The 56,012-nt window shown below is 62.6% G+C and carries 55 protein-coding genes and 2 pseudogenes (1 of these 57 only partly in view); 28 read left to right on the forward strand and 29 right to left on the reverse strand.

Annotated features, from left to right (window positions below; genetic code table 11):
- Positions 1–113: 113 nt before the first annotated feature.
- On the forward strand, positions 114–773 hold the full coding sequence (locus tag HCN58_RS21300; protein WP_235983778.1) for a FecR family protein: 660 nt from the start codon (positions 114–116) through the stop codon (positions 771–773).
- Between the two features lie 2 nt (positions 774–775).
- Positions 776–1,864, forward strand: coding sequence for a hypothetical protein (locus HCN58_RS21305; RefSeq protein WP_171581360.1), 1,089 nt, complete (start codon positions 776–778; stop codon positions 1,862–1,864).
- A 271-nt stretch (positions 1,865–2,135) separates the two neighbouring features.
- Here the strand turns inward: HCN58_RS21305 and HCN58_RS21310 are convergent, their stop codons facing one another.
- The 7 genes from HCN58_RS21310 to ggt all read right to left on the reverse strand — a co-directional run bounded on the left by HCN58_RS21310 (position 2,136) and on the right by ggt (position 8,497).
- Positions 2,136–2,567, reverse strand: coding sequence for a VOC family protein (locus HCN58_RS21310; protein WP_171581361.1), 432 nt, complete (start codon positions 2,565–2,567; stop codon positions 2,136–2,138).
- A 256-nt stretch (positions 2,568–2,823) separates the two neighbouring features.
- Entirely contained in the window at positions 2,824–3,843 is a 1,020-nt protein-coding gene (locus tag HCN58_RS21315) for an alpha/beta hydrolase (RefSeq protein WP_171581362.1), read from the reverse strand.
- Between the two features lie 132 nt (positions 3,844–3,975).
- A complete protein-coding gene (locus HCN58_RS21320) occupies positions 3,976–4,713 on the reverse strand; it encodes an enoyl-CoA hydratase/isomerase family protein (RefSeq protein WP_171581363.1) in 738 nt (245 codons plus the stop codon).
- 44 nt (positions 4,714–4,757) lie between these two features.
- Entirely contained in the window at positions 4,758–5,273 is a 516-nt protein-coding gene (locus HCN58_RS21325; RefSeq protein ID WP_171581364.1) for a cupin domain-containing protein, read from the reverse strand.
- Between the two features lie 131 nt (positions 5,274–5,404).
- Positions 5,405–6,385 carry a D-2-hydroxyacid dehydrogenase family protein gene (locus tag HCN58_RS21330; protein ID WP_171581365.1) on the reverse strand — a complete coding sequence of 327 codons (981 nt, stop codon included), beginning with the start codon at positions 6,383–6,385 and terminating at the stop codon, positions 5,405–5,407.
- Between the two features lie 26 nt (positions 6,386–6,411).
- Positions 6,412–6,870, reverse strand: coding sequence for an FKBP-type peptidyl-prolyl cis-trans isomerase (locus tag HCN58_RS21335; RefSeq protein ID WP_235983779.1), 459 nt, complete (start codon positions 6,868–6,870; stop codon positions 6,412–6,414).
- Positions 6,871–6,910: 40 nt separating this feature from the next.
- Positions 6,911–8,497, reverse strand: coding sequence for a gamma-glutamyltransferase (ggt, locus tag HCN58_RS21340; RefSeq protein WP_171581367.1), 1,587 nt, complete (start codon positions 8,495–8,497; stop codon positions 6,911–6,913).
- 192 nt (positions 8,498–8,689) lie between these two features.
- On the opposite strand from ggt, the gene trhO reads away from it, so the two are divergent.
- Together trhO and HCN58_RS21350 are read left to right on the forward strand one after the other, a co-directional pair.
- Positions 8,690–9,442: an oxygen-dependent tRNA uridine(34) hydroxylase TrhO gene (gene trhO, locus HCN58_RS21345; RefSeq protein ID WP_171581368.1), complete on the forward strand. Its 753-nt coding sequence runs from the start codon at positions 8,690–8,692 to the stop codon at positions 9,440–9,442.
- On the forward strand, positions 9,435–9,650 hold the full coding sequence (locus HCN58_RS21350; protein ID WP_171581369.1) for a SlyX family protein: 216 nt from the start codon (positions 9,435–9,437) through the stop codon (positions 9,648–9,650). Before trhO ends, HCN58_RS21350 begins: the two co-directional genes overlap by 8 nt.
- A gap of 73 nt (positions 9,651–9,723) precedes the next feature.
- On the opposite strand, the gene HCN58_RS21355 is transcribed toward HCN58_RS21350, so the two are convergent.
- Positions 9,724–9,945, reverse strand: coding sequence for a hypothetical protein (locus HCN58_RS21355; protein ID WP_171581370.1), 222 nt, complete (start codon positions 9,943–9,945; stop codon positions 9,724–9,726).
- Between the two features lie 132 nt (positions 9,946–10,077).
- Between HCN58_RS21355 and hemE the strand changes: the two genes are divergently transcribed.
- On the forward strand, positions 10,078–11,124 hold the full coding sequence (gene hemE / locus HCN58_RS21360) for a uroporphyrinogen decarboxylase (RefSeq protein WP_171581371.1): 1,047 nt from the start codon (positions 10,078–10,080) through the stop codon (positions 11,122–11,124).
- Between the two features lie 136 nt (positions 11,125–11,260).
- Here the strand turns inward: hemE and HCN58_RS21365 are convergent, their stop codons facing one another.
- From HCN58_RS21365 to HCN58_RS21375, 3 genes are all read right to left on the reverse strand, one after another.
- A complete protein-coding gene (locus tag HCN58_RS21365) occupies positions 11,261–12,874 on the reverse strand; it encodes a GMC family oxidoreductase (protein ID WP_171581372.1) in 1,614 nt (537 codons plus the stop codon).
- 107 nt (positions 12,875–12,981) lie between these two features.
- Positions 12,982–13,755 carry an enoyl-CoA hydratase gene (locus tag HCN58_RS21370; protein WP_171581373.1) on the reverse strand — a complete coding sequence of 258 codons (774 nt, stop codon included), beginning with the start codon at positions 13,753–13,755 and terminating at the stop codon, positions 12,982–12,984.
- Positions 13,752–14,192 carry a MarR family winged helix-turn-helix transcriptional regulator gene (locus tag HCN58_RS21375; RefSeq protein WP_171581374.1) on the reverse strand — a complete coding sequence of 147 codons (441 nt, stop codon included), beginning with the start codon at positions 14,190–14,192 and terminating at the stop codon, positions 13,752–13,754. The genes HCN58_RS21370 and HCN58_RS21375 overlap by 4 nt, the downstream gene beginning before the upstream one ends.
- A gap of 218 nt (positions 14,193–14,410) precedes the next feature.
- Between HCN58_RS21375 and HCN58_RS21380 the strand changes: the two genes are divergently transcribed.
- From HCN58_RS21380 to HCN58_RS21415, 8 genes are read left to right on the forward strand one after another with little or no spacing between them, the layout of a single operon-like run.
- Positions 14,411–15,139, forward strand: a complete 729-nt coding sequence (locus HCN58_RS21380; RefSeq protein WP_171581375.1) for a GntR family transcriptional regulator — start codon at positions 14,411–14,413, stop codon at positions 15,137–15,139.
- Between the two features lie 52 nt (positions 15,140–15,191).
- Entirely contained in the window at positions 15,192–16,163 is a 972-nt protein-coding gene (locus tag HCN58_RS21385) for an ABC transporter substrate-binding protein (RefSeq protein WP_171581376.1), read from the forward strand.
- A 10-nt stretch (positions 16,164–16,173) separates the two neighbouring features.
- Positions 16,174–16,929, forward strand: coding sequence for an ABC transporter permease (locus tag HCN58_RS21390; RefSeq protein WP_171581377.1), 756 nt, complete (start codon positions 16,174–16,176; stop codon positions 16,927–16,929).
- Complete coding sequence (locus HCN58_RS21395) at positions 16,908–17,705, forward strand: ABC transporter ATP-binding protein (RefSeq protein WP_235983780.1); 798 nt, start codon at positions 16,908–16,910, stop codon at positions 17,703–17,705. Before HCN58_RS21390 ends, HCN58_RS21395 begins: the two co-directional genes overlap by 22 nt.
- 7 nt (positions 17,706–17,712) lie before the next feature.
- The gene (locus HCN58_RS21400) at positions 17,713–18,513 is read left to right on the forward strand and encodes an ABC transporter permease (protein ID WP_171581379.1); all 801 of its coding nucleotides are present in this window, start codon (positions 17,713–17,715) and stop codon (positions 18,511–18,513) included.
- A 13-nt stretch (positions 18,514–18,526) separates the two neighbouring features.
- Complete coding sequence (locus tag HCN58_RS21405) at positions 18,527–19,192, forward strand: polysaccharide deacetylase family protein (protein ID WP_171581380.1); 666 nt, start codon at positions 18,527–18,529, stop codon at positions 19,190–19,192.
- Complete coding sequence (locus tag HCN58_RS21410; protein ID WP_171581381.1) at positions 19,189–20,058, forward strand: fumarylacetoacetate hydrolase family protein; 870 nt, start codon at positions 19,189–19,191, stop codon at positions 20,056–20,058. Before HCN58_RS21405 ends, HCN58_RS21410 begins: the two co-directional genes overlap by 4 nt.
- 36 nt (positions 20,059–20,094) lie before the next feature.
- Positions 20,095–21,135 carry a 5-methyltetrahydropteroyltriglutamate--homocysteine methyltransferase gene (locus HCN58_RS21415; RefSeq protein WP_171581382.1) on the forward strand — a complete coding sequence of 347 codons (1,041 nt, stop codon included), beginning with the start codon at positions 20,095–20,097 and terminating at the stop codon, positions 21,133–21,135.
- Here HCN58_RS21415 and HCN58_RS21420 read toward each other — a convergent pair.
- The 8 genes and pseudogenes from HCN58_RS21420 to HCN58_RS21450 form a co-directional block, all read right to left on the reverse strand.
- A complete protein-coding gene (locus tag HCN58_RS21420; RefSeq protein ID WP_171581383.1) occupies positions 21,128–21,739 on the reverse strand; it encodes a nuclear transport factor 2 family protein in 612 nt (203 codons plus the stop codon). The two genes, HCN58_RS21415 and HCN58_RS21420, sit on opposite strands and share 8 nt — an antisense overlap.
- Before the next feature lie 6 nt (positions 21,740–21,745).
- Positions 21,746–22,015 (reverse strand): hypothetical protein, encoded by a 270-nt coding sequence (locus HCN58_RS21425; RefSeq protein WP_171581384.1) that lies wholly within the window; start codon positions 22,013–22,015, stop codon positions 21,746–21,748.
- Positions 22,012–23,019 carry a DUF2778 domain-containing protein gene (locus HCN58_RS21430; RefSeq protein ID WP_171581385.1) on the reverse strand — a complete coding sequence of 336 codons (1,008 nt, stop codon included), beginning with the start codon at positions 23,017–23,019 and terminating at the stop codon, positions 22,012–22,014. Before HCN58_RS21430 ends, HCN58_RS21425 begins: the two co-directional genes overlap by 4 nt.
- A gap of 189 nt (positions 23,020–23,208) precedes the next feature.
- Positions 23,209–23,634 (reverse strand): DOPA 4,5-dioxygenase family protein, encoded by a 426-nt coding sequence (locus tag HCN58_RS21435; protein WP_171581386.1) that lies wholly within the window; start codon positions 23,632–23,634, stop codon positions 23,209–23,211.
- A 63-nt stretch (positions 23,635–23,697) separates the two neighbouring features.
- Positions 23,698–24,258 carry a carboxymuconolactone decarboxylase family protein gene (locus HCN58_RS21440; protein ID WP_171581387.1) on the reverse strand — a complete coding sequence of 187 codons (561 nt, stop codon included), beginning with the start codon at positions 24,256–24,258 and terminating at the stop codon, positions 23,698–23,700.
- A 54-nt stretch (positions 24,259–24,312) separates the two neighbouring features.
- A pseudogene (locus tag HCN58_RS35995) lies at positions 24,313–24,567 on the reverse strand (VOC family protein); the annotation flags it as partial.
- 303 nt (positions 24,568–24,870) lie between these two features.
- A complete protein-coding gene (locus tag HCN58_RS21445; protein ID WP_171581388.1) occupies positions 24,871–26,091 on the reverse strand; it encodes a cytochrome P450 in 1,221 nt (406 codons plus the stop codon).
- Between the two features lie 64 nt (positions 26,092–26,155).
- Positions 26,156–26,365 (reverse strand): ferredoxin, encoded by a 210-nt coding sequence (locus HCN58_RS21450; protein ID WP_057853801.1) that lies wholly within the window; start codon positions 26,363–26,365, stop codon positions 26,156–26,158.
- A gap of 153 nt (positions 26,366–26,518) precedes the next feature.
- Between HCN58_RS21450 and HCN58_RS21455 the strand changes: the two genes are divergently transcribed.
- The gene (locus HCN58_RS21455; RefSeq protein ID WP_171581389.1) at positions 26,519–27,157 is read left to right on the forward strand and encodes a TetR/AcrR family transcriptional regulator; all 639 of its coding nucleotides are present in this window, start codon (positions 26,519–26,521) and stop codon (positions 27,155–27,157) included.
- Complete coding sequence (gene nhaA, locus HCN58_RS21460) at positions 27,157–28,344, forward strand: Na+/H+ antiporter NhaA (protein ID WP_171581390.1); 1,188 nt, start codon at positions 27,157–27,159, stop codon at positions 28,342–28,344. Before HCN58_RS21455 ends, nhaA begins: the two co-directional genes overlap by 1 nt.
- A gap of 29 nt (positions 28,345–28,373) precedes the next feature.
- Here nhaA and HCN58_RS21465 read toward each other — a convergent pair whose 3' ends face one another.
- Genes HCN58_RS21465 through nirB form a run of 3 tightly spaced genes read right to left on the reverse strand, consistent with a single transcriptional unit; the run spans position 28,374 to position 33,835 of the window.
- Positions 28,374–31,031: a nitrate reductase gene (locus HCN58_RS21465; protein WP_171581391.1), complete on the reverse strand. Its 2,658-nt coding sequence runs from the start codon at positions 31,029–31,031 to the stop codon at positions 28,374–28,376.
- Positions 31,032–31,043: 12 nt separating this feature from the next.
- Positions 31,044–31,379 carry a nitrite reductase small subunit NirD gene (gene nirD / locus HCN58_RS21470; RefSeq protein ID WP_171581392.1) on the reverse strand — a complete coding sequence of 112 codons (336 nt, stop codon included), beginning with the start codon at positions 31,377–31,379 and terminating at the stop codon, positions 31,044–31,046.
- Positions 31,376–33,835: a nitrite reductase large subunit NirB gene (nirB, locus tag HCN58_RS21475; protein ID WP_171581393.1), complete on the reverse strand. Its 2,460-nt coding sequence runs from the start codon at positions 33,833–33,835 to the stop codon at positions 31,376–31,378. Before nirB ends, nirD begins: the two co-directional genes overlap by 4 nt.
- Positions 33,836–34,487: 652 nt before the next feature.
- Here nirB and HCN58_RS21480 point away from each other — a divergent pair.
- Entirely contained in the window at positions 34,488–35,747 is a 1,260-nt protein-coding gene (locus HCN58_RS21480) for an MFS transporter (protein ID WP_171581394.1), read from the forward strand.
- Between the two features lie 33 nt (positions 35,748–35,780).
- Complete coding sequence (locus HCN58_RS37140; protein WP_311966847.1) at positions 35,781–37,493, forward strand: bifunctional protein-serine/threonine kinase/phosphatase; 1,713 nt, start codon at positions 35,781–35,783, stop codon at positions 37,491–37,493.
- A 71-nt stretch (positions 37,494–37,564) separates the two neighbouring features.
- On the opposite strand, the gene HCN58_RS21490 is transcribed toward HCN58_RS37140, so the two are convergent.
- Both HCN58_RS21490 and ald read right to left on the reverse strand, forming a co-directional pair.
- Positions 37,565–39,001 carry an NAD-dependent succinate-semialdehyde dehydrogenase gene (locus tag HCN58_RS21490; protein ID WP_065731278.1) on the reverse strand — a complete coding sequence of 479 codons (1,437 nt, stop codon included), beginning with the start codon at positions 38,999–39,001 and terminating at the stop codon, positions 37,565–37,567.
- Between the two features lie 293 nt (positions 39,002–39,294).
- On the reverse strand, positions 39,295–40,410 hold the full coding sequence (gene ald / locus HCN58_RS21495) for an alanine dehydrogenase (protein WP_171581395.1): 1,116 nt from the start codon (positions 40,408–40,410) through the stop codon (positions 39,295–39,297).
- Positions 40,411–40,540: 130 nt separating this feature from the next.
- On the opposite strand from ald, the gene HCN58_RS21500 reads away from it, so the two are divergent.
- The 3 genes from HCN58_RS21500 (at position 40,541) to HCN58_RS21505 (ending at position 42,426) form a co-directional block, all read left to right on the forward strand.
- Positions 40,541–41,026, forward strand: coding sequence for an Lrp/AsnC family transcriptional regulator (locus HCN58_RS21500; protein ID WP_311966848.1), 486 nt, complete (start codon positions 40,541–40,543; stop codon positions 41,024–41,026).
- Positions 41,027–41,421: 395 nt separating this feature from the next.
- The gene (locus HCN58_RS36010; protein ID WP_235983781.1) at positions 41,422–41,610 is read left to right on the forward strand and encodes a hypothetical protein; all 189 of its coding nucleotides are present in this window, start codon (positions 41,422–41,424) and stop codon (positions 41,608–41,610) included.
- A gap of 255 nt (positions 41,611–41,865) precedes the next feature.
- The gene (locus HCN58_RS21505) at positions 41,866–42,426 is read left to right on the forward strand and encodes a DUF4142 domain-containing protein (protein WP_171581396.1); all 561 of its coding nucleotides are present in this window, start codon (positions 41,866–41,868) and stop codon (positions 42,424–42,426) included.
- A 639-nt stretch (positions 42,427–43,065) separates the two neighbouring features.
- Here the strand turns inward: HCN58_RS21505 and HCN58_RS21510 are convergent.
- Both HCN58_RS21510 and HCN58_RS21515 read right to left on the reverse strand, forming a co-directional pair.
- Entirely contained in the window at positions 43,066–43,515 is a 450-nt protein-coding gene (locus HCN58_RS21510; RefSeq protein WP_171581397.1) for a nuclear transport factor 2 family protein, read from the reverse strand.
- Between the two features lie 64 nt (positions 43,516–43,579).
- On the reverse strand, positions 43,580–44,179 hold the full coding sequence (locus HCN58_RS21515; protein WP_171581398.1) for a protoglobin domain-containing protein: 600 nt from the start codon (positions 44,177–44,179) through the stop codon (positions 43,580–43,582).
- Between the two features lie 412 nt (positions 44,180–44,591).
- Between HCN58_RS21515 and HCN58_RS21520 the strand changes: the two genes are divergently transcribed.
- On the forward strand, positions 44,592–45,557 hold the full coding sequence (locus HCN58_RS21520; RefSeq protein WP_171581399.1) for a cation diffusion facilitator family transporter: 966 nt from the start codon (positions 44,592–44,594) through the stop codon (positions 45,555–45,557).
- Between the two features lie 121 nt (positions 45,558–45,678).
- Positions 45,679–46,119, forward strand: a complete 441-nt coding sequence (locus HCN58_RS21525) for a CBS domain-containing protein (protein ID WP_171581400.1) — start codon at positions 45,679–45,681, stop codon at positions 46,117–46,119.
- Between the two features lie 199 nt (positions 46,120–46,318).
- Here the strand turns inward: HCN58_RS21525 and HCN58_RS21530 are convergent.
- Positions 46,319–46,782 (reverse strand): annotated as a pseudogene (locus HCN58_RS21530) (YbhB/YbcL family Raf kinase inhibitor-like protein).
- Positions 46,783–47,030: 248 nt separating this feature from the next.
- On the opposite strand from HCN58_RS21530, the gene HCN58_RS21535 reads away from it, so the two are divergent.
- Together HCN58_RS21535 and HCN58_RS37145 are read left to right on the forward strand one after the other, a co-directional pair.
- Positions 47,031–48,368, forward strand: coding sequence for an erythromycin esterase family protein (locus tag HCN58_RS21535; RefSeq protein WP_171581401.1), 1,338 nt, complete (start codon positions 47,031–47,033; stop codon positions 48,366–48,368).
- A gap of 2 nt (positions 48,369–48,370) precedes the next feature.
- Positions 48,371–49,705: a phosphoribosyltransferase family protein gene (locus tag HCN58_RS37145; RefSeq protein ID WP_311966849.1), complete on the forward strand. Its 1,335-nt coding sequence runs from the start codon at positions 48,371–48,373 to the stop codon at positions 49,703–49,705.
- A gap of 91 nt (positions 49,706–49,796) precedes the next feature.
- Here HCN58_RS37145 and HCN58_RS21550 read toward each other — a convergent pair whose 3' ends face one another.
- Complete coding sequence (locus tag HCN58_RS21550; protein WP_171581402.1) at positions 49,797–50,582, reverse strand: SDR family NAD(P)-dependent oxidoreductase; 786 nt, start codon at positions 50,580–50,582, stop codon at positions 49,797–49,799.
- Positions 50,583–50,731: 149 nt separating this feature from the next.
- Here HCN58_RS21550 and HCN58_RS21555 point away from each other — a divergent pair, with 149 nt between their 5' ends.
- From HCN58_RS21555 to HCN58_RS21570, 4 genes are all read left to right on the forward strand, one after another.
- On the forward strand, positions 50,732–51,901 hold the full coding sequence (locus tag HCN58_RS21555; protein ID WP_171581403.1) for a zinc-dependent alcohol dehydrogenase: 1,170 nt from the start codon (positions 50,732–50,734) through the stop codon (positions 51,899–51,901).
- Positions 51,901–53,049 carry a DUF305 domain-containing protein gene (locus HCN58_RS37150; protein WP_171581404.1) on the forward strand — a complete coding sequence of 383 codons (1,149 nt, stop codon included), beginning with the start codon at positions 51,901–51,903 and terminating at the stop codon, positions 53,047–53,049. Before HCN58_RS21555 ends, HCN58_RS37150 begins: the two co-directional genes overlap by 1 nt.
- A gap of 139 nt (positions 53,050–53,188) precedes the next feature.
- Entirely contained in the window at positions 53,189–54,181 is a 993-nt protein-coding gene (locus HCN58_RS21565) for an MDR/zinc-dependent alcohol dehydrogenase-like family protein (RefSeq protein WP_171581405.1), read from the forward strand.
- Entirely contained in the window at positions 54,178–55,203 is a 1,026-nt protein-coding gene (locus tag HCN58_RS21570) for a Gfo/Idh/MocA family protein (protein WP_171581406.1), read from the forward strand. Before HCN58_RS21565 ends, HCN58_RS21570 begins: the two co-directional genes overlap by 4 nt.
- A gap of 39 nt (positions 55,204–55,242) precedes the next feature.
- Here HCN58_RS21570 and HCN58_RS21575 read toward each other — a convergent pair whose 3' ends face one another.
- On the reverse strand, positions 55,243–56,012 hold the 3' end of the coding sequence (locus HCN58_RS21575) for an alpha-amylase family glycosyl hydrolase (protein ID WP_171581407.1). The gene runs 1,150 nt beyond the window's last position; 770 of the gene's 1,920 nt are visible here — the last part of the coding sequence; its start codon lies off the right edge, out of view — the gene reads right to left on this strand; the stop codon is at positions 55,243–55,245.

Raw genomic sequence — 56,012 nt, forward strand, 5'->3', positions numbered from 1 at the left:
ATCGAAACGCGCGTGCGACCCGGTGCGATGTCGCGATGAAATCGAACGGTTTTGAAATGTATTTCTGTAAGTGCTTTTGCTCGTTGTCTGTAATTGGCCTGGTAACTGCGTTGATGGCTATGCCCGCGTACGCGCAAGCGCGCGTCGGTGAAGCGGCCGTCGTGAAGGATGAAGTGCTCCGGGTTGCCGGACCTTCGACCACCCAGATCAAGGTCGGCGATGGGCTGCTCCGCGATGAAACCGTGCGCACCGGTGTCGACGGCGCAACCCGGCTGGTGATGGCCGACAGCACCAACCTCTCGCTCGGACCTAACGCTACGCTCAAGCTCGATCGCACCGTTTTCGACGACGACCATCACTACCGCGAGATCGCGGTGCGCCTGACTTCGGGCGCGTTTCGTTTCGTCACCGGCCATTCGGATAAGGCGGCCTACAAGATCACGACGCCGTTGGCGACCATCGGCGTGCGCGGCACCACGCTCGATATCCTGTCGCAGCGCGGCCAGACCATCGTCAATTTGCAGGACGGCGCGGCCTCGGTCTGCACGGTCAGCTTCGAGTGCATCCAGCTCACCCGGCTCGGCGAGACCGCCATCGTCACCTCGAGCGGCGGCGGCAGATCGACGATCAAGAAGACCAGCAATCCGCCATGGACGTTTGCTGCAACCTGCAGCGCCGCGGCAGGGCTTTGCAGCAAGACGCAATATGCCGATGCAACACCCGCCATTGTCGATGACGGCAGCGATCCCACCGCCATGCTGTGCGGGCGCTGACCATGGCGAATTTTCCCCGCAGCCTTCTGCCGTCCGCGGCGCTCTTTCTGTTGCTTCTTGCGACGCAATCATCGCCTGCGTGGGCGCAGTCGCCTTCGCCGACGCCGAGTCCGACCCCCGCGCCGACGCCATCGGCTTCCCCAACTCCGACGCCAAGCCCTACGTCGGCGCCAAGCACTAACGCGCCGCCGATAGCCGGGCCCGGTTCGAACGTCGGATCGATCAACGACCTGGCCGGACAACGCTTCAACCAGATAATCACCAACCGCGTTCTCGGCAACGTGCTGCTGGGGGTCAACGAGCAGGTCAATTGCAACGATTGCATTAGCGCGTTCGGCTCGGCGGGTTCGTTCTCGGCCGGCATTCACGGTCGCAAGAACCTGACGCCGAATTTCTCGTTGCTGGCGGGCATCGCCTATACCCAGTACAATGAAGGCGGCTACCGCGTCACCAGCGCGCCGATCGGGGCATTCGCGCTACGTTATGATTTCGTCGACTGGGGATCGTCGCGGCCGTTCTTCGATATCGGCACCATCCTGTCGCCGTTCCAGAAGGTGCGCTACTCGCGCAGCTACACGACGAGACTCGGCGCGGTATCGCTGGAAAGCTCGACGTCGAGCGAGAATTATGCCGTCTACGGCCGCGCCGGCTGGATGAGCCGGTTCTCGCCGCGCGATGAAGCCGCAGCTTACGTCGAGCTCTGGCAGTTATGGCAACGCGTGAAGGGCTATACGGACCCTGCGGCCGCATTCAACCCGTTTGAAGCCTCGATCGCCACGGGCACCGATCGCACCAGCCTCGTCAAGATCGGCGGACAGTGGACGCACCTGTTCGGCTCAAGCGTCGAGGCCAACATCAACGGCGGGTGGGTGCAATCGTTCGGGACACGCTCCGGCATCGTCGCCACCGTGGCCGGTGACGGCACCATCGTGCCTGTCATCGGCAATCAGGGCTGGTTCGAATATGGCGGCCGGCTTGGCTTCCGCATTACCAAGGGCTGGGTCGCCGACCTCTTCCTCAATGGCACCGCCGGCCCGCAGCCGGTCGGCAACACGATTCACGGCGGCGTGGGGCTGCGGATTAGTTATTAGCAGAGTGCAGCACCATTAAACCCTCATGGTGAGAGGCGCTTTAGCGCCGTCTCGAACCACGAGGCCCCACTGGTGCCATTCATCCTTCGCGACGCGCGCGATGCACGCTCCTCAGGATGAGGTCTGATAGAAGTATAAGGTGGGCAAAGACGTACTTGCGCCGTGCCCACCTACTCACCGTAGACCGTTGTCGTGAACGGTGGGGCACGCCTCCGCCTTCGCTCTACGGCAGACAAGTCGCTTTGCCCACCCTACGATTCTGCGTTCGATATCAGGCGGCGGCCGTGGCGGACTGCGCAGCGGTTGCGGCCGCGACGTCCATCCACATCACCTCCCAATGGTGACCGTCGGGACCTTCAAAACTGCGGCCGTACATGAAGCCGTAATCCTGCTTCGGGCCCGGATCGGCGCCGCCGCCCGCGGCTTGCGCCTTGCCGACCATGTCGTCCACTGCATCACGGCTGTCGGCAGAAAGGCAGATCAGAACCTGGCTGGTGGCCTTGGCGTCGGCGATCTTCTTCGGGGTGAACTGGCGGTATTTATCGTGCGTCAGCAGCATCACGTAGATGGTCTCGGAAAATATCATGCAGGACGCGGTGTCATCAGAGAATTGCGGATTCTTTTCGCCGCCGATCGCCTGATAGAAAGTGGTCGAGCGGGCGAGATCGCTGACCGGCAGATTGACGAAGATCATTTTAGCCATGGTGGGGGCTCCTTTTCGCGGGATTCCTGCCAAGGACGAGCGGGCCGACTGGGCTCCGACATCCAGTTTGAAATTATTTTGGGGAACTGAGCATAACCGGGCGTCGTTGCGCGGAGCCAACGGGTCGCTCGACGCGCGCCCGATGACAGGCTCCGCGACGAAGCAATCCAATCTTCCTTTATGGCCTTGGATTGCTTCCGCCTTTGCTAAAGCTAGGACAAGTCGCTTCGCTCGCAATGACGGCGGAGCGAGCGCGTCAGGTCGCAATCGGGGTCGGCATGGTGAGAAACGCCCGCGTCACATGCCAGAACAATTGCCGGTTGATCGCCAGCGCCACCGAATGGGCGGTACCGGGCAGGATGATGAGTTGGCGGTCGCCGTTCGGCAGCTTGTTATAGAATTCCTCAAGGTCGGCGACGGTCGCGATGCCGTCATATTCGCCGCGCACCAGCAGCACCGGCGCCAGCACCTTGTCCGGATGCACGACCGGCAGATTGGCGGTCATGTCGAGATAGGTGCCGGTGGGGACCTGGTCACCGAACTGCATCTCGACATCCGCCAGCGCCTCGATCGCGGCTGGATCGGAAGTGCCCGGCTTGTCGCGGGTCGCGATCGAACGGATCATGTCGCGGTCGCGCTTGCGCATATTGTGGCTGCGAAAATAGTCAAGCTGCTCGGCCCGCTTGGTCAGGGTCGGAGATCCCTCGCCCTTGTAGGTGAAGGCTGCGAACACCAGGCGATCGACCCGGTCGGGCGCCACCATGGCGTAGGCGCCGGCGCGCAACGCACCCGAGGACTCGCCGACGAAGTGCAACTTCTGTTGTCCGGTCTCGCGTGCGATCAGTTCCACCGCGACCTTTAGGTCCTCGACGCCGCTGGCGATATCGGAATTGGCAGAGGTACGGCCAGACTTGCCGTAATTCTCGTGGTCCATGGTCCAGCAATCGAACCCATAGCGCGCGAACTCATTCATCGCGGAATATTCGCCTTTTCCGGGCACGTTGAGATCGAACACGCGCGACGTCACCGACGAACCATGGACAAAGAACACGACCGGCCGCGCCGGTTCACCGGGCTTGGGTGCACTGATCCGCTTGCGAAACATCCACAAGGGAATGTCGCCCTTTTTGGTCCAGTATTCGTTGCTCCAGATTTGGCGGCCCTCGGAAGGCACCGCCGTCGCAGCCTGCGCCGGCATCGCAGCGGTCGCCGTCACGCCCAGGCCGAGACTTTTGAGAACCGTGCGCCGCGCCACCGGATTTTCAGAACTCGTCATCGCTTCCTCTTCGCGTCAATTTTTGGGGAAGTTTAGCAGCGGACACCCGTTCTGAAGCAGGCGCGCGCCGCGCCGCGCGAACACGATCGCGCGATCAGGCGGGCCATACGCGAAATGCGTTCCGCGACCTGCCTACCTGCCCTTGAAGTCAGGCTTTCGCTTTTCGGCGAACGCCTTGACGCCTTCCTTGAGATCGTCGCTGTCGCGCACGACGTCGAGCAGCCGGCGCACCTCGGCGACCGTCTCCAGTGGCCCCTTTGGCATCGCATCGCGGGCGAGCTTCTTCAGCGCCCGAACAACCAGCGGCGCGTTCGCGGCAATCTTTGCGGCCATCTCCTGGGCGAGCACGACATGCTGCCCCTTCGGCGCGACCTTGTTGACGAAGCCAATCTGATGGGCCCGCTCCGCCGACATTTCCTCACCGACCAGCAGGAATTCCATGGCGATCTTGTGCGGCATGCGCGCCATCACCGAGGAGACGCCGCCGGCGGTAGTGCCGATCTTGCCTTCGGGATAGATGAAGCGCGTCGTCTCCGATGCCACGCACATGTCTGCCATCTGCACCAGCACGAAGGCGCCGCCAACGACCCATCCCGATGTCGCGGCAATGACCGGCTTGTCCAGCTCAACGCCCAAGCCGGGCACCGCGTGCCACATGTTGACGGGGAGATCCTTCACGTCGGCGCCGACCGAGAAATACGCCTCCTCCGACGAGGCGAGGACCGCCACGCGATCGTCGCTGTCGTGAAGCCGCTGCCAGGCCTGCCGCAGTTCGTCGCACAAGGCGTTGTTGAGGGCGTTATGCGAGGATTTGCGATCCATCGTGATCGTGGCGACATGGCCCGTGCTCTCGTAGCGAACAAGCGTCATGGGATCCTCTCAAGCGGCGGCGCTGCCAGGTAACGTTGCAATCGTCACTTCTTCTCGGCGGGATCGCGGTGCACCGGATCCACCCAGAGCACGGTCTCCGGCTTTTCTACCGGCTCGATGTCGAGATTGATCGCGACCGCCTCGCCGTCGGAGCGCACCAGCACGCATTCCAGCACCTCGTCGCGACTGGCGTTGATCTCCTGGTGCGGCACGTAGGGCGGCACGAAGATGAAATCGCCGGGACCGGCCTCGGCGGTGAACTGCAAGTTTTCGCCCCAGCGCATCCGCGCCTTGCCTTTCACGACATAGATGATGCTTTCGAGATGGCCGTGGTGATGCGCGCCGGTCTTGGCGTCGGGCCGGATCGTCACCGTGCCCGCCCACAATTTCTGCGCGCCGACGCGGGCGAAATTGATCGCGGCCTTGCGGTCCATGCCCGCGGTCGAGGGCACGTTGGGATCGAGCTGATTGCCGGGAATGACGCGGACGCCGTCATGCTTCCAGCGCTCGTCGTGATCGTGCGAGTGGTGCGAATGAGTGTGGTCGTGCGTGCCGGTCATTGGGCGCCTTCTCAATGGATCGTTTGCCCCGAACGGTATCGAAAACCGGGGCCGCAAACCAGAAGATTAAGGGAGCCGGCGGCGCATAGGCGCCCCGGTTTTCGTCATGGCCGGGCGCATCCCCGGCCTATTCAACGCCGGCTGGACATCACATCTGGATTGACCACGTTCGTCGGCGTTCCGGCGGCATAGGCCAGAATCTGATCGAAGATATCCGTAAACTGGATTTCGTATTCGTCGCGCGAGACGTAGCCGAGATGCGGCGTGCAGACCACATGGTCCATGTTCAGGAGCGGATCGCTGATATCGCGGAGCGGCTCTTTTTCGTAGACGTCCACCGCCGCCATGCCGGGTCTTCCTCCGCGCAGCGCATTGACCAGAGCGTTCGGCTCGATCAGCGGCGCGCGGCTGGTATTGACCAGAAGCGCCGACGGCTTCATGCGCGCGAGATCTTCTGCTTTCACGATGCCGCGCGTCGCATCGACGAGCCGCATGTGCAGCGAAAGCACGTCGCATCGTTCGAAGAAATCAGCCTTGGTTGCAGCAGTCTCGTATCCATCGGCACGGGCCTTCGCCATGGCCGGTTCGCGCGCCCATACCAGCACGTTCATGCCGAACGCCTTGCCGTAGCCGGCGACGACGGCGCCGATCCGCCCATAGCCATAAATGCCGAGCGTCTTGCCACGCAGCGTGTGGCCGACGCCGATCTGCCATTTGCCGGCCTGGAGCGCCGCCATCTGCTGCGGAATGGCGCGCATCGCCGCCAGGATCAGGCCCCAGGTGAATTCGGCGGTCGCATAGGACGGCGTATCGGCGTGCTGGCTCGACGACACGATGATGCCGAGCCGGGTGCAGGTATCGATGTCAATATGCGGATAGACGCCGCGCTGGCTGATCAGTTTTAGTTTCGGCAAGCGTTCCAGCAGCGGCGTGCGGACCTGCGTCCGCTCGCGGATCAAAACCAGCGCTTCGGTGTCGCGCAGACGCTCCGCCAGCACATCGACATCCTGGACATGATCATTCCAGATGGTGACGTCGTGTGCGGCCAGCTTGCCGAAACAATCGAGGGTGCGCAGCGTGTCGAAATAATCGTCGAGGATCGAGACCTTCACGATGCGCTCCCTCGCTCAGTGTGCGGCTACTTCACCGCCAGCAATTCGACGTCGAACATCAGCGTCGCATTCGGCGGAATGACGCCGCCGGCGCCACGCGCGCCATAGCCAAGCGCGGGCGGAATGATCAGTGTGCGCTTGCCGCCGACGTTCATTGATGCAACGCCTTCGTCCCAGCCGGAGATCACCTGACGCTGCCCGATCTTGAACTCGAACGGCTCATTACGGTCCACAGAGGAATCGAATTTCTTGCCCTTCTGGCCGTTCTCGTAAAGCCAGCCGGTGTAGTGCATGACGCACGTCTGGCCGGGCTTGGGCGAGGCGCCAGTGCCGACCTTGCTGTCGATGATCTGCAAGCCTGAAGCTGTGGTCATGGGTTTTCCTGCGGTCTGGGCCGATGCCATCCTGATGGCAGCGGGTGTGGAAACCGCGGCTGCCACCACGGCAAATGCGGTCCGGAAGATCGTGCGTCGCGAGAAGCGCATCTGTTGAACCTCTTTCTGGAGACACGGAGCTTCTAGACGCTCAGTAGCCCAGCGCGCAACCGTCCTTGCGGGGATCGGAACCGCCGGTCAGCGTGCCCTTGTCCCAGTCGATCCAGATCGCCTGGCCGCCGCCGAGCGGACCAACCACGCTGGTGGTCTTGTGGCCGATCTTCTTCAGGCCCTCGACGATCTCGGCCGGCACGCTGTCCTCGAGCTGGTAGACGCCCTCGTAATGCAGGCCGCGCGGCATATCGATGGCTTCCTGCACGTCGCAGCCATAGTCCAGAATGTTGGTCAGCACGTGCGTCTGCCCCACTGGCTGATACTGGCCGCCCATCACGCCGAACGGCATCACCGCGCGGCCGTTCTTGGTCGCGAGCGACGGGATAATCGTGTGCAGGGGCCGCTTGCCCGGCGCGATGCAATTTGGGTGGCCGGGCTGGATCCGGAAACCGCCGGCGCGATTCTGCAGGAGGATACCGGTCTTATTGGAAACGATCGCCGAGCCGAACGAATGCGCGATCGAGTTGATGAACGAGCAGACGTTGCGGTCCTTGTCCACCACGGTGATGTAGACGGTCGACGGATTCATCGGCGGCGCGACGTTCGGCAGATCGAGCAGTCGGTCCATCCTGATGTTTTTGATGTGCTCGTCGGCAAATTCTTTCGCCAGAATTCGAGCGACATCAACATGAACATGCGCGGGGTCGCAGACGTGCTCTTCACGCATCATATAGGCGATGCGCGCGGCTTCCGCTTCCAGATGGAAACGCTCGACGCTGAGCGGCGCGAACTTCGTCAGGTCAAAGCGGGAGAGGATGTTCAGCATCACCAGCATGGTGATGCCTGGGCCGTTCGGCGGGCATTGCCAGATGTCGTGACCTTTGTACATCGTGCCAATCGGCGACGTCGTCTCAGTCGAATGTGCGGCGAAATCTTCCAGCGTGTGCAGGCCACCGATGCCGCGCAGCGTCTCCACCATATCCGCGGCGATCTCGCCGGTGTAGAACGCATCGCGTCCGTCCTTGGCAATCGCGCGCAGGGTCTTGCCCAATTCGGGTTGGTGAATCACGTCGCCGGCGACTGCCGGCTTACCATGCGGCAGCAGATAGCGCTCGGTGTTGGTGCCGTTCTTCAGCTTCTCGAACTGGTTCTTCCAGTCGAAAGCAATACGAGGCGCGACGACGTAGCCTTGCTCCGCGGCCTTGATCGCGGGTTGCAGAAGCGTGTCGAGTCCCATCTTGCCGTGGTCACGCAGGATCGTCTCCCAGGCGTCAATCGCGCCGGGAATGCTCACCGCATGCGCCGAGGTCAGCGGTACCGAATGGATCTTGCGTTCGAGGTACCATTCGGGCTTGGCCGCCATCGGCGCGCGGCCGGAGCCGTTATAGGCGACGATCTTGCCCTCGCCTCTGGGCTGGATCAGTGCAAAGCAATCGCCCCCGATGCCGGTCGATTGCGGCTCGATGACGCCGAGCAACGCGCAAGCCGCCACTGCAGCATCCGCCGCCGTACCACCCGCCCGCATCACGTCGATCGCGGTCAGCGCCGCCGCCGGGTGCGATGTCGCCACCATCGCATTGTGGGCATGGACCGTAGAGCGGCCGGCGAAATGGAAATTCCTCATCGCGAGTGCTTTCTTTTCAGCGTTTCTTGAGCATCCCGCGGGAGCATCGGGCGGGTTTACAGAGGGTTCTTTGGCATATTCATCCCCGGCAGGGCAATGGCTGGCATGCCAACGGGCCGGCTCTGGCTATCCGCGGAATATGCAGGGCTTTACGGGGTTTCCCCTGTCCGGCCGGCCTGATAAACGGTCGCGATGCCGCTCAAGGTCGCCGCCTTCTATCAATTCGCTGCGCTACCCGACTTCGGGGAGTTGCGCGAGCCGTTGCGCGTGATTGCGGCCGGCCTCGGGCTGAAGGGCAGCGTGCTGCTGGCGCATGAGGGCATCAACGGCACGGTTGCGGGCAGCGACGAGAGCATCGACGCGTTCATCGGCGAATTGCAACACGGCATCCTTTTCGGCGGGCGGCTCGGCAACCTCGAACTCAAGTTTTCGACCGCTTCCGAGATGCCGTTCCGGCGGCTGAAGATCCGGCTGAAGAAGGAAATCGTCACGCTCGGCGATACTGCGGTCGATCCGACGCAACAGGTCGGCACCTATGTCGAGCCGTCAGACTGGAACGAATTGATCGCAGCGCCCGACACGCTGGTCATCGACACCCGCAACGCGTTCGAGGTGGCGATGGGGACGTTCGAAGGCGCGGTCGACCCCGGCATCAAGAGCTTTGGGCAGTTCAAGGAATTCGCCGCACAGAAACTCGATCCGGCGAAGCACAAGAGGATTGCGATGTTCTGCACCGGCGGTATCCGATGCGAGAAGGCCAGCGCCTATCTGCTGGCGCACGGATTTGACGAGGTCTATCACCTCAAGGGCGGCATCCTGCGCTATCTCGACGGCATATCGGAGCATGAGAGCCGCTGGCGCGGTGAATGTTTCGTGTTCGACGAACGCGTGGCGCTGGGCCACGGCCTGCGGCAGCGACAAAGGAACGATGGCGCCCATGAATGACGTCACCGCACTGACCGAGCGCATCGACGCACTGGAAATACGGGCGATGTTCCAGGATGAGACGATCGAGGTGCTGAACCAGACGATTACCGCACAGTGGCACCAGATCGACGTGTTGACGCGCCAATTGGCTGAACTGAAGGAGCGCCTGCGGGAAGCCGAAAGCAACTTCCCCGGCCCGGCGAACGAGCCGCCGCCGCATTATTGAACCGTAAAAAGAAACGGCCTCCCTTGAGGAAGGCCGTTTCCCGGTGCGAAACGAATTCGCGTTGTCTTTTGCGTTAGCGGAAGACGGCGCGAACCTTGTCCCACAGCGATGGATTCTCATGTTCGTGATCGGCTTTCGATGGCGCCGGTTGCGCAGCGCTCACGGGATCTGATGCCGGAAAAGTGTCGACCAGCCCGGTTTCGAGCTTTTCATGGATTTCCCGGTCGGCCTTGCGCGCTTCGCGGGGATCGTCGGCGTGCTTGTCATGCGCAGCAGGATTGAACTTCTGGGCCATAGGTACCTCCATGGATGAGATAACGGCCCCGTTTTACGCCGGTTCCACGTTCGCTCCCGGTATCCGTCCTTGGCCCGGACGGAACCTGCGTGTATCAGAGGCGCATCAGCGGCGCCCGCAGGAATCAACGTTTTGTCTCAGAAATCAGTAGCAAAACCCATTATCGAAGTGCTGTCCGGCCACAGACAGAAGGTGCCGCCCGTATGGATGATGCGACAAGCCGGCCGCTATCTGCCGGAGTATCGCGAGCTGCGCGCTAGGGCGGGAAGCTTTCTCGACCTGTGCTTTACGCCGGAATATGCCGCCGAGGTAACGCTGCAGCCGATCCGCCGTTTCTACTTCGATGCGGCGATCATCTTTTCCGACATTCTCGTCATCCCCTACGCACTCGGCCGCACCGTGCGCTTCGAGGCCGGCGAAGGCCCGCGGCTCGATCCGCTCGATACCCCCGAGCAGGTGCCGGCGCTCGCGCGCCATGCCGATTTCGGCAAGCTCGAACCCGTTTATGAAGCGCTACGTCGCGTGAAGCGCGAGCTCGCGCCTGAGATCGCGCTGATCGGCTTCTGTGGCGCGCCGTGGACGGTCGCAACCTACATGGTTGCGGGACAGGGCACGCCGGATCAGGCGCCTGCGCGGATGATGGCCTATCGTCATCCCGAGGCGTTCGCTGAAATCATTGACGTGCTGGTGGAGAATTCGATCCAGTATCTGCTCGGCCAGCTCAAGGCCGGCGCTGACTGCTTGCAGATCTTCGACACCTGGGCCGGCGTGCTGCCGCCGCGCGAATTCGAGCGCTGGTCGATCGAGCCGGCAAAACGCATCGTTGCCGGCGTGCGCGCGCAAGTGCCTGATGCCAGGATCATCGGCTTTCCCCGTGGCGCTGGCGCGCTGCTGCCGGCCTATGTGGAGGCAACGGGCGTCGACGCGGTCAGCATCGACTGGGCGGCGCAGCCTTCCATGATCCGCGAGCGCGTGCAAAACCGCGTCGCCGTGCAGGGCAATCTCGACCCGCTGGCATTGATAGCAGGCGGCGCCGCACTCGACCGCGCGGTCGACGACGTGCTGGCGAACTACGCGCAGGGACGGCTGATCTTCAACCTTGGTCACGGCATTCAGCCGGAAACCCCGATAGCCCATGTCGAGCAGATGCTCAAGCGGGTGCGAGAGTATAGGGGTTAACAAAAGTGGGCCGTCATGCCCCGCGAAGGCGGGGCATCCAGTAGTCGCCGCCTTATGCTACCATCGAGAGCTCACGGCGTACTGGATCATCCGCCCGCGCGGATGACGACACCGCGTTTGCCGCTCGCACTGTTCCCTACCTTGCATCCTCCAGAATCATGTCAGACGCCTTCTCCGCAATCATGATCGTCGGCGCGTTGGTGTTGCCCGACATCAGATCCGGCATGATCGACGCGTCGATGACGCGCAATCCCCCAATGCCGTGCACGCGCAAGCGCTGGTCGACGACCGCGAGCGGATCGTTGCCCATGCGGCAGGTCGAGGTCGGGTGATAGACCGTGCTGCCGGTGCGGCGGCAGAAGTCGAGCAATTCGTCGTCGCTCTGGACTTTCAGGCCGGGATCGACCTCCGCCACCGCATAAGCCTTCAGTGCGGGGGCTGCGAGGATCTTGCGCAGGATCCGGATGCCGTCGATGAAGGCGCGGCGATCGGTTTCGGTCGCGAGATAATTGATGCGGATTTCCGGCGGCACAGAGGGATCCGCGCTTTTGATGCGCAGCGAGCCGCGGCTCTCCGGGCGCAATTGGCAGACGGAAGCGGTAAAGCCGGAAAGCGCATGCAGCTTCTCGCCCATCTTGTCGGTCGAGAACGGCAGGAAGTGAATCTGGATATCAGGTGATGCCAGCCGCGGGCTGGTCTTGAAGAAGGCGCCTGAGGTGCCGGCGGCAATCGTCAGCGGGCCCTTGCGCAACGCCGCGTAGGTCACGCCGGCCCAGATCCGGCGGATCGGGCTGTTGACGACATCGTTGAGTGTGCATTTTTGCGCGCATCGCGTGATCAACCGGACCTGCATATGGTCCTGCAGATCGTTGCCGACGCCGGGCGCGTCGAGCACGATCTCGATGCCATACTGCTTCAAGAGGTCTGCAGGTCCAACGCCGGAGAGCTGCAGCAATTGCGGCGAATTATACGCGCCGCTGGAAACCAGAATTTCCTTGCGTGCCCGCACCGTGCGCACGCGACCTTCCTGCTTGTACTCGACCGCTTTAGCGCGGCGTCCTTCAAACAGGATGCGCTGCGCCAGCGCGGAAGTCTCGATGTGCAGATTGGGTCGCTTCCTCGCGGGACGAAGATATGAGAACGCCGTGCTGGCGCGTCGCCCGCGCCGTGTCGTGGTCTGGAAGAAGCCCGCGCCTTCCTGGGTGGCGCCATTGAAATCGGGATTGGTCGGAATGCCAGTCTCGGCAGCGGCGACCACAAAGGCTTCCGACAGCGGATCGGCGTGTCGCCAATCCGAGACTGGCAGCGGCCCACCCGTGCCGTGGTATTTGTCCGCTCCGCGCTGCTGGTTCTCGGCCTTCTTGAAATAGGGCAGCACGTCGTCATAGCCCCATCCGGCATTACCACGCTGCCGCCAGCGATCGTAGTCCTCGTGCTGGCCCCGCACATAGAGCAAGCCGTTGATCGAACTGGAGCCGCCGAGCACTTTTCCGCGCGGCTGGAACACCTGCCTGCCGTTCAATCCCGGTTCCGGCTCGGTCTGATACATCCAGTTGACGGATTTTTCCTTGAATAATTTTCCGTAGCCGAGCGGCACGTGGATCCAGAGATTGGTATCCTTCGGTCCGGCCTCCAGCAGCAACACGGAATGCTTACCGTCGGCCGTCAATCGATTGGCGAGCACGCATCCGGCCGATCCGGCCCCGACGATGATGTAGTCGAATTCGGAAGCTTCATTGTTCTTGTTCATTTGTTTCCCCCGTAGGCGGCCCAAAGAGGTAGCCGGGCCGCCACGGGCGGTCAATTGCCTCGCAGCCGCAGGCGAGGAAAACGATCTTCGATTGCAGCCGGCGCCGCCTAGCTTGCCAATTTCAAAAAGTCCGGCGGCCGTCGCTCGGCAAACGCAACGAAAGCCTCACGCGCTTCCACGGTCTTCAGGCGCTCCGCGAACTTCTCGCTTTCCGCCTTGATCTGGGCGAGAAGAAGTTCCGGATTGCGCATCAGGCGTTTCGTCGCACTGACGGCGCCCGCCGGTTGTTTCGCCAGACGGGACGCGAGCGCCCTTGCTTCGGCATCGAGGTTGTCGAGCGGCACGACGCGGTTGGCAAGTCCCCAGGCGAATGCGGATTTGGCATCGACTGCGTCCCCGAGCGCGAACATCTCGTAGGCGCGGGCATAGCCGATGCGGAGCGGCATCAACAGGCTGGAAGCCGCTTCCGGCACCAGCGCGAGATTGACGAACGGCGTCGACAGTAGGGCGTTCTCCGCCAGCACGACCAGATCGCAATGCAATAGCATTGTGGTGCCGATGCCGACGGCTCGGCCCTGAACGGCAGCGATCAGCGGGCGGCTCGAATGTGCCAGCGCCTGCAGAAAGCGACCGACATGCCGCTCGCCCTGAAACGCGCCGGTTGCAATCGCGGCAAATTCGCCGACGTCGTTGCCGGCGGTGAACATGTCGCCCTCGCCGCGGATCAGCAGGACGCGGACGGATGGATCCGTCTCCGCGACTTCGATCGCATCCGCCAGCACGCCGTACATCGCATTGGTCAATGCGTTTTTCTTGTCGGGGCGAGCCATCGTCAGGCTCAGAATCCCGTCGTTCTTCTCGATTCTGATATGCTCGGTCATTCGTCTTCTCCTTTGGGAAATCTGCTCTGCATGGTGACAAGCCAGCGCGCGACGACGTCGATCTCGGCTTCGGTAAATCCTTGCGTGAGCCGCGCATTGACGTCGGCCAGCCTTGCTTTCGACAGCGCCATCGCGGCGCGGCCGGCCGGCGTCAGCCAGAGACGCCACGCGCGCCCGTCATCCGGATCGGCGCGCCGCTCGATCAGGTTCGCCGCCGTCATCCGATCCACCAATCCGCTGATACCGGGCGGCCCGAGATCGAGGGCCGCACCCGCCTCGCCCATGAGTACGCCGTCGCGCTGACCGAGAACGAAAAGCAGGCCGGACTGCGCGGCGGTCACGCCGCTGTGCGGGGTCCGCGCCGCCATCCAGCGCTGCAGCCGGCGCTGCGCGACGTTGAGCAAAAACACCAGCCGATGCTCGCGACGCGGGCTCATCTTGACGAAGGGATTTATTTCGCACGCGAACTATCTATGCCAAGGCAGTGAAGTTGTCACGACGATTTTGAGCTGAGGTCGAGAGATATGGCGCTGGGGCCAATACCGCTCACGGGCTTAATCCCTGCCGCGAACCGAAAAACAGAAAAAACAATAGGTTATCTGAAAAATCGATTTTCGATTGACGGCATTCGACTCCCCCGCCAATCTGCGCCGCCATGAGCAGTATCGGGTTGAGCTTTGGTGGGAGCCCGGCCGACGCACGGCCGCGAAGCCTGACGTCCGCCGTTCAGGAGCGGCTGCGCGCGGACATTCTCTCAACCCGGCTGCTACCCGGCCAGAAGCTGCATATCGCCGGCCTCGCCAAACAGTTTTCGGTCAGCCTCGCCGCGGTGCGCGAGGCACTGTCGCGGCTGGTCGCGGACGGGCTGGTGCAGGCGTCCGACCAGCGCGGCTTTCGTGTCAGCCCGGTATCCCCCGCCGATCTCAGGGACGTGACGCAGACCCGCGTCGATATCGAGGGGCTGGCGCTCCGCCGCTCGATCGAGCGCGGCGACGCGACATGGCTTGCAGCGGTGGAGAAGTCTTTTACGGCGCTCTGCGCCGTCCCCCAGACCTATCCCGACGATCCGACCCATCATTACGAGGAATGGGTGGTGCGGCACCGCGTCTTCCACCGTACGCTGGTGAACGCCTGCGGCTCGCAATGGCTGCTGGGCTTTCGCGACGTCCTGCACGAGCAGAGCGAACGTTATCGAAGGCTCGCGATCCGGCGCAACACCGAACACACACGCGACGTCGAAGCAGAGCACGCCGCCATCGTGCGGGCCACGCTCGGGCGCGATGCCGATGCGGCGGTCGCTGCACTCTCGAAGCATTTCATGACGACCATGCGTCTCGTCGAGCTCGCTACATCCGAGACATTCAGAGGTGTCGACACGGCCTGATCGACTGTTCGAAGAATAAATCAAATCAAGAAAAGCAAAGGGAAACGTCACAATGAAAATCACGCGACGCCAGACATTGGCAACCTTCACCGCAGTCGCCGTGCTTGGCCCATCAGGCATAGCGCGAGCCGCCGACACCGTCCGCATTGGGCTTCCGACGAAAACCTACTGGCCGACCACGATCGCGGAAACCGCGGTGCGCCAAAAACTGTTCGAGAAGGAAGGCATCACAGCTGAACTCACGATCTATCGCGGCGGCGCCGAGACCTTTGAGGCGATGGCTGCGGGCGCCGCCGACGTCATTCTCGACGCCACCTCGCTGGTATCGGCCGGGCGCAAGAAGGGCGTGAACTCCAAGGTGCTCGCGAGCGCCGCCACGGGCTATTACGGCTGGCAGTTGATGACACTTTCGAAGTCGACGCTCGGGGTGAAGGACCTGAACGGCAAGAAAGTCGCCATCACCTCCGCCGGCTCCGGCTCCGACCTGCTGGCGTTGTGGACCCAGCAGGACAAGAACATCGAGTTCACCCGCGTGCCCGTCGGTGGCGGCGGCTTGGTGCCAAACCTGCTCGCCGGCAATGTCGACGCGGCCGTGGTCTATTCACCGCTGAGCTTCCAGATTTCCAAATCGGGCGAAGCGCGCACCATCCTCGACTTCTCCGAGGAGGTGCCGCCGAACCTCGCCGCTGGCTGGATAGCCCTCGACAAATACGTGCAGGACAAACCGCAGCTGGTGCAGAAGACGCTGAACGCACTCTATGGCGCGCTGATGTTCATGCGCGCCAACAAGGACGCCTCCGTCAAGCTGATCACCGAACTCTATGAAATTCCCTCCGAGATCGCGGCGCAGGAGTATGAGAACACGATCATGAAGCTGGAAACCGATGGCAGCATGGACGGGCCGAAGATTCCGGAACAGCTCCAGCTAGCACTCGCCATGGCCAAGGCCGGTGGCATGAAGGACCTTGGGCCCGCTGCCGAGATCATCTCGACGCAGTTCAAACCGGTTCCGACCAAATTCTGAGGCAGGCGCGATGCGAGCAGGCATTGTCGTAAAGGCGGCGAGGGTCGCCATTGTGGTGGCGCTGTTTGCGATATGGGAAATTCTGTCGCGGACCGGCATCGTCAACCCGCGCCTGCTTCCCTCCGCGTCCGACACGCTCACCACGCTGGGTGATCTCCTGCAGCGGGCGAGCGTGCGCAAGGATCTGGCGGTCACCGCAACCGAGGTGGTGACCGCCTTCGCGCTCGCCGTTCCCGTTGGCGCGCTGATCGGCTTCCTGATCGCGGAGAACCGCTACTTTGCCGACGTGGCAAAGCCGCTGCTGTTCTTCGCCTTCAGCATTCCGAAATCGATCTTCCTGCCGATGTTCATCCTGGTGTTCGGGGTCGGCTTCTCACAGAAGGTCGGCTTTGGCTTCTTCTCGACCATCTTCATCGTGATCATGTCGACCACGACGGCGGTGGAGTCGGTCAAGGTCGAGCATCTGACGGTCGCCCGCTCCTATGGCGCGACGCCTGTTCAGACCGCGTTTCGCGTCTATCTGCCGAGCATGCTTCCGGTTCTGCTGGAGGCGCTGCGGATCTCGATGATCTTCAATCTCACCGGCGTCATCCTCGCCGAAATGTACGCCTCGCGCGACGGCATCGGCCACCAGATCGCGACTTGGGGCGAGAACTTTCAGATGAAGCAATTGCTGGCCGGCGTGGTGATGATCGCGGTCATCGCAATTGCCTTCAATGAACTGGTCAGATGGGTGGAAACACGATGCAGCCATTGGCGAACATAACCCCCCTGAAGCCGGCCGGCGCGATCGAGGTCCGCAATGTCGGGCAGATCTTCAAGACCACGACACAGGATGTCGTGGCGCTGGAGGACGTCTCGCTCGACGTCAAACCGGGACGCTTCGTCGTGCTGGTCGGTCCGAGCGGCTGCGGCAAGTCCACGCTTTTGATGATGATGGCCGGCCTGCGCCAGCAGACCTCCGGCACTATCACGATCAGCGGCGCGCCGATCCCGGAGCCTGATCCGAACCGCGTCGGCGTGGTTTTTCAGGAAGCCAGCCTGTTTCCCTGGCTGACGGCGGAAGAGAACGTCGAATTTCCGCTGGCGCTGCGCGGTGTCACGAAAAGCGATCGCCGCGCCAGGGCGCAGGATGCCCTAAAGCTCGTCGGGCTCGACGGCTTCGGCAAGCGCCATCCGCACGAGCTGTCCGGCGGCATGAAGCAGCGCGTCTCGATCGCGCGGGGCCTGGTGCAGGATCCGCCGGTGCTGTTGATGGACGAGCCGTTTGCAGCGCTCGACGAACAGACCCGCATGACCATGGGCGACGAGCTGCTGCGAATCTGGACGGCCACCGGCAAGACGGTGGTGTTCGTCACCCACAGCCTGACGGAAGCGGTCTATCTCGCCGACGAGGTGATCGTGATGTCGCCGCGGCCCGGCCGCATTGTCGATCACCTGCAGGTTTCGCTGCCCCGTCCACGCACCTACGATATGCTGAGCGGCGACGCCTTCGGCAGCCTGCGTGACCGCATCTGGCGGCATATCCGCAAATCGGCGTGAGGCAGAAATGAGCGCGGCAACCATTCGCAGATTGATCGTAATCGGGCTGATCGCGCTGTGGGAAATCCTGCCGCGCGCCGGCTTCATTCCGGAATTGTTTCTGCCGTCGCTGTCCTCGACGCTCGCAGCGGGTTGGAACGAGGCGGGCGAATACGCTCCTGCCCTTGCCGTGACGCTCTACGAGGTCGCGATCTCGATGACGTTCGCCTGCGGCGGCGGCATCCTGCTCGGCGCCGTCGTCGGCAGCCTGCCGCGGCCGCGCATCCTGATCATGCCGATGGTCTCGAGCCTCTATGCGGTGCCGCTGGTCATCCTCTATCCGGTATTCACTGTCTGGCTCGGCATCGGCTCGGAATCCAAGATCGCCTTCGCCTCGATCTACGGCTTTCTGCCGACGATGCTGGCGACCGCCGCAGGCATCCAGACCATCGATCCGCAGCTGCTGCTGGCCGCCCGCAGCATGGGCGCGACGCTGAGCCAGCGGCTGGTTCGCGTCATCATTCCGGCGGCGATCCCGACCGTGCTGTCGGGGCTGCGCGTCGGCGGCGCGCTCGTGATCGTCGGCGTGGTGGTATCGGAAATGCTGATTTCGTCCGCCGGCATCGGTTATCTGATCTCGCGCTACCGTACCATTCTCGACAGCCCGCATGTGTTCGCCGGCGTACTGCTGGTGCTGGCGATGGCGATCGCCTTCAACGCTGCGATCAAATGGATCGAGCGCAAGGCCGCGATCTGGCAGACCGGCACGCACGCCGGACAAACTGCAGTGGAAGAAATCGCGCCCGCTGCCTTGCAGCCTGTGACCTGACGGAGTGGTTCGCGTGTTCGACCTGACGGTGACATTCGACAACGGTCCCGAGCCCGGCGTGACGCCGCGCGTGCTCGATATCTTGCGCGAGCGCGGCATCAAGGCGACTTTCTTCGTGATCGGCGAGAAGCTCTGTCATCCCGAACGCCACCGGCTGGCGGCGCGCGCCCATGACGAAGGCCACTGGATCGGCAACCACACCTTTACGCACACCGTGCCGCTCGGGCAGCAACGCGATCCGAACGCGGCACAAAGCGAGATCGGCCGGGCGCAAGATGCGGTCGGCGACCTCGCCCATGCAGAGCGCTGGTTCCGGCCGTTCGGCGGCGGCGGCAATCTCGATCAGCGGCTGTTGAAACCCTCCGTTGTCGACTATCTCATCCGTAACAAGCATAGCTGTGTGCTCTGGAATGCGATCCCGCGCGACTGGGATGATCCCGACGGCTGGGTCGACCGAGCCCTCGAACTGTGCAGCTCGCAGCCGTGGAGCCTGATGGTGCTGCATGATCTGCCGAGTGGTGCCATGGACCACCTCGAACGCTTTCTCGACCGCGTCGAGAAAGCCGGCGCGCGCTTCCACCAGGACTTTCCGCCCGACTGCGTCCCGATTCGATCGGGCGAGATCGTGCTGCCCATCCAGCCCTACGTTTCCAACATCGAAGAGAGTGTCACAACATGAGGATCGCGAGTTTCAAGGCAGGCCAGACGGCAACCTACGGCCTGGTCACGAACATAGGCATTGTCGATGCAGGGAAACGGCTCAAGGACTATCCGACCCTGAAGTCGCTGCTCGCCAACGGAGTGCTCGACGAGCTGAAGGCGTTGCAGGGCGAGCGTCCCGATTACGCATTGGCCGAAACCGAGCTGCTGCCGACCGTGCCCGACCCGGACAAGATCTTCTGCATCGGCGTCAACTACGCCACGCACCTTGCCGAAAGCGGCCATCCCACGCCGCCGCATCCGATGATCTTCACCCGTTTCGCCAACAGCCAGGTCGGCGGCGGCCAGCCGATGATCCGGCCGCTGGAGTCGGAGCGTTTCGACTTTGAGGGTGAGATGGCCGTGATCATCGGCAAGGCCGGCCGCCGGATTTCGCGCGAAGAAGCGCTCGCGCACGTCGCGGGCTATGCCTGCTACAATGACGGCAGCATCCGCGACTGGCAGCGCCACACTTCGCAATTCGCGCCGGGCAAGAATTTCGTCGGCACCGGCGCTTTCGGACCGTGGATGGTCACGACCGACGAAATCCCCGACATCAGCAAGCAGACAATCGCCACCCGTCTCAACGGTGTCGAGGTGCAGGCCGCGCCGATCTCGGACCTCGTGTTCGATGTCCCTGCCCTGATCGCCTACTGCTCGACCTTTACCGAACTAGTTCCGGGCGACGTCATCGTCACCGGCACCACCGGCGGCGTTGGCGCCTATCGCACGCCGCCGCTCTGGATGAAGGATGGCGACGTGGTCGAGGTCGAGGTGTCCGGCATCGGTATCTTACGCAATCCGATCAAGAACGAGGTCGCGGCCACGGCGACGCGCGCGGCTTGAAACGACAGGCATAATGATAAGAGCACGGAGACGATGATGAACCTGCCGAAACATCTTCTGCCAACCACAGTCGTCGGTAGCTACCCGCAGCCGGAATGGTTGGTCGATCGCGCGATGTTGTCGAAGGTGGTGCCGCGCACCCGTATGCACGCGATGTGGCGGCTGCCGGCCGAACATCTGGAGGAAGCGCAGGACGACGCCACCATCGTTGCGATCAGGGACATGGAGCGCGCCGGCATCGATATCGTGACCGACGGCGAAATCCGCCGCGAGAGCTATTCCAACCGCTTCGCCACCGCGCTTGAGGGCATCGATGACGAAAATCCGGCGATGATCACGTCGCGCAGCGGGCATCAGACGCCGGTGCCGCGCGTGGTTGCTCCGGTAAAGCGCCGTAGCCCGGTCGAGCTGCACGATATGGAATTTCTGCGCCAGAACACCGATCGAGCGGCCAAGATCACCCTGCCCGGCCCGTTCACGATGAGCCAGCAGGCGAAGAATGAGTTCTACAAGGACGACGAAGAACTGGCGATGGCGTTTGCTGAGGCCGTCAACGCCGAAGCGCTCGACCTGCAAACGGCCGGTGCCGACGTGATCCAGCTCGACGAGCCCTGGGTGCGCAACAATCCGGACCTCGCCAGGCGCTATGCGGTCAAGGCGATCAACCGCGCGCTCGAAGGCATCACCGTGCCCACCGTCGTGCATCTATGTTTTGGCTATGCTGCCGTGGTGCCCGGCTCGACCAAGCCGGCCGGCTATTCGTTCCTCGCCGAGCTCGCCGACACCAACGCCGAACAGATTTCGATCGAGGCGGCGCAGCCGAAACTCGATCTCGGCGTGCTCAAGGACCTGTCCTCGAAAAAGATCATGCTCGGCGTACTCGACCTCGGCAATCCCGAGATCGAATCTGCTGATGTCGTGGCCGACCGCATCCGCAACGGTCTCAAGCATGTTGCGGCCGATCGCCTCGTCGTCGCGCCCGATTGCGGCATGAAGTACATGCCGCGCCATGTCGCGTTCGGGAAATTGAAGGCGATGTGCGACGCGGCAGTGACCGTGCGCAAGGAGATCAGCTAAGCGGCTTACCCTGCAGCCACGCCGCGCCACGCGCGTACAAAGCCTCGACTTCGGGCCCCTTCAGGCCGGGCATGTCGCGCTTGACCGTGTAGCCGATGCGGGTCTGTAAATAGGCGAGATGGCGGTAGCCCGGCGGGAATTGCTCGAGGAGGGCCTTGTCCAGCACCGGCGCCGTGCCCGGCGTGACGGGATCCATGCGGTCCTTCTCATAGATAGGCTGGCGCAGCACGATGCCCCAGCGCCCCTCCCGCTTTTCGAGAAAGTCGTAGAATCTCCCGGTGCAGAGCACGTCGCACAGGACGCCCTCGACCTCGGCGCGCTGCGAGATCGTCATCTTGGTCTGTGCAATCGCGCGATTTCCCGCCAGATCGACCGAGATGCCGCCGAGGAAATGCAGGATGTTGACGCCCTTGGCCCAGGCCTGCTTGCTGATTTCGATGAATTCATCGCCGGTGCCCTGCGTCCAGGTCGCCATCATGTGGCCGTCCGGATGCCAGACCGTGCGAAAGCGCTCCCAGTCTCCGGCATCGCGCCAGATCGCCCAATTCTGCAATAATTCCCGGATCAGGCGATCGTCTTCAATCTCGCTGTCGCTTCGGGGCATGCGTCCTCACAACAGCTTCGCGCGGACGAACAGCGCACGCAAAGCGCTGGTCGCCTGCACAGTCAGCATCGCGTTACCCGCGGCGCCCTGCAGTGCACTGACAGCCTCGGCGTGCAGCGCGCGGAATTCGATCCATTCGATCGATGAGAGATTGGTGATGAAGCGATAGGCCTGCCCGACGGTCGCAATCGACACCGTCTTGCCGTTCAGGCTGATCTTGAAGACCGCCCGCAACGGCGTGTCGGAATCGGCGGCATCGCCCGCGACTGCGGTCATGATGGAGATGGCGAACGCCGCGACGCAGTGAGGCCTTCACGGAGACTCGGCACGACAACGAGCCGCTTGACCTCGCCGTTCCGGTAAGCCTGCAAGAATCTGTCGTAGTCCCTGATCGAGACGCAGCCGTTGGAATCGCCGTTGGGCCCGAGCAGGTAACTGTGCACGAGCAAGCCCGTTCGCCCGTGCATTTCGTTTTCGCCAACCGGCGTCATGCGCAGCGCCGCGACACCATGAAACAGTTTCTCGCGCGGCTTCAAATCGTAGATATTGGGCGGCGTCGCACCGACCATGCGCTGGTCGACATGCGCCGGATTATCCATCAGGTTGCCCAGCCCTGAGTGTGCCTCGAGCTTGGTGCCGCTCGGCAGGTAAACAGCGCGGGCCGAGATGTCGTAAACAGCGGTTTGACCGTCGTAGCCGAGCGCGGCCAGATCCTTGCGCTCGCTGAGCAGCCCATCTCCCGGCGTCAACGAGGCCAGCGAAAAACGCATCGGCATCAGATCGGCGAGTTTCTCGAACATGGTGCGATTGTCAGACGAGACTGGCGGCGGATCGCTCCTCGCCGACTGAAGATTGGCCAGGACCGGCCTGGACCTCGGTAGCGGGATCGCCGCTTCGACTGTCGGGGCAGGCGGCGCGGACTGAGCGTCCTCCTCACGCGATTGAACGTTCTCCTCACGTGATTGTCCGCCCAACAGGATTTCGATGTACTCGAACTCCGCATCGAAGTCCGCGCGCTGCGGGCGGGCGGCGGGGCGCCAGGGATAGTTGATGGCCAGCGAACGTCGCACCGAGGCGGGGCCGAAGCGCTCGTCGAACGAGGAAGTGCTGCCAACATTCGCGGATGCGGGATTGACCCAGGCGGCCACGTCGAAATCGGTCACCCAGGCGGCAAGCCCCAACGCCGTGGCGAGCGCGGCCGTGCCGAATGCCGCCTCGCGGAGCAATCGGGTACCGCGGCTCGAAGCAAGCCCGGCTGCGCTGGTCTTAGCTCTATCCATCCGTCCCCGGCTCGGCGCTTCGGAATCACGTCTGATTCCTAAAGGATTCACCGAATAAGTCCCAACATAATGCAAACCAAAGTAAGGCATAATCGAGACAGGCGCGCTCGGCCATCATGACCGGCCGAATTCGCAGGTTCAAGCCTTGTATTGCTAACTGGGCGGGGCTTTCGACCGGCGGAGCCGTGTTCAAGGCCGGAGAATTGGATTGGTATTCGGTGCCGGCGCCTCTTCCATGTCGGCGTGCTCCGGCAGTCTATCGCCATGTACGGCCAGCACCGGCCCGATCCAGATCGGATCGGCCAGATGATCCCGGCGTGGGTTGGTCGTATTCGGATGGACCAGGATGCTCAGATTGCCGTGATTGAGCATCAGCCAGGGCACCAGTTCGGGAAATATCTCGCGGGCAAAGGCGACCTGGTACATGGCCTGGTCGTGCGGGCCTACCTTGACGTCGTGCCACCGTCCGAGCGTGACCGAGAAGCGCTCGCCGATCCAGGTGCGCAACTGCTCGGCCTCGGCCCGAGTGGTCGCCGGATCGTAGTAGATGTGTGCGTGATAGCTGGCGATCTCGCCCAGAGGTCGCGGACCGCTCGCCGCCGGCTCACCCGTCATCCCTGTGCTCCACGATATTGTTGGACCGGCCGATGATTGCTGCGACCGGGTGCGTGGTCAATGTCAGCCCGTTCGCTTCTGGCCACCCTCGAAGACGGTCATACCAGCGGCAGGGTCAAGGTCAACCTCGGTCGCTTCCGTCAGCCGCGCCATGGTCATGTAGAAGCCGATCGCGAGGATCGATTCGACGATCTCCTGCTCGCTGAAATGCTTGCGCATGGCGGCAAAGACCGGTTCGGCGACGCGCACGTTCTCGATGACTTCCCGACCGAACGCCAGCAGCGCTTTTTCGGCGGCATTGAAGGCAGCGTCCTCGTATTTGCCCTGTTCGATGCAGTCGATCTGCCGCTGGGTGACGCCGACGCCGAGCGCGATCGGAACATGCTGCCGCCACTCATATTCGCCGTGCTCCCACTGCGCGACCTGAAGGATCAGCAATTCGCGATTGACGTGGCTGAGCTTCTGGCGATGCAGGATCGAATTGGCGAACCGCATCGCCGGAATGAAATTGGCCTCGGCATGCGCCATCATCCGGAAGATATTCAGCGCGACCGGCATCCGGCCGAAGGACGCACGCACGTCGCCGTGGGTTGTCGCGGGATCGATCAGGGGAAGTCTTGTCATCTAGCTATTCCTTACGTTGTCGTTGCCTTTTATCGATGAGGACGCTTCCGCGCGCTGGAGATCGCCGGAATTGGCGAGCGCCACGCTCATTTCCATGGCGGAGTCCTGGCCGCGGTGGCGGAAATAGTCGGTCTTGACCCTGTCGATCTAGTACCAAGGCCCGACGCCCATCACGTTGACCCAGTGATCCATGGCAGCGTGGATATAGCGCACGATATAGCCGTTCTGGCAGACTGCACCAAAGATACGCTCATCACGACCTCCGTCTGCTTGCTGGCGGTGCTTCCTCTCCCGCCTCTTGTTTCTTATTGATCCGGCCATTCAGCCGATCGACCGGCCGCCGTCGATCGCGAGCTGCGCGCGAAATCGAAGCCTGGAAGAAGGTCGCCAGCGACGTGAAGATCGAGGTCAAGTAGCAGCAGCGTACTAGATCGAAGAGCCGCCGCAGCGGAACTCCACTCCCTCTCCCGCTTGCGGGGAGGGCCGGGGTGGGGGTGCCGCCGCGAGTCACACCGTTCGTGTGAAAAGATTTCCGCACCCGGATCGCAGCTTACGATGCGACCCGACCTTCCCCGCAAGCGGGAGAGGTGAAATCACGTCCCTTCCCCGCGCTTAGTTTGCCTTGCCGAACAGCAGGGGCAACTGGCGTGGCCCGCGCACGGTGCCTTCCGACCATGTGACCTTGCCGGCCGGATCGAGCCTGAAATCCGGAATCCGCTTCAGCCATTCCTCGATCGCAACCGTCATCTCCATGCGGGCCAGGTTGGAGCCGACGCAGCGGTGAATGCCGAGACCGAATGCGGCGTGGCGATTTTCCTTGCGATCGATCACCACCCTGTCGGCATCGGGGAACATGGCGGGATCGCGGTTGGCGGCCGGGAACGACAGCAGCACCATGTTGCCGGGCTTGACCGGGCAGCCGCTGATCGTCGTCTCCTTCATCACCTCACGCGCCATCGTCACCGGCGAATACGCCCGCAGCAATTCCTCGACCGCGAGCGGCATCAATTCCGGTTCCTTGACGAGACGCTCGCGATCCGCGGGCGTCTTTGCCAGATGCCACAGCGAGGAGCCGATCGCACTCCAGGTGGTGTCGATGCCGGCGATCAACAACAGCCGCAGCGAACCCAGCACATGTTCGTCCGCCAACGGATTTCCATCCTTGTCTTTCGCCTTCATCAACGTCGAGATCAGATCGTCGGTCGGATGCTTCTTGCGCTGCTCGAGGTGGCCGGCAAAATAGCCGGTCATCTCCCGCACCGCCTCCATCAACGCGTTGTCGTCCTTGATGCCGAGTTCGAGGATGCCGTGAATCCATTTGATGAAGAGATCGCCATCCTTCTCGGGTATTCCCAGCATGTGCGCGATCGCGCGCACCGGGACATGCTTGGTGTAGCGCGCGGCGGCGTCGCACTTGCCGTCGACAATGAACTCGTCGATTAGCTCGTTGCAGATCGCACGTACCCGCGGCTCCAGTTTCTTCATAGCGTCGGGCGTGAACGGCGGCAGCAGCAATTGCTTTGCCGGCTTGTGCTCGGGCGGATCGGAGGTGATCGGCGGCGCCCTAGCCGTGATCTCCGGGCGAACGTCGCGCACGATCACGCGGCGGGAAGAAAAGTGCTCAGTGTCATAGGCGATTTCCTTCACCGCCTGGTAGGTGGTCGGCATGTAGCAGCCGAGGAATCGCTCGGTGTGAACGACGGGCGAAGCCGCGCGCAGCTTTTCCCAGATCGGAAACGGATTTTCCGTCCAGGTCGGATCGGTGTGGTCGAAATCGTTGATCCAGTCGGCGACTGGCGGATGTTCGGGCATGATGCTGGCGGAATCGGACATCGGAGCAAATCCTCTGCTGGTTCGTTCAGATCCTAAATGGGCCAAATCGGTTTCGAAAACCGGGCTATTCCTCCGTCACCTCGATCGCGATTTCGGGACAGTTGCTCTGGGCGAGCCAGGCCTTGTCTTCCAGACCCGCAGGCACGGAGCCGTCGCCGACTTCGTGCGCGTTGCCGAATTCGTCGAGGTCGAACAGTTCCGGTGCAAGTGATTTGCAGCGCGCGTGGCCTTGACACTTGTCCTGGTCGACGCGGATCTTCAGCTTTCCGGCCATCGCAGCGTTTCCCTCTTTGTGGCGCGCATTGTCTCGCGCTGCCCTTCCGTCGGCGCAGCGGCACAGACCCGCCGGAGCACCGCGAAGTTATATGATATTACATTCGCGCCGCCGTTGTGCTGTCAAGTCAAAAGTTATAGAGCATAATGTTCAATGCTGCCTCGACCCGCACGTAAAGCGCTGAATGCCTATCACCACGGGGATCTCCGCGATGCCCTGGTTCAGGCCGCGTTACACGAAGTCGAGCTCGGCGGCCCCGAAGCGATCAGCATCAGCGCGCTTGCCAAGAAACTGGGCGTCTCGCAGCCGGCGCCCTACAAGCATTTTGCCGATCGCGAGACGCTGCTGACGGCCGTCACGGCCCAAGCATTCCGCCAGTTCAGCGCCATGATGCGAGCGGCAATTGAAAAGCCGTCGAAGCAATCGAAGCTGTCGCGCTTCGCGCAGCTCACGCTTGATTTCGGCCTGCGCCGCAACGGCATCTACCGCCTGATGTTCGCGTCGCGAACCATGGCATGCGCGCCGAAAGGCAGCGAGCTGCACAGCGCGGCCATGGAGACCTTCGAACTCCTGGTGGAGGCGCTGGAGGCGCCCGCCGTGGGACTGTTGCGCGAGCGGAGCGCCCTGAAGATCTGGGCGTCGCTGCACGGCGTTGTGATGCTCGCCGAACAGGGATTGCTCACCGGCCAGGCTGCCCATGTCAGCCGGGAAGAACTGGTCGAGGACATTGTGGAGGAAACCAAACTCGCGCTGTCCGTTGCAATCGAGAAGGCCGGCAAGGCTGGTTCATGATGGCCAAGGCTCCGACAGCCGCGCCTCACATTGCCGACAACACCGACCTTTATGGCGGCATCGCGCTCGGCGTCGCTGCGGCCGCGGCCCTCATCATCGCAAACTCGCCGCTCGGGCCTGAGTACCACGCGCTGTTGCATACGACCGGCGAGGTACGGATCGGCTCGATCGGGCTGAGCAAGACGCTCGAACACTGGATCAACGACGGTTTGATGGCGGTGTTCTTTCTGCTGGTAGGCCTCGAGATCAAGCGCGAGGCGATCGAGGGCGCGCTGGCGAGCCCGAGGAAGGCGGCATTGCCCGTGATCGCCGCGTTCGGCGGCTTTATCACGCCGGCGGCGATTTTCTCCGCGGTGAACTGGGGCGATGCCGAGGCGCTGCGCGGCTGGGCCATACCGGCCGCCACCGACATTGCTTTTGCGCTCGGTGTCTGCGCCATGCTGGGACGCAGGGTGCCGACTTCACTGAAGACCTTTCTGTTGGCGCTCGCGATCATCGACGATCTGATGGCCATCATCGTCATCGCGATTTTCTATACCGCCGATCTTTCGGTTTTGGCGCTGGCGCTCGGCGGACTCGGCGTCGCCGCGCTGGTGGTCCTCAATCTGCTCGATGTGCGAAGGCCGGCATTCTATCTGATCGCCGGCCTGTTCACTTGGGTCTGCGTTCTCAAATCTGGCGTGCATGCGACGCTCGCCGGCGTCGCCGTCGGCTTCGCGATGCCGCTGACCCGGCATGACGGCCACAGCCTGCTCGAGAATACCGAGCACGCGCTCAAGTCGTGGGTCAATTTCGCCATCGTGCCGATCTTTGCCTTCGCCAATGCAGGCGTCTCGCTTCACGGACTGACCTTGGAAAAGCTGGCGGAGCCGATACCGCTCGGTATCATTGCGGGGCTTTTCCTCGGCAAGCAGATCGGCGTTTTCGGCGCTTCCCTGGTTGCCGTCAGGCTTGGCCTCGCTGCGATGCCGGACGGGGCCACGATGCCGAAACTCTATGCCATGGCCATCCTGACCGGCATCGGCTTCACTATGAGCCTCTTCATCGGAACACTCGCCTTCGACGACGAAATCGTCCTCGCGCAGGTCCGCGTCGGCGTTCTCTCGGCGTCTCTGTTGTCCGGCATCGTAGCGGCCATAATGTTCTCGTTCATCGGGAAATCGAAAGAAACTTCCGTCTCACGATGACAGTGAGGCTACGACGTGCAGGCCGGTTTTCATGCCGGATGCGGGTCGGGTACGGCCGCGCCACGCAGTAGCTTGCTGATCTCGGGCTTGCAGGCACCGCAATTCGTGCCCGCCTTCAGGCGCCGGCCGACGTCGTCGACACTGGCCGCGCCTTTAAGGATTTCGGCTGATATCTGATGTTGTCCGACGCCGAAGCACGAGCAGACGATCGGCCCGACATCCTGGCCGGCATCCAGCGGCTGCCCCGTCAGCAGCGACATCCGCGCATTCGATGACAATTCCTGTTCCGCGAACAGGCCGGACAGCCACGACCGCGAAACCAGCCTGTGATCGGGTGCGATGAACACGCAACCTTCGAGCCGGCCCTCGCGAACGGCCGCGTAGCGGAAGCGGCCGGCCTTCGGATCGCGATAGGCGATCCATTCGATGTCGTGTCCAACGCGGAGCAGCGCCCGTGCCCAATCGCGCCAGCTCGGCGGCCGCTCGTCACCGGCGAGCTCCATCCGCCAGCACGTCCCTGAAAGCCCGCCGACCCAGTAGCCCGCGGCCGGGCGCTCGATCTCACGCCGGCTGAGGATGAAAGCGTGCCATTTCGGCAGATACGCTGCTGCCTTTACCGGCGTGTGCTTGGACTCAGGCTGCCCGGAGATCGGATCGGTCGCTGGATTGACCAGCGCATTGACCCGGCCGTCGCTGGCATATTCGCCATTCCAGTGCATCGGCACGAACACGCAGCCGCGCCGCTGCTCGGCGGTGACGACAACACGCGCCACCATCTCGCCCCAGGGGCTGGTCAGCCGCGCCAGCCCGCCATTCTCCACGCCGGCCGCGCGTGCATCGTCGGGATGGAATTCCGCACAGGGCTCGAAGATATGCGCGAGCAGCCGCGGCGATTTCCCGGTGCGCGTCATGGTGTGCCATTGATCGCGGACCCGCCCGGTATTGAGCACCAGCGGATAATCGCGGCTGGTCGCGTTGACGGCTGCACGCGGCGTCACCGGCACGAAGCGGGCCTTGCGATCGGCTGTGAAGAATTCGCCGGTCTCGAACATCCGCGGCGTGCCGGTCGGATATTCCCGCGTCACAGGCCACTGGATCGGGGTGAGCGCATCGTAAGCGCGGTCGTCGAGCGTGTTCAGGGCGGACAGATCGAAATCGCGCGTTCCGTTATTCTCGAAACTCGAAAGCCCGGCGTGCTCACGGAAGATCGCCGCAGCGTTCGGATAGTCGAATCCCGAAAAGCCCATGCGCCGGGCGATATCGCAGACGGTCTGCCAATCGGCCCGTGCGGCGCCGGGTGCCGGCAGGAACGATCGCTGCCGGGAAATACGGCGCTCGGAGTTGGTGACGGTGCCGTCCTTTTCGCCCCAGGTGAGCGCCGGCAGCAATACGTGGGCATGACGCGTGGTGTCGGTATGCCGCATGCAATCGGACACGACGACGAGCTCGCATGCCTCGAGCGCGCGGCGCACGCGATCGGCATCCGGCAGGCTGACCAGCGGATTGGTCGAGATGATCCAGACCGCTTTGATGCGCCGGTCGGCGATCGCATCGAACATGTCGACGGCCTTGAGGCCCTGCTTCTCCGCGATCACAGGCGATTGCCAGAAGCGTTGAACGGTGTCGCGGTGCCGCGGGTTCTCGATCTCCATATGGGCGGCAAGCTGGTTGGCCAGCCCACCGACTTCCCGGCCGCCCATGGCGTTCGGTTGTCCGGTCAGCGAGAACGGCCCCATGCCGGGCCGCCCGATGCGGCCGGTCAACAAATGACAGTTGATGATCGAATTGACCTTGTCGACACCGCTGCTCGACTGGTTGACGCCCTGCGAATAGAGCGTGACGACCCGCTCGGTTTTGGCAAACCAGTCGAAGAACAATGCCACGGCGCCCTCAGACAGCCCGCAGATGTCGGCCGTCTGTGCGACCGTCTGGCCGGCGACCTGCCGCAGCGCGGCTTCGGCGCCGGCGGTATATCCCTCCACGAACGCGCCGTCGGTGGCGTTGCGCGATGCGAGATGGGCAAGCAACCCGTTGAACAGCACCGAATCGCTGCCCGAGCGAAGCGGCAGGTGCAGATCAGCGCCGTCGCACGTCGCTGTGCGCCGCGGATCGATCACGACGATGCGGCACGCGGGGTTGCTGGCCTTGGCGGCCACCATGCGCTGGTAAAGGATCGGATGGCACCAGGCGGCATTGGAGCCGACAAGGACCAAGAGATCGGCGGTTTCGAGATCCTCGTAGCAACCTGGGACGGTATCGCTGCCGAACGCGCGCTTGTGGCCCGCCACGCTCGACGCCATGCACAGCCGCGAATTGGTGTCGATGTTGGCGGTCCCGATGAAGCCCTTGGCGAGCTTGTTGATGACGTAATAGTCCTCGGTGAGAATCTGGCCGGAGACATAAAACGCAACCGAGTCCGGTCCATGCTCGCGGATGGTTCTGCCAAACCCGTCCGCGACATGATCGACCGCCGCATCCCAGCTCGTTTCCTGCCCGTTGACCACAGGCGCGAGCAGCCGTCCCTCGAGGCCGATGGTCTCGGCGAGCGCCGATCCTTTCGCGCAAAGCCGCCCGAAATTGGCCGGATGAAGCGGATCGCCCCGGACGGAGACGGCGCCCGCGGGATTCCTGTCAGCGAGGACGCCGCAGCCGACGCCGCAATACGGACAGGTTGTCTTCACTGGCACGGGCGATCACCCTCACTCGGCGGGCACAACTTCTGGCGTTTGGACGCCAAGCCAGACCATGCCGTTCTCCACCTTGGTCGGATGCGCGCGTGTGCATCCCTCATCGGGAGCGACCGCCATGCCGCTCCTGAGCTCGATGACGAAATTGTGCAGCGGACAGGTCACCCGCTTGTTGTGGACGATGCCTTGCGACAGCGGTCCGCCCTTGTGCGGGCAGCGATCGTCGAGCGCGAACACCTCGTCCTCGCTGGTCCGGAATACCGCAACGTCGCCGGAGGCCGTCCGCACCACACGCGAGCCGAGAACGGGGATATCGTTCAACGCCCCAATTTCGATCCATTTGGTCATGCGAGTTCCAGCTCCGCCAGCGGGGTGAATTCGTTACGGTCGACGCCGCGCTGAGCCCGCGCCGCCCACGGATCGCTCTGCGAGAATTGCTGCGAATAGGTGAAGCGGCTGAACAGCGTCTTGCGGTTGGCGACATCGTCAACCACCTGATTGCGGATCGCATCGAGACCAACCCGATCGCACCACTTGTACATGCGCTCCAGATACCAGCCCTGTTCGCGATAGAGCTGCGTTAGCGCGGCAATGATTTCGAGCGTCTCCTCCTCCGTCGCTGCCTTGGCCAGGAATTCGGTTCCCTTGATGTGAAGACCGGCGGCGCCCGCGAAATGGATCTCGTAGCCGGAATCGACGCAGACGACGCCGACATCCTTGCATGTCGCTTCCGCGCAGTTGCGCGGGCAACCGGACACCGCAAGCTTCACCTTGGCCGGCGTCCATGAGCCCCACATGAACTTTTCGAGCTTGATGCCGAGGCCGGTCGAGTCCTGCGTACCGAAACGGCACCATTCCGAACCCACACAGGTCTTCACCGTGCGCAATCCCTTGGCATAGGCATGGCCCGACACCATCCCCGCATCATTGAGATCGGCCCAGACCGCGGGCAGATCCTCCTTCTTCACGCCGAGAAGATCGATGCGCTGTCCGCCGGTCACCTTGACGGTCGGAATATTGAATTTATCCGCGACGTCGGCGATGGCGCGCAATTCATCCGGCGTCGTGACCCCGCCCCACATCCGCGGCACGACCGAATACGTTCCGTCCTTCTGGATATTGGCGTGAACGCGCTCGTTGATGAAGCGCGATTGCTGATCGTCGCGATACTCGCCGGGCCAGGTCGCGAGCAGATAATAGTTCAGGGCGGGCCGGCAGGAATGGCATCCGTTCGGCGTCTTCCAGTCCATGAACTTCATGACATCCGGAATGGTCTTCAATCCATTCTCGACGATGACGCGGCGCGCGTCGTCATGGCTGTGATCGGTGCAGGCGCACATCGGCTTGACTTTCGGCGCGGCCGAATAATCGCCACCGAGCGTGAAGGCGAGAACCTGCTCGACCAGCCCGGTGCACGAGCCACACGACGACGATGCCTTGGTGTGGGCACGCACGTCATCGATCGTGAAGAGTTTCTTTTCGCTGATCGCCTTGACGATCGTCCCCTTGCAGACGCCGTTGCATCCGCAGATTTCGGCATCATCGCTCATGGCGGCGACCGAGTTCTTGCCGCTATGGCCGCCGTCGCCGAGATTGGCGGCGCCGAACACCAGCCGCTCGCGCATCTGCGAAACGTCGGTGCCGTCGCGCAGATGCTGGAAGTACCACGGGCCGTCGATGGTATCGCCATAGAGCACGGCGCCGACGATCTTCTTGTCGCGCAGAATTATCCGCTTGTAGACGCCGCGGGAGGCGTCCTGCATCACGATCTCTTCCTTGTCCGCGCCCGGCGCGAAATCGCCGGCGGAGAACAGGTCGATCCCGGTCACCTTCAGTTTGGTCGAAACGACCGACCCGTCATAGGTGGCAAAACCCTTCATGGCGAGATGGTTGGCGCATACCTTGGCCTGGTCGAACAAGGGAGCCACGAGCCCGTAGGTCTGGCGCCGGTGCTGCACGCATTCGCCGACGGCGTAGATTCGCCCGTCGTAGGTCTGCATGGTGTCGGAGACCACGATGCCGCGCTCGCAATAGAGGCCTGCCTTGCGCGCCAATTCGACATTTGGGCGGATGCCGACCGCCATCACGACCAGATCCGCAGGGATCACCTCGCCGTCGGCGAAGCGGACGCCGGTCACGCGATCCTCGCCGAGAATAGCCTCCGTTTGCGCGGGCATCTTGAACACCATACCGCGCTCTTCCAGCGACTTGCGCAGCAATCCGCCCGCGACCTGATCGAGCTGACGCTCCATCAAAGTGTCGAGCAGATGCACGACGGTGACGTTCATGCCACGCTTCATCAAGCCGTTGGCAGCCTCGAGGCCGAGCAGACCGCCGCCGATCACGACGGCGTTCTTGTAGCTCGTCGACGCCTGCACCATGTGCTCGACGTCCTGAATATCGCGAAAGCCGATGACACCCGGAAGGTCCTTACCCGGAAGCGGCAACATGATCGGGTTCGAGCCGGTGGCGATCAGCAGGCGATCGTAGGGTACCCGCGCGCCTTCTCTCGTCACGACTTCGCAGGTGCGCCGATCGATCATCTCGATCATTTCGCCCTTGCGCAGCGTGATCCCGTTATCGTCGTACCACTGCTCCGTGTTGAGCATGATGTCGTCGACAGTCTTCTCGCCGGCAAGCACGGGCGACAGCAGAATTCGGTTGTAGTTGCCGTATGGCTCGGAGCCGAAGACGGTGATGTCATAGAGATCGGGCGCACGGTCCAGCAGCAACTCCACCGTGCGGACGCCGGCCATGCCGTTACCGATCACCACCAACTTTGGCTTGTTTACTTTATTGAGCATGCTCTGCCTTCTGATCCAGGTTCCGATGGCTCCGCTTGGCGACGCAACTCTGCATCGTCGATCGGCGAGAATTAGCTATGATTGAGAAGTGCCCATCGGCGGGCAGAGTGTCGTCGACTATGACGATCGAGATCTCTCGTATTCAAGAGACGTGCCAACGCCGGGCCCGTAATTTTTCGGGCGCAGCGTACGGCTTCAGCCGATAAATCGTGAACTGGTTGCACCTTCGCGTGCATAGGTGCCCAAAAAATCATCTATTGGGGCTATCCATTGTGCACAACCCGAGTGCTTCGCCGTGGCCCAGCGGCAATGTGCTCGCGGAAATGGCACGGCACGGGCAAGCGGATTTTCAGGGACGCTTTTCCGTTAATGCTTCGCACAGCATAATAAAACACCACACTGCACGTTCGAGCGGCTGCTTTTGCCAGCAAACGGAGCAGCGACCGTATTCGCGGCAGTTTCGCCGCGCCTGGCAAGGTACTGCAAATACACGCAAAGTAACGCGCTTATTTGTCTGGCACACGAATTGCTGACGTTGAGGCCAGAGTGCGCCTCAACGACGAGACGACTCGCTTTCCAAAATTCCGTCCCTTTGTGCCGAGATCGCCGCGCGGCCTGCGCGGCATCACGCGCCGATGTTCGAGGCTGCTCGATGAAGTTTGCTGAATTCAAGAAGGCCGGCCATTGGCCCACGCTGCTCGCCGCCTTTCTCTATTTCGACATAAGCTTCATGGCTTGGGTCGCGCTCGGGCCGTTGATCGTCTACATCGTGCGGGACATGAATCTTGCCATCGACGAGAAGTTCACACTCGTCGCCATTCCGGTTCTGGCGGGCGCGCTGCTGCGGGTGCCGATGGGCCTGCTCGCCGATCTGTTCGGCGCCAAGCGGACCGGAATTGTCGCACAACTCGTCGTCATCGCTGCGACGGCCTGGGTTTGCTATTTCGGACTGCCGAGCAAGCTGTCGGTGGAAATCTTCGGCCTCGCGCTCGGCATCGGCGGCGCCTCGTTCGCAGTGGCGCTGCCGCAGGCGAGCCGCTGGTATCCGCCGCAATATCAGGGCGTGGTGATGGGGATCGCCGGCGCCGGCAATATGGGCGTCGTGCTCGACACGATGTTCGCACCGTCTATCGCCGAGCATTGGGGCTGGCAGGCCGTGTTCGGCGTGCTGCTCGTTCCGATGGTGCTGATCCTCGCCTACTATGCCTATGCCGCCAAGGATGCGCCCGGAGAGCGCAAGCCGATTTCGCTGAAGGCCTATGGCACGTTGCTGCGCGATCCCGACAGCCGCTGGTTCATGTTTTTCTACTTCATCACCTTCGGCGGCTTCGTCGGACTGGCCAACGCGTTGCCGCTGTATTTCAGCGTGCAATATCACGTATCAGGTGTTGCCGCAGGCCTGCTGGTTTCCTTGATCGTCGCTTTCGGTTCGGGTTTCCGCCCCGTCGGCGGCCTGATCGCCGACCGCATCGGCGGCATCCGCTCATTGTCGATGTTGTTTGGCGTCGTCGTGGCGGCATATCTCGCCATCGCCTTCATGCCGGAAGGACCGGCAGCATCGACGCCTGCGGGTTGGGCGCTCACCGAGATGCCGCGGATCGCCTGGATGTCGGTGCTCTTGTTCTCGATCGGAGTGCTCGCGCTCGGCATGGGCAATGGCGCCGTGTTTCAGCTCATCCCGCTCCGCTTCCGGCAGGAGATCGGCCTGATGACCGGCATGGTCGGCTGCGCCGGCGGTATCGGCGGATTCTTCCTTGCCAAGGCCCTCGGCATCGCCAAAGGGATGACCGGCGGATTTGGCGCAGGCTTCCTGTTTTTCGGCCTGCTGGCGTTGCTTGGTTTCCTTGGACTTGCCATGGTCAAGGTGCGTTGGCGCACCACATGGGGCGCCGCATCGGGAGCGCGGGTCTGACGACGCGCGCAGCCAACCTGACAGGTCGCGCGGGTGACAATCGGTTCGCAACGGAATCTCGGGGTTCGCGTCGGCTTCGTCACCGAGACTGGCAAGCGCTCCGCCAATGAGGACTACGTCGGGACCTGCCTCGGCCGGTCCGGCGTAGCCAACCGCGATATCGTCGCCGCCGTCGCCGACGGTGTCGGCGGACACAAGGGCGGGCGCGAAGCCGCCGAGCTTGCGGTTCGTTGCTTCATCGACGCCTACTATTCCCTCCCCGAGACACTCGGCGTGCGTCGCCGGGCATCGCGTTCGCTGGAAGCCGCCAATAGCTGGATCTACACGCAAGGCCGCACCGATCCCCGCCTCAGCGGCATGAGTTGCGCTTTCTCGTCAATCATCCTGTCACGGCGGCTCTGCCACGTCATTCACATCGGCGACACCCGGGCCTATCGCCTGAGCGAGGGTCGGCTGGAGCGGCTGACCACCGATCACATCGCCGGACGCGGCGATCTCGCTCACCTGCTCAACCGCGCCATCGGCTTCGAGGATTTTGCCCGCTTCGACTACGCCACCGTCGGGTTGCGGCAGCACGATAGGCTTTTGATCTGCAGCGACGGCGTTCATGGCGTGCTGGCCGATCACCGACTGCAGCTATTGTTGAGCGAGCGTACCTCGCCAGAAGAATCCGCCCGCGCCCTCGTCGACGCGGCGCTGGATGCCGGCTCCACCGACAACATGACCGCTTTGGTACTCGATGTCGTCGACCTGCCGCCCGCCGACCGCGACGAGCTCACCCATTCGATCGCAACGCTTCCGATTCTGGATCTTCCTGAAGTCGGCGATATCATTGACGATTTCATGCTCGGCGAAATACTGTCGGACGGCCGCTACAGCCGGCTGTTCAAGGCGATCGACAAGCGGCAGGGCCGCGAAGTCGTGCTAAAATTTCCGCATCCGCGCGTGGCCAGCGAGGGCTCCTATCGCCTCGCCTTCGTCCGCGAGGCATGGGTCGCGGCGCGCGTGCGCAGCCTGTGGATTGGAGAGATCATCGAACTGCCTGCTGAACGGCAGACCCGTCTCTATTCAGTGATGCCGCTTTATCAAGGCGAGACCCTGGAACAGCGGCTGAATCGTTCGCCGCAACTTTCGCTGGCCGAAGGCATCGGGATTGCGACCAAGCTGGCGCGCGCCGTTGCCACCCTGCACCGCGCCGGCATCATCCATCGCGACATCAAGCCCGACAACGTGATCCTGTTGAAGGGCGGCAGCCTGCGGCTGGTCGATCTCGGCGTCGCGCGCGTGCCGTTGCTGGAGGACTTCCCGGCCGAGGATATTCCGGGCACGCCGAGCTACATGGCGCCGGAGCTGTTCGGCGGACGGCCCGGCGACGAGTTTTCCGATCTCTATGCGCTCGGCGTCACCGTGTACCGGATGTTCACCGCCGCCTATCCCTACGGCGAGATCGAGCCGTTCTCGCGGCCCCGCTTCGGCAAGCCCGCCTACCTCTCCCGCTACCGTCCCGATCTGCCGGCCTGGCTGGACGCGGTGGTCGGGAAGGCGCTCAACGTCGATCGTGCGCAACGCTACGGCGATGTCATCGAGTTCTCGCACGAGCTCGAAAACGGCGCGATGTGGGCGAAACCTGCCGTTACGTCACGGCGCTCGCTCTACGACCGCGACCCGCTGGTCTTCTGGAAGAGTCTGTCCGCGGGACTAGTCGTGCTCGTCGTCCTGCTCCTTGCATGGATCGTAAAAAATTAGCCCGACGCTCCGGTTGGAGCGTCGGGCTACAGCACTGAGCGGAGCAAGCCGGGCTAGCTTCGCAGCCTGGTTCATACCCCGGTCTGGGTGATGAACTTGGTGTTGAAATAGCCTTCCATCGCCTCGGTGCCGCCTTCCGAGCCGTAGCCGGAATCCTTGACGCCGCCGAACGGCACTTCAGGCAAGGCAAGACCAAAACTGTTGATCGAAACCATGCCGGCCTCGATGGCGGCGCCGATCGCGGTCGCCGTCTTGGTTGAGCTGGTGAAGGCATAGGATGCGAGACCGAACGGCAAGCGGTTGGCTTCCTCGGCCACCTCGTCGAAGGTGGAGAACCGCGAGATCAGCGCCAGCGGGCCGAACGGCTCCTCGTTCATGGCGCGGGCATCCTTCGGCACGTCACTGACGACCGTCGGCTCGAAGAAGTAGCCCTTGTTGCCGACGCGGTGGCCGCCGGTCTCGAGCTTGGCGCCCTTGCCGACGGCATCCTGCACCATGCCCTCGATGGCGGTAACGCGGCGCGGGTTGGCGAGCGAACCCATCTTCGAGTCCGGATCGAGACCATTGCCGACCTTCATTGACTTGGCGCCTTCGACGAACTTGTCGACGAATTCGCGGAACACATCGTCCTGCACCAGCATGCGCGTCGGCGAGATGCAGACCTGGCCGGCATTGCGGTACTTCGCAGCCGCCAGAATCTTCGCCGCCGAGGAGACGTCGGCGTCCTTGAACACGATCGCCGGCGCATGGCCGCCCAGCTCCATGGTGGCGCGCTTCATGTGCAGGCCGGCCAGGGCGGAGAGCTGCTTGCCCACGACCGTCGATCCGGTGAAGGAAATCTTGCGGATCACCGGATGCGGAATGAGATATTCCGAAATCTCTGACGGTACGCCATACACCAGGTTGATAACGCCGTCAGGCACGCCCGCATCGACGAACGCCTTGATCAGTTGCGCAGGCGATGCCGGCGTTTCCTCGGGCGCCTTGACGATGATCGAACAGCCAGCCGCGAGCCCCGCGGAGAGCTTGCGAACCACCTGGTTGATCGGGAAATTCCACGGCGTAAACGCCGCGACGGGACCGACCGGCTCCTTGACGGCGATCTGGTAGATGCCGGGGCCGCGTGCCGGGATCACCCGGCCATAGGCGCGCTTGGCTTCCTCGGCGAACCACTCGATAACGTCGGCGGCCGCCATGGCCTCCATCTTGGCCTCGGCCAGCGTCTTGCCCTGCTCCATCGTCAACAGCGGCGCGATCTCGTCGTTGCGCTCGCGCATGATTTGAGCCGCCTTGCGCATGATCCTGCAGCGCTCGAACGGCGCCACCGCCCGCCAGACCTTGAAACCCTTGGCGGCCGCTTCGAGCGCCTCATCGAGATCGGCACGGTCGGCATGCGCCACGGTGCCGATCGTCTCCTCGGTAGCCGGATTGAGCACGGCGATGGTCCTGCCCGACTGGCTTGGACGCCATTTGCCGTTGATGAAGAGTTGGGTATTCGAATATGCCACGAGACTTTCTCCCTTGAGCTTATTGATCGCCAATTGGCGCGCGGCGGAAAATCAGGCGCCTATATGATGGAAGCTCGATCGAATTGCAAAGCCGATTCAAAGAGAGTGCGGCCGCGCGACCGGCGCATAGAGCCTGCCCGGCCCGCGTCATTTCCGAGCCCAGATAGCTTTGGAACTGCGGCTGCTGGGTGAGCGCCGCAAAATCCGGCTGTCGCGTCACGGTCACCGACCAGCGGGAAAATCACCTTGCCGGCTGAACGACGGGGAGGCCACCCCCGGGCGGGCGACGGGCGTCACGCCGCCAAAATTGTTTCGGCCGCCGCTGCAGGCAAATTCTGGCTGTCGGCGACCGCGCGATTGGTGATCTGTCCGCGGTGCACGTTGAGTCCGGCGCGCAGATGCGGGTCCTCGATCAGCGCGCGGATGCCCTTTTCAGCCAGCGCAAGGCCGAACGGCAGCGTGGCATTGTTGAGCGCGTGACTCGACGTCACCGGCACCGCGCCCGGCATGTTGGCGACGCAATAGTGCACGATCTCGTCGACGAGATAGGTCGGCGCCTGATGGGTAGTCGGCCGCGATGTCTCGAAGCAGCCGCCCTGGTCGATCGCGACATCGACCAGCACGGCACGGCGTTTCATGCGGGCGAGATGCGCGCGCGAGACGAGCTTCGGCGCGCTGGCGCCCGGCACCAGCACGGCGCCGATGACGACATCGGCCGCAATGACTTCCTCTTCGATTGCTTCCAGCGTTGCATAGCGCGTGCGCACCCGCCCTTGGAACATCTCGTCAAGAACGCGAAGGCGCGGGAGCGAGCGGTCCAGGATAACGATGTCGGCGCCCAGGCCCGCTGCCATTCGCGCGGCATGCGTGCCGACCACGCCACCGCCGATCACCGCGATCCTGCTCGGCGCCACGCCGGGCACCCCGCCGATCAGCTTGCCCATTCCGTCCGCCGATTTCCGCAAGGCAGCGCCCGCCGCCTCGATCGCCAACCGTCCCGCCACTTCGCTCATTGGCGCAAGCAGGGGAAGCCCGCCATTGGGATCCGTCACCGTCTCGTAAGCGATCGCAGTACAGCCGGATGCCAGAAGCCCCTTGGTCTGCGCCACATCCGGCGCCAGGTGCAAATAGGTGAAGAGGATCTGACTCTCGCGAAGCTGACGCCATTCGCTCGGCTGCGGCTCCTTGACCTTGACCACCATGTCAGCGGTCGCGAAGATTTCCGCGGCCGTATCCACGATTGCGGCGCCGGCTGAACGGTAGACGTCATCGCTTGCGCCGATGCCGATCCCGGCCCCCTGCTCGACGATCACGTCGTGTCCCCGCGTCACATATTCCCGCACCGCAGCCGGCGCCAGACCAACGCGATATTCCTCGACTTTGATTTCCGTGGGCACACCGATCCGCATGGCTTGCTCCTGCATTCGAGGTTGTCTGACCGCAGATAAAAGTACTTCTGAGTCGGCAACGCTTTTCGGCGAATTGCGGCTTGCTGCGAGCGAGTTACGCATATATTCTGCATATTAACGGCATAAATGAGTGACTTATAGCTTGAACGAGCTGGATCGCATTGATTATCGGATTTTGACCGAGCTGCTTGCCGACGCCCGGGCGAGCCAGATCGAGCTCGCCGAAAAGGTCGGACTGTCGCCGACCGCCTGCGCGCGCCGCATCCGCCAACTCGAGGAAGCTGGGATCATTCGGGGCTATCGCGCCGATCTCGAGCCGACCGCGCTCGGGCTCGTCACGACCGTCGTTGTCACCATCACGCTGGAAAAACAGAGCGAGGATTACCTGGCCGCGTTCGAAGCGGCGATCGCCCGCTGTCCGGATGTCGTGTCTTGTCACTTGATGTCGGGTAGCGACGATTATCACCTGCAAGTCATCGCACGCGACATCGCGGACTTCGAGCGCATCCACAAGCAACATCTTTCGCGGATGCCCGGGGTGGCGCGCATCCACTCGAGCTTTGCAATGCGCGAGGTGGTGCGCAGGGCGATCCCCGAGACGGCACTGCGGCGCTAGTCCCTTCGATCAGCTCGACGCAATCGGAGCGTCCACCTATCGATGCGCAGATACCACGCTGAAGCGTCAGTAGTTTTCGGCCCGTCGGGTACCTGCGTTTTGCGTCCCGATGCTGCCGACAGAGAAAACGCACTTGACAACAACCTAACCCACCGTATGTTATGTTATAACATAGCGCACTCGCGAACCGATGATGCCTTCCCGACGGGCCCCTGCGAGCTGAAGAGGCTTTTTGATCTGGATGCGAAAGCGGACCGGTTTCCATGGAGGATGATGGTCGGACGTTTGTCGTGCAGGGCACTACTTCGCCGGCGCGTTTACAAGCCAGCATGTCCTGATCTCTTGGAATTGTAAGCGTCATCCAAACAAGCAATCACCTGACTATGAGAGCTCACATGGGCGAAATCGTTCGGCTTATTCCGAAGCCAGAGCTTGAGCGGGCTCGCTTAATTCGAGAGGCTCGCGCGATATACGACAGCATATTTCCGCCGACTGATGCGGTCAGCGAACCCCCGATGGTCAGCTCAGCCAAGGGACGTAATCGGGCAGAAAGGGCTTGCTCCCGGCGCCCTGGTTCCGACTAGCCGCGTCTCGATCGGGACGAGCATTCTGGTCGCGGTTTTCTGCGCCAACGGAGCTGGCGATCCGGACCGCAATGGCCTGCTGGTCGGGATCGTGCGCGGCAACGAATTCGAGACCTTTTGCCATCCTGGTGCGATCAGGTCGAGCTGACCGCTCTAGCGACACACAACATCTTGGAACGAAGGCCTCCGGCCGCGGGTTAATGGACAAATCGCGCGGCGTATCCAACGTGTCGCTGAAATCGGAGGAACTGAAACATGAAGCGCCTCATCATTGCCGTTAGCTGCATTCTCCTTGCAGGCCCCGCGCTGGCTCAATCAGTCGGCGAAAAAACCGGGATCAATTCTGCGCTAGGCGTAGCGCCGACCACCGCCGACTTCGTCAAGGAAGTCGCCATCAGCGACATGTTCGAACTGGAATCGAACAAGCTTGCCCAGCAGAAGGGGAACGTACAGGAGAAGTCCTTTGCCCAGCAGATGGTGATCGATCACACCAAGAGCAGCAACGAACTGAAGGGCATGGTCAATAGCGGCAAGGTCAAGGCCGAGTTGCCGACGTCGCTCGACAATTCGCACCAGTCAAAGCTCAGCAAGCTCAAGGACCAGTCCGGCAGGGATTTCAGCTCGAATTTCGACTCCTATCAGGTCAGCGCGCACAAGGACGCGGTGTCGCTGTTCGAGCGTTACGCCAAGAGCGGCGACAATTCGGAGCTAAAGGACTGGGCCGGGAAGATGCTGCCCGCGCTCAAACACCACTTGGAAATGGCGCAGGAGCTCGGCCAGGCGCCGAGCGTCGGCCAGTCCGGCAAACAGCAATAGCGGAAACTCCGTCCCATCCAACGAATATGCCGGCAAAACTGCCGGCATATTTCGTTCGCTTGCCGCCCCGCGCTACAACCTTGGGCGCGGCCATGACAGAACAGAAATTGTCGGCAGTTTCTTTACTAGTGCATGGTTCTGGACAGGCTTACACTTGAGGCCGTCGTGCGAGTGCCTGAGATGGAATGGACGGCGTCCACCGGATCGGCGGGCAGTCCGGCAGCAACGACTTCTGCACCCGTGGTCCAAGCCTTGAACACACTCGTACCCGCGATGTCCCGTGCGGGGCACTGCCGTCGGAGCACCGCCGAAATCCACCCCGCCCCGTCATGCGCCAGCCGTATAACGACCGCGGCGCCGCCCCGTTATCGACGTTCTTTCCTGCCGCGCTGCGGATCTTTGCCCGCAGCCTGGCTGCGGGGTCTTGCCGAGGCGGCGTGCGTGGGACGACCTCCGCGGTTTCCGCCGTGGGCGCCGAATGAACTCCGTTTCTTCGCGAGTGCCGGTTTGCTGCTCTTGCCCATGGATTTTCCTCATTGGCTGTGCCAGCTGGGTGCTTAACGGTGCGCCGATAAATTTTGCTTGCGGCGCATCGCCGGAAAGTCCGATTAAATTGGCATTGGCCTGCCATCACGCACCTTATCCGCGATGGTACTCATTGCGCTGCAGTACGCGGAAGCCGAACCAGCCCCAATAGACGCAGTGGCGTTGAATGAGACCGTCATCGTTGAGATCCATGACCTCGACGAAATCCATCTGCTCGCCCTTGCCGGCGTCACGCAGATATTCCCAGATCAGGCGCTTGCCGTCAGTGAGGTAACCGGTCCGGAAATACTGGCGCACCGGCGGCTTGCGTTCTGCCACAAGATCGAATAGCCGACGAAGTTCGTTACGGCCGTGCAAATACCCTCTGTCGATGCCGAGCAGGTGCGGCACCAGCGGGCTCTCGAGCCACGCGTCTTCCGCATAGAGCTCCAGCAGGCCGGCCGCGTCGTTGCGGGAAAGTGCATCGTTCCAGGCGAAGTACATGCGCTCGACCGGGGTCGATCCAGCCGCGGTCAGGTTTCCGGGCAACGTTCTTTCATCCATGTCTCACTCCGTTGTCGTTATCGCCGTTGCGTCCACGATGGCCACAATGCAAGCCAGCGGAGGCTCAGAAGTCGCCTTCTCGGATATATGGCCGCATCCACAAGGTTGCCTGCAGGATCATCGACTTCCACCAGGCGTCGTACATGCGGCTGACGACTTCCGGAGGGTGGCCCTTCTTGGCGAGAAACGGCTTCATGGGCACGACGATGGTGGCACAGAACGCAAGCAGATCGCGCGCGCGGATGTGCCCCAGCGTGTGGCCCTTGTCGATTTTGTTCTTCTTCGAGCGATGATGACGCAGTCCGATCTCATACTGGTAATCGAGCCAGGCCTGATCATACTTCGCCCGCGCGGTGTCGATGATCCATCGGCCGAAACGTCTGGCGACAGCCTGTGCATACTTGCTGTCAACTTCATGGGTCATGGGGTCTTCGTCATAGGCACGAAGATGCGGGTGATCGAAGATAACACCGCGCCACACCTGCAGCAGGTCATCGACCTGCTCCGCCAATACGTCCTCCGACAGGCGGAGATAGATCGCGTCTTCCTCGGAGAATAGCGCAGACTTCTTCAGCTCCTCCCATTCCGCCATCGAAATCGGCAACTTGGCGACCTTGCCGGTTCCGTAATCGTATCCGGGTATCTCCGTTTGCGGAGCATCCATGACCCGCTCTCCTTGGGGGGGGGTGGTCTGGACGGCGTGCGTCCACTACGCGACGCCTGACAATCCGGCCCCGAACGCAGCGCGCAGCTCCTTGTAACCCGTGCCGCAGCTGGTGCTTTGCCAGCCCGCAAAACGCATCGGATGCGGAATCGTTGCCTGCAAAAACTGTACCCTGTTCTGTCTGATCCGAGGTTCCGGACGTGGCTCAAGCGACTGCGATACGCGACGAGAGCGCAGGAACCGCTCGCGCATGAGTCCGTTCAAATCCAAATGATCGAGGGATGAACAACATCGATGCATCTTCAGCGGCAATCCGTCTGTTTTGGCAGGCGTTCAGATGAGGCTGTTCATCGATAGTCGCGCGGCGCAGGCGACGCGCCAGGACGATTGCCGCCTTTGTCCAGGAAAGATCATGGCCGCTAGCGAATCCTCAAGGTCGAAGAAGGTCGTCTATGCAGCCGTACTCGGCAACCTCATGGTGGCCGTTACCAAGCTGACGGCAGCCCTGCTGACCGGCAGCTCTTCCATGCTCAGCGAAAGTGCTCATTCGTTGGTCGATACCGGCAACGAAACGTTGCTGCTTTATGGCTATTATCGGTCGCGCCTCAGACCCGATGAAGCTCACCCGCTGGGCTATGGCAGGGAACTCTATTTTTGGAGCTTTGTTGTAGCGCTCCTGCTTTTTGCGCTGGGGGCCGGGATCTCCGTCTACGAAGGGATCACCCATATTGCGGCGCCTTCCCGCATCGAGAACATCACGGTGAACTACGTCGTTCTTGCGCTGTCTGCCGTATTTGAGGGCGCCTCGTGGTGGATAGCGCTCATTGCGTTCCGGTCAGTCAAGGGCGAGCTCAGCTATTGGGACGCCATCAGAAGCAGCAAGGATCCGCCCTCTTTCATGGTGCTTCTGGAAGACACTGCCGCTCTGATCGGCCTTTGCATCGCCGCACTTGGCATCTTCCTTGCGGATCGGCTGGAAAATCCGGCGCTTGACGGCGTTGCCTCGATCCTGATCGGCAGCATCCTGGCGGCCATGGCAATTATCCTCGCGCGCGAGAACAAGGAACTGCTGATCGGCGAGCGCGCTCACGAGGCAATCAGCAGCTCGATCCTTGCGCTGGCCGCAAGCCAGCCGGGCGTGGAAGGCGCAAATGGCGCGCTCACGGTCCATCTTGCGCCGGACCAGATCGTAGTGACGCTGAGCCTCGAATTTGCGGATGATCTGCGCACGCCTGAGCTCGAACAATGCGTAGAGGCGCTTGAGCACCGCATTCGGGCGAAACATCCCGAAGTGGTTTCGCTGTTCGTTAAGCCGCAAACGGCGCGAACTTTCCAATCCGCCCGCAAGGCGAGGTTCGCCCGGTCGCTGTCGCGGTGAGTTTGAGTAGACCCGCGGCCGTCGCTGCTCGCTCGATGCAAAACCGAGATTTCCGGGCGATAGAGGGAACGTCCGCTCGCAAATTTTGTTGGCGGCCTGTCAGCAAAAGAGGAGACCCCAGATGAGAGTTTGCGATGCCATGACCACGAACATACAGCTCTGCACCCCGCAAGACAGTATCAGGGATGCGGCCGAGGCGATGGCGGCGCTCAATATCGGGCTGTTGCCCGTGGCTGAAAATGACCGGTTGGTGGGAATGATCTCCGACCGTGATATTGCCACGCGCGGAATAGCGATGGGCAAAGGTCCGGATGCGCCTGTGCGCGACGTCATGACAGCAGACGTCAAATACTGCTTCGAAGACCAGGATATCGATGAAGTCACCCGCAACATGGCCGATATTCAGGTGCGGCGGTTGCCGGTGCTCGCACGAAACAAGCGGCTGGTCGGTATCATTGCGCTTGGCGATATCGCCGTTTCCAAGCCGGGTGACGGCGCCGCTACAGCGCTGCATGGGATTTCGCAGCCGGGCGGGCAACATGCGGGCGCGGTTACCGGCTGAGGCAATGCATTCAGTCGAGGGATTTCAGGAGCGTTCGCGTCACTGAGCCTGTGGACCGACAGTCCAAGCCATACGGCCCAAGCCATGGAGCAGCAAGGTACGGAATCGCAAAGAGCTTCTATCGGCGCAAACAAGGAACGAGCGGGACCACGTTACAGGCGCAACACGATATCCGCTCGTTCCATACAACGTTTCGCCGCTACCTGACGTACGTCCCGACAAGTTCAGCCTGGCCGATCGTGCGCTTCTTCGCGGCGCTCAAAATGTCGACTACCGGCATGCTGGGCGAGCGCGACAGCTCGTCGACGTCCAAAGCCGCTAGCTTGAAATGATAGTGGTGCGTACCATGGCCCTTTGGCGGAGAGGGTCCACCATAGCCCAATTCACCGAAATCGTTCACGCCTTTGCCGAGACGCTCCGTCTTTGGCCCATGACCGATGGCTTCCGGCAGCATCGTCCGCTCGCCCATGATGTTGTGAGGCCCCAATGCCGAAACGTTCCGGACGGTGCGTCCGGATCCTCAACGATAAGGGCGAAGCTCTTCGTACCCGGCGGCGGATCCGACCATTGAAGTGGCGGAGATACATTCTGGCCATCGCAAGTGTATTTGACCGGAATCGGTTGGTCGTCGTCGAATGCAGGACTTGTCAACTTGAATGCCATATGCGGACTTCCGTGCTCATGGAATGCGAAAGGGTCGCAGCAGCGGGCTCGCTCGGTCCTCCGGGATGCAACGATACGCCTTGCCAGTCGATTCCGCCGATACGAAGGAACGTCGGGCCGGCGCTTGAGTTGCTTCAACGAGGCACGCTGATCGGCGTTTCCTGCGCGCGCTCAGGACAATCCCTGCAAGCCATGCGTCGGCACGCCGATGCTGGACAGGCGCAGCAACCATTGAGGGAACCGGGCGCATGGCCCTTTCACCCGAAGCCGAACAAGTTCGCGAGAGGACCAATCGCGAGCTGATCGATCTATTGCACGAGGCAGGCGAGCATCTCCCGGCACCGGAGCAGGACGATTTCACGTCTTATTTCGACCGGTTCGGCCCTGCGAAAATCGTCATGCTCGGCGAAGCGACACATGGCACGTCAGAATTCTATCGGGCACGTGCCGCCATCACCCGCCAGTTGATCGAGCACCACGGCTTCAACATTGTCGCGATCGAGGCCGATTGGCCGGACGCAGCAGCGCTCGATCACCTCGTGCGACAATTGCCATCCGAGCCGCCCAAGGAGCGATCGTTCGAACGTTTTCCGACCTGGATGTGGCGCAATATCGAAATGAAGCAATTCATCGACCATCTGCGCTTCCGCAACGACGCGTGCGCTGCAGACTGCAGAGTCGAGTTCCGGGGACTCGACGTCTACAGCCTCAGCAGCTCCATTGCCGCTGTCATCGCGTACCTCGAACGCGTCGACCCGGAACGCGCCCGCGCGGCGCGTGAACGCTATTCCTGCTTAACGCCGTGGCAGGCAGACCCGGCCGGCTACGGACGCGCCGTGCTGTCCGGCCGCGACAACTGCGAAGACGAGGTGGTGGCTCAATTGCACGAGCTTCTGTCGCACCGGCTTTCACATCCGGAAGACGGCGGCGAGGCCTTCTTCAATGCCGCGCAGAATGCGCGGATCGTGCGCGCGGCCGAGCAGTATTACCGCATCATGTATCGCGGCTCGACCGAATCGTGGAACCTGCGCGACCGCCACATGTTCGACACGCTGCAATATGTGATGCAGCAACGCGGGCCGCAGGCGAAAGCGGTGGTCTGGGCCCACAACTCGCACATCGGCAACGCCGCGGCAACTTCGATGGGCTGGGCCGGCGAATTCAATATCGGCGAGCTCGTCCGCAACGCTTATGGCGACGAGGCTGTCTTGATCGGCTTCGGCACGGATCGCGGCACCGTGGCTGCGGCCTCCGATTGGGGCGGCGAGATGGAGATGAAGTCGGTTCGGCCGGCGCGCGATGACAGCTATGAATACCTGTTCCGCCGCACTGGTCTGGCGCGATCACTGACCGACTTGCGGCCGCCCGGCCGAGGCGAGCTGCGCGACAGGTTGACCGGCCCCAGGCTCGAGCGAGCCATTGGCGTCATCTATCGCCCCGAGACGGAGCTCCTCAGCCACTACTTCGAGGCAGTATTGCCTGAACAGTTCGACGCGTTCGTCTGGTTCGAGGAGACCAAGGCGGTGACACCGCTTGCGACACGAGCTGTAACGGGCGCGGCAGAGACCTATCCCTTTGGGTTCTGACCATGGCGAGTGCACGGGAACAGCTCAGTGAAGTCCTAATCGGTCCGCACCACCTTGCGGGCATTTTGGGCGTGCCTCACGATGCGGCCGGCATCGTGATCTTTGCGCATGGCAGCGGCAGCGGCCGTCTAAGCCCACGCAACAACCAGGTCGCAGCGGCTCTCCGTGAAGCCGGGTTTGCCACGCTGCTTCTTGATCTCCTCAGCCCCGCGGAGGAGCGGGACCGCGGCAACGTGTTCGATATCCCGCTGTTGGCATCGCGGCTTGCGGACGCCGCGGACTGGACCCGCGACAGGCCAGAGCTCGCGAAGTTTCCGATTGGCTATTTCGGCGCAAGTACCGGTGCAGCGGCCGCGCTGGTCGCGGCTGCCGACCGGCAGAACGTCGCTGCCGTGGTTTCGCGCGGCGGTCGTCCGGATTTGGCCGGCAATGCGCTACGCGCCGTCAGGGCGCCGACCCTGTTGATCGTAGGCGGAGCCGACCTGCCGGTGATTCCGCTCAACCGTTCGGCTTTTGCGGAGCTCTCTTGCGAGAAGGACCTCGTGATCGTGCCAAAAGCGACGCATTTGTTCGAAGAACCCGGCGCGCTCGAGCAGGTGACGCAATATGCCACGCGCTGGTTCCGCCAATTCCTGGCGTCGCCCCTCTCCGAGGAGGTGATCGATGCCGATACGGTTTTCAACGACCGGCAAGACGCCGGACGCCGGCTGGCATCGGCGCTCATGAAATTCAGGGATAGGGACGCGGTCGTGCTTGCGCTGCCCCGCGGCGGCGTGCCTGTCGCGTTCGAAGTTGCGCAAGCGCTGCACGCCCCGCTGGACGTAGCGCTCGTGCGCAAGATCGGCGCGCCGGGACATGAGGAGCTCGGGCTAGGCGCGGTCGTCGACGGCGCCCATCCACAAGTCGTCCTCAATGAAGACATCGTTCGCGAGATCGAGCCGGGCGCGGCGTACCTGAAAGCCGAGACTGCCCGCCAGCTCGCCGAAATCGAACGCCGCCGGCGCCTTTACCGCGACGATGATCCACCGCCAGAGATTGCCGGTCGCACGACCATCGTGGTCGACGACGGCATCGCCACCGGGGGGACCATGAAAGCCGTGCTGAGGGCGCTCGCAAGGGCGAAGCCAGGCCGTCTCGTCCTCGCGGTGCCGGTCGCGCCACGCGAGTCGCTTGACGATCTGAGTGCGGAGGCAGATGAGATCATTTGTCTCAAGAGCCCCGATCCGTTTTTTGCGGTCGGCATGCACTATAGGAATTTCGGCCAGACTTCGGATCAGGAAGTTACCGAGTTGTTACATCGTTCAAAGGCCAGTAGCCCGAACCCGCCGCGTGCGTGAGGAACTTGTGAGCAGCGGTTAGTGATGGTCTCCAAATTCCGTCGTGACCTTCTCGGCATCGGACGCCGACCCGGTCGAAGCCTCTTCCGCATCATGATCTCGCGGTGCCCGGCTCTGCCATCCTGCGGTGCTGTCGGGCCAAAACCGCGGCGGGAGTGACGTTGGCGACGGCGGACTGGATCTTGTTCTTAAGCCCAGTGACGACATCGCCTTCGCCAGATATCATCGCCTCAAAGCCCGCTCTTGCGACCTCGGCCGCGTCGTCCTTCTTCGCGGTGCCGACATAGGTATCCATCATGTCGGCGCGGCGGAAGAATTCCGTCTCGGTTGCACCGGGCATCAGGCAGGTGACGGTGATACCGCTACCGCGCAGCTCTTCCCGAATGGCGAACGAGAAGGAATCCAGAAACGCCTTCGTTCCGTTATAGACCGCCTGGAAGCTGCCCGGCATGAATCCAGCGATTGATCCGGTGATCAGGATGCGCCCGCTATTTCGCTGGCGCATACCGCTCCCGATGCGATGGATCAGATAGAGGGTGCCGGTGATGTTGGTGTCAACGACTCGCCTGATCCGGTTGAACTCCTGATCGAGGAACGCCCGGCCGAGACCCACGCCTGCATTCGCGAGCAAGGCGTCCACCGGACGTCCTCGCGAGGCGGCGCATAGCTGATCGACTCCTTCGAGGGTTGCGAGGTCGGCGTGGACTGAATCCACCGTCACCCCCAGTTTGCGCAGTTCGTCCGCCGCGGCCTCGATCGCGGGCTCATCCGCTGCAATGAGCAGATCAAAGCCGGCGCGCGCACAGCATCTTGCAAGTTCCAGTCCGATGCCGGTGGAAGCACCGGTGACCATCGCGAAGTATCTGTTGGCAGGCATCGCCGCCTCCTCAACTTGTGCGTTAATTGGGCGTTTGCCCTTCAATTGCCGCAGCGCCTGCTCGTTCCAATTCTCCGGGCGCAAAAATAGGAACCGGCCGCGATTTTGCGGCTTAGGTCTTTGGCCATTTGTACGCCGGAGCTCATTGGATGCGCGCCCTCACCTGGCACGGCAAAAACGACATCCGCTGCGATACCGTGCCCGACCCGAAGATCGAGCATGGACGCGACGTCGTCATCAAGGTGACGGCCTGCGCGATTTGCGGCTCCGACATCCACCTCTACGACGGCATCATGCCCAGCATGGAGAAGGGCGACGTGCTCGGACATGAGACCATGGGCGAGGTGGTCGAGGTGGGGCCGGAGATCAGGACGCTGAAGGCCGGCGACCGCGTCGTCGTACCGTTCACAATCGCATGCGGGGAATGCTTCTTCTGCAAGCGCGGCTTCTACTCAGGTTGCGAACGATCCAACCCGAACGCGAGAGCTGCGGAGAAACTGTGGGGGCATTCGCCCGCCGGACTGTTTGGCTATTCACATATGCTCGGCGGGTTTGCCGGTGGTCAGGCCGAGTATATGCGCGTGCCGTATGCCGATGTCGGACCGATCAAGGTTCCCGATGGTCTCACCGATGAACAGGTGCTGTTTCTCTCGGACATCTTCCCGACCGGCTACATGGCCGCCGAGTTCTGCAACCTCAAAGGCGGCGAGACGGTTGCGGTCTGGGGTTGCGGGCCGGTCGGCCAGATGGCGATCAAGAGCGCATTCCTGCTCGGCGCCGAGCGGGTGATCGCAATCGATACCGTGCCGGAGCGGCTGGCGCTGGCGCAAGCTTCCGGGGCCACTACACTCGATTTCAGGAACGAAGAGATCTACGACCGGATCCAGGAGCTGACCCAGGGCCGCGGTGCCGACGCCTGCATCGATGCGGTCGGCACCGAACCGGACATCCGCTCCGGCTTCGACGCGGTCGTCGATCGGGTCAAGGTCGCCACCTATCTCGGCACCGACAGTCCGCACGTTCTGCGCCAGGCCATTCATTGCTGCCGCAATTTTGGCGTGGTGTCGATCGTCGGCGTCTATGGCGGATTGCTGGACAAAATCCCGATGGGCTCAGCGATCAACCGCGGCCTCACTTTCCGTATGGCCCAGACACCAGTGCAGCACTATCTGCCAAAGCTGCTCGAGCGGATCACCAAAGGCGAGATTGATCCTTCCTTTGTCATCACCCACCGCGCCACGCTCGAACAGGGGCCGGAGCTGTACAAGATGTTTCGGGACAAGGAGAACGGCTGCATCAAAGTGGTGATGAAACCCTAGTGCAGCTTGAAGGCACCTTTGACGGACGTCCATCCGCTATCTCAGAGCATCAGCTTCGGTCGCGCTGGATCGCTGCGGCGGAGCTTGGCCTCCTCAGCAGCACGTTCTCGACCATCGTCAGCCAGCTCTTTGCTGCGCGCATCGGGCGCGATGCATGGGTCGACTGGATGACGGTCGCTGCGATACCCGCACGCGATTGGGCGCTCAGTGCCGAGCCTTTGTGGAGCGCGATGTTCGCGGGAATCGCCTTTCACCAATGGGCGGACTTTTCCTGGGCGATGGTGTTCTTCGGCGTACTCGGCCGCTGGACCGCGCAACTTCGCCCGCTCGCCATCCTGCTGCTCGCCCTGCTCTGGGCCGTCTTTTCGTCGGCGACGGAATGGCTCCTGCTGGTGCCGCTCATTCCATTCTGGCAGCCGCTGTTCACGCTTCGGCAGCCGTATTGGATCGGCCTCCTCGTTCACGGCGCATCAGCCCTCATATATCCGCTGTTTGCATGGCTGCGCTGGGCGCCCGGCTGCGCCCCGAACAGGGATATGCGCTTCGCCAAAGCGTGGGCGGCAGCGTCGGTGGCTGTGATCCTGCTGCTCGGCGGCATAGCGCTGTTGAGCGTTATCGGCCGCGAGTTGCCCTGGATCGGGCAGGACAGGGATGCGGACCAAACCTATATCCGCCACATGACCACACATCACGCCCAAGGGATCGAGCTTGCCAGTCTCGGCGCCGAGCGGGCCCGCGAACCGCATCTGCGCGCGCTCGCGAACCTGATGGTCGCGAGCCAAAGCGGCGAGAAGAGGATCTTCGAGAGCTGGTGGCAAAGCTGGTTCAAGGCGCCGATGCCGGATTGCACGGCGGATGAGCGCGCGACCATGCCGGGCTATCTGACGCCCGCGCAGATGCAGCAGGTCACGACTGCAGCAGCGGAGCAATTCGATGCGCAATTCACCGCCATGATGACCCTGCATCACAAGGGTGCCGTCAGGATGGCCGATCTGGCATGGCGCGGCCGCGGAGACTTTCGCTTGCGCATCATGGCGCACGCAATCCGACATGAGCAGCAAGGCGAGATCGCGCTCATGCAGAGGATGGAAGGAAGTGCGGCTGTTGCGACAGCGCTCCGCAACATGTTTGCCGATAATGTCAACTAGCCGACGTTCGCCGCCGATGGGCCGATCACCTTTCCAATCGAAGCGTACGGCTAGCCGTTCGGTTGCCGCCGGGGAACTCGCGCCGCCCGAAGAATGTTAGTGGCGTGAAGGTCCTGCCCTCTCAAAGCAAACGATAGCCATGAACATTGTTTCAGTTTCACCCGTTGCGCGGACCATGCGTGCGGCTGTTCTGCGCGGGCCGGGCCTGGCCCGCGTCGAGACGGTACGTCGGCCAGAGCCGACAGCTAATCAGGTACGCATCCGCTTGGAGGGCTGTGGCGTTTGCGCGTCCAACCTCGCGGTCTGGGCAGGTCCGCAATGGGCGACGTTTCCCACGGAACCCGGCGGCCTCGGCCACGAAGGCTGGGGCATCGTCGATGCCGTTGGCGAGAACGTCACGGGTGTATCGATTGGCGAACGGGTGGCCGCGCTGTCCTATCACAGCTATGCCGAATATGATCTGGCGGATGCAAGTGCTGTGGTGCAGATCCCCGTAACGCTCCATGAACAACCGTTTCCAGGCGAACCACTCGGTTGCGCCATGAACATCTTTCGGCGGAGCGAAATCAGCGCGAGACAGACGGTAGCGATTGTCGGAATAGGGTTTCTCGGCGCTATCCTGACGAGCCTGGCCGCCAGTGCCGGCGCCAACGTCATCGCCCTCTCCAGACGACCGTTTGCGCTCGAAATGGCCCGCCGAATGGGAGCAGCCGAGACCATTCAGATCGACAACAAATCCAGCTCCATCGAGCAGGCAAAAACGCTCAATGGGGGTGAGCTCTGCGATCGCGTGATCGAGGCGACCGGCAAGCAGTGGCCGCTGGATCTGGCCGCGGAGCTCACGCGCGAGCGCGGCCGCCTGATCGTCGCAGGCTATCATCAGGACGGACCGCGGCAGGTGAACATGCAGCTTTGGAATTGGCGCGGAATTGACGTGATCAATGCCCATGAGCGCGATCCACAGATCTACATGCACGGCATTCGCGACGCCGTGGATATCGTCGCTGCGGGCCAGCTCGATCCGAGCCCGCTGTATACGCACAGCTTTCCTCTCGACCGCCTGGGCGACGCCCTCGACGCCACACGCGATCGTCCGGATGGTTTTCTCAAAGCCCTGGTGACATGCACATGACGCAGGTGTCGATCGAAAGTAGCCGCGCACCCGCAACGACGCGCCCGCGCGTCGGCTTTCTCGGCATAGGGTGGATCGGACACCATCGCATGAGAGCGATCGCCGAAGCGGATGTGGTCGAGATCGCTGCTATTGCAGATACCGCCGATGCGATGATTGCACAGGCGGCGCCGCTTGCGCCCGACGCGAAAGCGCTTTCGACATTCGAAGAGCTTCTGGACCAGGACATCGACGGCGTCGTCATTGCAACGCCAACAGCACTTCATGCCGAGCAATCTATCCGCGCACTCGCCCGCGGCAAAGCGGTGTTTTGCCAGAAGCCGCTGGGACGCACGGCTGAAGAAGTCCGCGCGGTGATCGATACGGCGCGCTCGGCAAATCGGCTGCTCGCAGTCGACCTTTCGTACCGATCTACCGAGGCCATGCGCCAGATCCGGCGATTGGTGCACAATGGCGAGCTCGGACATGTCTACGCGGTGGAACTGACCTTCCATAATGCCTATGGGCCGGACAAGCCGTGGTTCTACGACCCGGCGCTGGCGGGCGGCGGTTGCGCGATCGATCTGGGAGTTCACCTTGTCGACCTGGCGCTATGGGTGCTTGATTTCCCGAAGGTCGCGCGCACCTCGTCACGGCTGTTTGCCAACGGCCAGTTGCTTTCCACGCAGGCCAAGCGCGCCGAAGACTACGCACTCGCTACCATCGACCTGGAAACCGGGGCGGCCGTGCATCTCACCTGCTCGTGGCGGCTGCCGGCCGGGCGCGATGCCGTGATTTCCGCGGCCTTCTACGGCACGCGCGGCGGCGCCGCGATGCGGAACATCAATGGGTCGTTCTATGATTTTGCTGCCGAACTCTATCGCGGAACGGCAAGTGAAACCCTCGCCGCCCCGCCGGATGCGTGGTTCGGACGCGCCGCCGTCGAGTGGGCGCGGGCGCTCGCTGCGGGAACGGGCTTCGATCCTTCCGTCGAAAGATGTGCCGAGGTGGCGGCGGTGCTGGACCAGATTTACGGCAGGTGAGCCCTTGCTTGCAGCTACGCCACGTCTGGCGGACGTGCTTCATCGGAGCTTCAGGATGCGAACGGTCTCGCCATCCAGTCCGATGTTGCCATCGCCGATGCCGATTTCCTCTCCGGTCAAGAGATCGCTCAAGCTTCCGCCGGATAGCTTTTCGACAACGTCACGCGCAATCGACACATCTACGGGCGATTTGCCGTAGTTCAGGAGCACCAGCACGTCCTCTGAAGGCTCGCCGGCCCCTCGCAAATAGGCCAGCACGTTCTGGCCGTCGGCGACATCCAGCATGCGGATTTCGCGCGATCGCAGCGCGGCGTGCTCGCGGCGAAGTGCGATCAGCCGCTGGTACCAATGCTGCAGTCCGTAATCGTCATCCCATGCGATCTGGTGGGCGTCCCTGTACGGCTCGTAGGCTGCACCGACCTCCTCGCCCGTATAGATACCGGGAATGCCGGGCAGCGTCAGCAGCATGGCCGCAGCGACGCGGGTGCGGCCAACTCCGTAGCGTGAGCGGAAACGCGGGCCCGTGTCATTGTTCTGCAGAAACCGGAATACCAGGACCTCGCCTGAGGCCGATGCTTCGATCGCAGAACGCAGCCGTCGCGCTGTGTTCGGTTCGTCCTCGAAGGCGTCGCGCCAGGCCCATTCGCCAAGCTTCCCGGTCCAGTCATAGGCTGCATCAAACCCGTATCGGCCGTAATAGGGGTCGCGCGCGGAAGCCTCGGCAAGCAGAAACAGATCTGGCTTGATACGCTTGAGTTCCACACGCCAACGGGGCCAGAACTCCGGCGCCCGCTGCTTCGGGCCCCATG

The sequence above is a fragment of the Bradyrhizobium australiense genome (genome assembly GCF_013114825.1).
In the GTDB taxonomy this organism is placed as follows: domain Bacteria; phylum Pseudomonadota; class Alphaproteobacteria; order Rhizobiales; family Xanthobacteraceae; genus Bradyrhizobium; species Bradyrhizobium australiense.

Coding starts and splice junctions, on each gene's coding strand:
- HCN58_RS21300 (WP_235983778.1), top strand. CDS start 114: ATGGCTATGCCCGCGTACGCGCAAGCGCGCGTCGGTGAAGCGGCCGTC.
- HCN58_RS21305 (WP_171581360.1), top strand. CDS start 776: ATGGCGAATTTTCCCCGCAGCCTTCTGCCGTCCGCGGCGCTCTTTCTG.
- HCN58_RS21310 (WP_171581361.1), bottom strand. CDS start 2,567: ATGGCTAAAATGATCTTCGTCAATCTGCCGGTCAGCGATCTCGCCCGC.
- HCN58_RS21315 (WP_171581362.1), bottom strand. CDS start 3,843: ATGACGAGTTCTGAAAATCCGGTGGCGCGGCGCACGGTTCTCAAAAGT.
- HCN58_RS21320 (WP_171581363.1), bottom strand. CDS start 4,713: ATGACGCTTGTTCGCTACGAGAGCACGGGCCATGTCGCCACGATCACG.
- HCN58_RS21325 (WP_171581364.1), bottom strand. CDS start 5,273: ATGACCGGCACGCACGACCACACTCATTCGCACCACTCGCACGATCAC.
- HCN58_RS21335 (WP_235983779.1), bottom strand. CDS start 6,870: ATGCGCTTCTCGCGACGCACGATCTTCCGGACCGCATTTGCCGTGGTG.
- ggt (WP_171581367.1), bottom strand. CDS start 8,497: ATGAGGAATTTCCATTTCGCCGGCCGCTCTACGGTCCATGCCCACAAT.
- trhO (WP_171581368.1), top strand. CDS start 8,690: ATGCCGCTCAAGGTCGCCGCCTTCTATCAATTCGCTGCGCTACCCGAC.
- HCN58_RS21350 (WP_171581369.1), top strand. CDS start 9,435: ATGAATGACGTCACCGCACTGACCGAGCGCATCGACGCACTGGAAATA.
- HCN58_RS21355 (WP_171581370.1), bottom strand. CDS start 9,945: ATGGCCCAGAAGTTCAATCCTGCTGCGCATGACAAGCACGCCGACGAT.
- HCN58_RS21365 (WP_171581372.1), bottom strand. CDS start 12,874: ATGAACAAGAACAATGAAGCTTCCGAATTCGACTACATCATCGTCGGG.
- HCN58_RS21370 (WP_171581373.1), bottom strand. CDS start 13,755: ATGACCGAGCATATCAGAATCGAGAAGAACGACGGGATTCTGAGCCTG.
- HCN58_RS21375 (WP_171581374.1), bottom strand. CDS start 14,192: ATGAGCCCGCGTCGCGAGCATCGGCTGGTGTTTTTGCTCAACGTCGCG.
- HCN58_RS21380 (WP_171581375.1), top strand. CDS start 14,411: ATGAGCAGTATCGGGTTGAGCTTTGGTGGGAGCCCGGCCGACGCACGG.
- HCN58_RS21385 (WP_171581376.1), top strand. CDS start 15,192: ATGAAAATCACGCGACGCCAGACATTGGCAACCTTCACCGCAGTCGCC.
- HCN58_RS21390 (WP_171581377.1), top strand. CDS start 16,174: ATGCGAGCAGGCATTGTCGTAAAGGCGGCGAGGGTCGCCATTGTGGTG.
- HCN58_RS21395 (WP_235983780.1), top strand. CDS start 16,908: ATGCAGCCATTGGCGAACATAACCCCCCTGAAGCCGGCCGGCGCGATC.
- HCN58_RS21400 (WP_171581379.1), top strand. CDS start 17,713: ATGAGCGCGGCAACCATTCGCAGATTGATCGTAATCGGGCTGATCGCG.
- HCN58_RS21410 (WP_171581381.1), top strand. CDS start 19,189: ATGAGGATCGCGAGTTTCAAGGCAGGCCAGACGGCAACCTACGGCCTG.
- HCN58_RS21415 (WP_171581382.1), top strand. CDS start 20,095: ATGAACCTGCCGAAACATCTTCTGCCAACCACAGTCGTCGGTAGCTAC.
- HCN58_RS21420 (WP_171581383.1), bottom strand. CDS start 21,739: ATGCCCCGAAGCGACAGCGAGATTGAAGACGATCGCCTGATCCGGGAA.
- HCN58_RS21425 (WP_171581384.1), bottom strand. CDS start 22,015: ATGACCGCAGTCGCGGGCGATGCCGCCGATTCCGACACGCCGTTGCGG.
- HCN58_RS21430 (WP_171581385.1), bottom strand. CDS start 23,019: ATGGATAGAGCTAAGACCAGCGCAGCCGGGCTTGCTTCGAGCCGCGGT.
- HCN58_RS21435 (WP_171581386.1), bottom strand. CDS start 23,634: ATGACGGGTGAGCCGGCGGCGAGCGGTCCGCGACCTCTGGGCGAGATC.
- HCN58_RS21440 (WP_171581387.1), bottom strand. CDS start 24,258: ATGACAAGACTTCCCCTGATCGATCCCGCGACAACCCACGGCGACGTG.
- HCN58_RS21445 (WP_171581388.1), bottom strand. CDS start 26,091: ATGTCCGATTCCGCCAGCATCATGCCCGAACATCCGCCAGTCGCCGAC.
- HCN58_RS21450 (WP_057853801.1), bottom strand. CDS start 26,365: ATGGCCGGAAAGCTGAAGATCCGCGTCGACCAGGACAAGTGTCAAGGC.
- HCN58_RS21455 (WP_171581389.1), top strand. CDS start 26,519: ATGCTGCCTCGACCCGCACGTAAAGCGCTGAATGCCTATCACCACGGG.
- nhaA (WP_171581390.1), top strand. CDS start 27,157: ATGGCCAAGGCTCCGACAGCCGCGCCTCACATTGCCGACAACACCGAC.
- nirD (WP_171581392.1), bottom strand. CDS start 31,379: ATGACCAAATGGATCGAAATTGGGGCGTTGAACGATATCCCCGTTCTC.
- nirB (WP_171581393.1), bottom strand. CDS start 33,835: ATGCTCAATAAAGTAAACAAGCCAAAGTTGGTGGTGATCGGTAACGGC.
- HCN58_RS21480 (WP_171581394.1), top strand. CDS start 34,488: ATGAAGTTTGCTGAATTCAAGAAGGCCGGCCATTGGCCCACGCTGCTC.
- ald (WP_171581395.1), bottom strand. CDS start 40,410: ATGCGGATCGGTGTGCCCACGGAAATCAAAGTCGAGGAATATCGCGTT.
- HCN58_RS36010 (WP_235983781.1), top strand. CDS start 41,422: ATGGGCGAAATCGTTCGGCTTATTCCGAAGCCAGAGCTTGAGCGGGCT.
- HCN58_RS21505 (WP_171581396.1), top strand. CDS start 41,866: ATGAAGCGCCTCATCATTGCCGTTAGCTGCATTCTCCTTGCAGGCCCC.
- HCN58_RS21510 (WP_171581397.1), bottom strand. CDS start 43,515: ATGGATGAAAGAACGTTGCCCGGAAACCTGACCGCGGCTGGATCGACC.
- HCN58_RS21515 (WP_171581398.1), bottom strand. CDS start 44,179: ATGGATGCTCCGCAAACGGAGATACCCGGATACGATTACGGAACCGGC.
- HCN58_RS21520 (WP_171581399.1), top strand. CDS start 44,592: ATGGCCGCTAGCGAATCCTCAAGGTCGAAGAAGGTCGTCTATGCAGCC.
- HCN58_RS21525 (WP_171581400.1), top strand. CDS start 45,679: ATGAGAGTTTGCGATGCCATGACCACGAACATACAGCTCTGCACCCCG.
- HCN58_RS21535 (WP_171581401.1), top strand. CDS start 47,031: ATGGCCCTTTCACCCGAAGCCGAACAAGTTCGCGAGAGGACCAATCGC.
- HCN58_RS37145 (WP_311966849.1), top strand. CDS start 48,371: ATGGCGAGTGCACGGGAACAGCTCAGTGAAGTCCTAATCGGTCCGCAC.
- HCN58_RS21550 (WP_171581402.1), bottom strand. CDS start 50,582: ATGCCTGCCAACAGATACTTCGCGATGGTCACCGGTGCTTCCACCGGC.
- HCN58_RS21555 (WP_171581403.1), top strand. CDS start 50,732: ATGCGCGCCCTCACCTGGCACGGCAAAAACGACATCCGCTGCGATACC.
- HCN58_RS21565 (WP_171581405.1), top strand. CDS start 53,189: ATGAACATTGTTTCAGTTTCACCCGTTGCGCGGACCATGCGTGCGGCT.
- HCN58_RS21570 (WP_171581406.1), top strand. CDS start 54,178: ATGACGCAGGTGTCGATCGAAAGTAGCCGCGCACCCGCAACGACGCGC.